This is a genomic window from Salmonella sp. SAL00653, from assembly GCF_046552515.1.
Classification (GTDB): Bacteria; Pseudomonadota; Gammaproteobacteria; order Enterobacterales; family Enterobacteriaceae; genus Salmonella; species Salmonella enterica.
In genome coordinates this window covers 1-57,457 of record NZ_JBGDTY010000009.1, presented here as the reverse complement: position 1 = coordinate 57,457, position 57,457 = coordinate 1, and the positions used below count along the sequence as shown (strand labels likewise).

Annotated in this window: 49 protein-coding genes, 3 tRNA genes and 6 pseudogenes (1 of these 58 cut by a window edge); 24 read left to right on the top strand and 34 right to left on the bottom strand. The window is 50.8% G+C overall.

Going from position 1 to position 57,457, the window contains the following annotated elements:
• A protein-coding gene (gene adiA, locus ACLJRU_RS12180) for an arginine decarboxylase (RefSeq protein ID WP_023235469.1) crosses the window boundary here: on the bottom strand, positions 1-1,529 show its 5' portion. It extends 739 nt beyond the left edge of the window; 1,529 of the gene's 2,268 nt are visible here — the first part of the coding sequence; the start codon lies at positions 1,527-1,529; the stop codon falls past the left edge of the window.
• A gap of 232 nt (positions 1,530-1,761) precedes the next feature.
• Positions 1,762-2,694, bottom strand: coding sequence for a transcriptional regulator MelR (melR, locus tag ACLJRU_RS12175; protein ID WP_000106988.1), 933 nt, complete (start codon positions 2,692-2,694; stop codon positions 1,762-1,764).
• Between the two features lie 268 nt (positions 2,695-2,962).
• On the opposite strand from melR, the gene melA reads away from it, so the two are divergent.
• Complete coding sequence (gene melA, locus ACLJRU_RS12170; RefSeq protein WP_001520868.1) at positions 2,963-4,318, top strand: alpha-galactosidase; 1,356 nt, start codon at positions 2,963-2,965, stop codon at positions 4,316-4,318.
• 83 nt (positions 4,319-4,401) lie between these two features.
• Complete coding sequence (gene melB / locus ACLJRU_RS12165; protein WP_000028070.1) at positions 4,402-5,832, top strand: melibiose:sodium transporter MelB; 1,431 nt, start codon at positions 4,402-4,404, stop codon at positions 5,830-5,832.
• Positions 5,833-5,929: 97 nt separating this feature from the next.
• Here melB and fumA read toward each other — a convergent pair whose 3' ends face one another.
• The 5 genes and pseudogenes from fumA to ACLJRU_RS12140 form a co-directional block, all read right to left on the bottom strand.
• Positions 5,930-7,576, bottom strand: coding sequence for a class I fumarate hydratase FumA (gene fumA / locus ACLJRU_RS12160; RefSeq protein ID WP_000037193.1), 1,647 nt, complete (start codon positions 7,574-7,576; stop codon positions 5,930-5,932).
• A 95-nt stretch (positions 7,577-7,671) separates the two neighbouring features.
• On the bottom strand, positions 7,672-9,012 hold the full coding sequence (gene dcuB / locus ACLJRU_RS12155; RefSeq protein WP_023235470.1) for an anaerobic C4-dicarboxylate transporter DcuB: 1,341 nt from the start codon (positions 9,010-9,012) through the stop codon (positions 7,672-7,674).
• Positions 9,013-9,158: 146 nt separating this feature from the next.
• Positions 9,159-9,425: pseudogene (locus tag ACLJRU_RS12150) on the bottom strand (hypothetical protein).
• Positions 9,426-9,741: 316 nt separating this feature from the next.
• Positions 9,742-10,461, bottom strand: a complete 720-nt coding sequence (gene dcuR / locus ACLJRU_RS12145; RefSeq protein ID WP_000611307.1) for a two-component system response regulator DcuR — start codon at positions 10,459-10,461, stop codon at positions 9,742-9,744.
• Positions 10,458-12,089, bottom strand: a complete 1,632-nt coding sequence (locus ACLJRU_RS12140) for a sensor histidine kinase (protein WP_000682894.1) — start codon at positions 12,087-12,089, stop codon at positions 10,458-10,460. Before ACLJRU_RS12140 ends, dcuR begins: the two co-directional genes overlap by 4 nt.
• A 374-nt stretch (positions 12,090-12,463) precedes the next feature.
• Between ACLJRU_RS12140 and ACLJRU_RS12135 the strand changes: the two genes are divergently transcribed.
• From ACLJRU_RS12135 to ACLJRU_RS12120, 4 genes are all read left to right on the top strand, one after another.
• Positions 12,464-14,893 (top strand): DMSO/selenate family reductase complex A subunit, encoded by a 2,430-nt coding sequence (locus ACLJRU_RS12135; RefSeq protein ID WP_023235471.1) that lies wholly within the window; start codon positions 12,464-12,466, stop codon positions 14,891-14,893.
• 13 nt (positions 14,894-14,906) lie between these two features.
• Positions 14,907-15,533: a DMSO/selenate family reductase complex B subunit gene (locus ACLJRU_RS12130; RefSeq protein WP_001541329.1), complete on the top strand. Its 627-nt coding sequence runs from the start codon at positions 14,907-14,909 to the stop codon at positions 15,531-15,533.
• On the top strand, positions 15,526-16,299 hold the full coding sequence (locus ACLJRU_RS12125; RefSeq protein ID WP_000544929.1) for a dimethyl sulfoxide reductase anchor subunit family protein: 774 nt from the start codon (positions 15,526-15,528) through the stop codon (positions 16,297-16,299). Before ACLJRU_RS12130 ends, ACLJRU_RS12125 begins: the two co-directional genes overlap by 8 nt.
• A 75-nt stretch (positions 16,300-16,374) precedes the next feature.
• Positions 16,375-16,968 (top strand): molecular chaperone, encoded by a 594-nt coding sequence (locus ACLJRU_RS12120; protein ID WP_001533293.1) that lies wholly within the window; start codon positions 16,375-16,377, stop codon positions 16,966-16,968.
• Positions 16,969-17,051: 83 nt separating this feature from the next.
• Here the strand turns inward: ACLJRU_RS12120 and ACLJRU_RS12115 are convergent, their stop codons facing one another.
• Positions 17,052-18,452, bottom strand: coding sequence for a DUF1996 domain-containing protein (locus tag ACLJRU_RS12115; protein ID WP_000773789.1), 1,401 nt, complete (start codon positions 18,450-18,452; stop codon positions 17,052-17,054).
• 303 nt (positions 18,453-18,755) lie between these two features.
• Between ACLJRU_RS12115 and ACLJRU_RS12110 the strand changes: the two genes are divergently transcribed.
• Complete coding sequence (locus tag ACLJRU_RS12110) at positions 18,756-19,661, top strand: SdiA-regulated domain-containing protein (RefSeq protein WP_001541330.1); 906 nt, start codon at positions 18,756-18,758, stop codon at positions 19,659-19,661.
• Between the two features lie 294 nt (positions 19,662-19,955).
• On the opposite strand, the pseudogene ACLJRU_RS12105 reads toward ACLJRU_RS12110, so the two are convergent.
• The 5 genes and pseudogenes from ACLJRU_RS12105 to ACLJRU_RS12085 all read right to left on the bottom strand — a co-directional run.
• A pseudogene (locus ACLJRU_RS12105) lies at positions 19,956-20,087 on the bottom strand (hypothetical protein); the annotation flags it as partial.
• Between the two features lie 117 nt (positions 20,088-20,204).
• Positions 20,205-20,447, bottom strand: a pseudogene (locus ACLJRU_RS12100) (hypothetical protein); the annotation flags it as partial.
• A 139-nt stretch (positions 20,448-20,586) separates the two neighbouring features.
• Entirely contained in the window at positions 20,587-20,874 is a 288-nt protein-coding gene (gene rtsB, locus ACLJRU_RS12095) for a transcriptional regulator RtsB (protein ID WP_001541332.1), read from the bottom strand.
• On the bottom strand, positions 20,871-21,746 hold the full coding sequence (locus ACLJRU_RS12090; protein ID WP_000921673.1) for an AraC family transcriptional regulator: 876 nt from the start codon (positions 21,744-21,746) through the stop codon (positions 20,871-20,873). Before ACLJRU_RS12090 ends, rtsB begins: the two co-directional genes overlap by 4 nt.
• Positions 21,747-22,011: 265 nt before the next feature.
• Complete coding sequence (locus ACLJRU_RS12085; protein WP_001541333.1) at positions 22,012-22,233, bottom strand: hypothetical protein; 222 nt, start codon at positions 22,231-22,233, stop codon at positions 22,012-22,014.
• Positions 22,234-22,349: 116 nt separating this feature from the next.
• On the opposite strand from ACLJRU_RS12085, the pseudogene ACLJRU_RS12080 reads away from it, so the two are divergent.
• Both ACLJRU_RS12080 and ACLJRU_RS12075 read left to right on the top strand, forming a co-directional pair.
• Positions 22,350-23,232, top strand: a pseudogene (locus ACLJRU_RS12080) (IS3 family transposase).
• Between the two features lie 337 nt (positions 23,233-23,569).
• Positions 23,570-24,571: a DUF1202 family protein gene (locus ACLJRU_RS12075; protein WP_023235473.1), complete on the top strand. Its 1,002-nt coding sequence runs from the start codon at positions 23,570-23,572 to the stop codon at positions 24,569-24,571.
• An 88-nt stretch (positions 24,572-24,659) separates the two neighbouring features.
• Here ACLJRU_RS12075 and ACLJRU_RS12070 read toward each other — a convergent pair.
• Both ACLJRU_RS12070 and ACLJRU_RS12065 read right to left on the bottom strand, forming a co-directional pair.
• Positions 24,660-25,705 (bottom strand): annotated as a pseudogene (locus ACLJRU_RS12070) (IS256 family transposase).
• 142 nt (positions 25,706-25,847) lie between these two features.
• Positions 25,848-26,600, bottom strand: coding sequence for a non-specific acid phosphatase (locus ACLJRU_RS12065; protein ID WP_000842410.1), 753 nt, complete (start codon positions 26,598-26,600; stop codon positions 25,848-25,850).
• Positions 26,601-27,153: 553 nt separating this feature from the next.
• On the opposite strand from ACLJRU_RS12065, the pseudogene ACLJRU_RS12060 reads away from it, so the two are divergent.
• Positions 27,154-27,231: pseudogene (locus tag ACLJRU_RS12060) on the top strand (helix-turn-helix domain-containing protein); the annotation flags it as partial.
• A gap of 79 nt (positions 27,232-27,310) precedes the next feature.
• Here the strand turns inward: ACLJRU_RS12060 and ACLJRU_RS12055 are convergent.
• The 6 genes from ACLJRU_RS12055 to aspA all read right to left on the bottom strand — a co-directional run bounded on the left by ACLJRU_RS12055 (position 27,311) and on the right by aspA (position 33,113).
• Positions 27,311-27,386 (bottom strand) — tRNA-Phe (locus tag ACLJRU_RS12055).
• 115 nt (positions 27,387-27,501) lie between these two features.
• Positions 27,502-28,077, bottom strand: coding sequence for a transcriptional regulator (locus ACLJRU_RS12050; RefSeq protein ID WP_001188504.1), 576 nt, complete (start codon positions 28,075-28,077; stop codon positions 27,502-27,504).
• 36 nt (positions 28,078-28,113) lie between these two features.
• Positions 28,114-29,817, bottom strand: coding sequence for a protein-disulfide reductase DsbD (locus ACLJRU_RS12045; RefSeq protein ID WP_038394072.1), 1,704 nt, complete (start codon positions 29,815-29,817; stop codon positions 28,114-28,116).
• On the bottom strand, positions 29,793-30,140 hold the full coding sequence (gene cutA, locus ACLJRU_RS12040; protein WP_000887832.1) for a divalent cation tolerance protein CutA: 348 nt from the start codon (positions 30,138-30,140) through the stop codon (positions 29,793-29,795). The genes ACLJRU_RS12045 and cutA overlap by 25 nt, the downstream gene beginning before the upstream one ends.
• A gap of 120 nt (positions 30,141-30,260) precedes the next feature.
• Positions 30,261-31,562 carry an anaerobic C4-dicarboxylate transporter DcuA gene (gene dcuA, locus ACLJRU_RS12035; protein WP_000637595.1) on the bottom strand — a complete coding sequence of 434 codons (1,302 nt, stop codon included), beginning with the start codon at positions 31,560-31,562 and terminating at the stop codon, positions 30,261-30,263.
• A 114-nt stretch (positions 31,563-31,676) separates the two neighbouring features.
• Positions 31,677-33,113 carry an aspartate ammonia-lyase gene (aspA, locus tag ACLJRU_RS12030; protein WP_000069440.1) on the bottom strand — a complete coding sequence of 479 codons (1,437 nt, stop codon included), beginning with the start codon at positions 33,111-33,113 and terminating at the stop codon, positions 31,677-31,679.
• Positions 33,114-33,453: 340 nt separating this feature from the next.
• Between aspA and ACLJRU_RS12025 the strand changes: the two genes are divergently transcribed.
• Positions 33,454-33,930, top strand: a complete 477-nt coding sequence (locus ACLJRU_RS12025) for an FxsA family protein (protein WP_001267291.1) — start codon at positions 33,454-33,456, stop codon at positions 33,928-33,930.
• 58 nt (positions 33,931-33,988) lie between these two features.
• Here the strand turns inward: ACLJRU_RS12025 and yjeH are convergent, their stop codons facing one another.
• On the bottom strand, positions 33,989-35,230 hold the full coding sequence (gene yjeH, locus ACLJRU_RS12020) for an L-methionine/branched-chain amino acid transporter (protein ID WP_031606679.1): 1,242 nt from the start codon (positions 35,228-35,230) through the stop codon (positions 33,989-33,991).
• Between the two features lie 275 nt (positions 35,231-35,505).
• Between yjeH and ACLJRU_RS12015 the strand changes: the two genes are divergently transcribed.
• The 3 genes from ACLJRU_RS12015 (at position 35,506) to ACLJRU_RS12005 (ending at position 38,086) form a co-directional block, all read left to right on the top strand.
• Positions 35,506-35,799, top strand: coding sequence for a co-chaperone GroES (locus ACLJRU_RS12015; protein WP_000027827.1), 294 nt, complete (start codon positions 35,506-35,508; stop codon positions 35,797-35,799).
• A 43-nt stretch (positions 35,800-35,842) separates the two neighbouring features.
• Complete coding sequence (gene groL / locus ACLJRU_RS12010; protein ID WP_000729126.1) at positions 35,843-37,489, top strand: chaperonin GroEL; 1,647 nt, start codon at positions 35,843-35,845, stop codon at positions 37,487-37,489.
• A gap of 243 nt (positions 37,490-37,732) precedes the next feature.
• Entirely contained in the window at positions 37,733-38,086 is a 354-nt protein-coding gene (locus ACLJRU_RS12005) for a DUF4156 domain-containing protein (protein ID WP_000558210.1), read from the top strand.
• A gap of 47 nt (positions 38,087-38,133) precedes the next feature.
• Here the strand turns inward: ACLJRU_RS12005 and ACLJRU_RS12000 are convergent, their stop codons facing one another.
• Positions 38,134-38,991: a YjeJ family protein gene (locus tag ACLJRU_RS12000; RefSeq protein ID WP_001229225.1), complete on the bottom strand. Its 858-nt coding sequence runs from the start codon at positions 38,989-38,991 to the stop codon at positions 38,134-38,136.
• Between the two features lie 281 nt (positions 38,992-39,272).
• Positions 39,273-40,301, bottom strand: a complete 1,029-nt coding sequence (gene epmB, locus ACLJRU_RS11995) for an EF-P beta-lysylation protein EpmB (protein WP_001541346.1) — start codon at positions 40,299-40,301, stop codon at positions 39,273-39,275.
• A gap of 40 nt (positions 40,302-40,341) precedes the next feature.
• Between epmB and efp the strand changes: the two genes are divergently transcribed.
• The 3 genes from efp to ecnB all read left to right on the top strand — a co-directional run bounded on the left by efp (position 40,342) and on the right by ecnB (position 41,357).
• A complete protein-coding gene (efp, locus tag ACLJRU_RS11990; protein ID WP_000257282.1) occupies positions 40,342-40,908 on the top strand; it encodes an elongation factor P in 567 nt (188 codons plus the stop codon).
• A 60-nt stretch (positions 40,909-40,968) separates the two neighbouring features.
• On the top strand, positions 40,969-41,103 hold the full coding sequence (locus ACLJRU_RS11985) for an entericidin A/B family lipoprotein (protein ID WP_001595192.1): 135 nt from the start codon (positions 40,969-40,971) through the stop codon (positions 41,101-41,103).
• Between the two features lie 107 nt (positions 41,104-41,210).
• Entirely contained in the window at positions 41,211-41,357 is a 147-nt protein-coding gene (gene ecnB, locus ACLJRU_RS11980; protein ID WP_000239598.1) for a lipoprotein toxin entericidin B, read from the top strand.
• Between the two features lie 30 nt (positions 41,358-41,387).
• On the opposite strand, the gene ACLJRU_RS11975 is transcribed toward ecnB, so the two are convergent.
• The gene (locus ACLJRU_RS11975; RefSeq protein WP_000912959.1) at positions 41,388-41,975 is read right to left on the bottom strand and encodes a helix-turn-helix transcriptional regulator; all 588 of its coding nucleotides are present in this window, start codon (positions 41,973-41,975) and stop codon (positions 41,388-41,390) included.
• 255 nt (positions 41,976-42,230) lie between these two features.
• Between ACLJRU_RS11975 and sugE the strand changes: the two genes are divergently transcribed.
• A complete protein-coding gene (sugE, locus tag ACLJRU_RS11970; RefSeq protein WP_000118469.1) occupies positions 42,231-42,548 on the top strand; it encodes a quaternary ammonium compound efflux SMR transporter SugE in 318 nt (105 codons plus the stop codon).
• Between the two features lie 16 nt (positions 42,549-42,564).
• On the opposite strand, the gene ACLJRU_RS11965 is transcribed toward sugE, so the two are convergent.
• From ACLJRU_RS11965 to frdA, 5 genes are all read right to left on the bottom strand, one after another.
• Complete coding sequence (locus ACLJRU_RS11965; RefSeq protein WP_001238398.1) at positions 42,565-43,098, bottom strand: lipocalin family protein; 534 nt, start codon at positions 43,096-43,098, stop codon at positions 42,565-42,567.
• Positions 43,099-43,209: 111 nt separating this feature from the next.
• Positions 43,210-43,569 (bottom strand): fumarate reductase subunit FrdD, encoded by a 360-nt coding sequence (gene frdD, locus ACLJRU_RS11960; protein WP_000609650.1) that lies wholly within the window; start codon positions 43,567-43,569, stop codon positions 43,210-43,212.
• A 10-nt stretch (positions 43,570-43,579) separates the two neighbouring features.
• Positions 43,580-43,975, bottom strand: a complete 396-nt coding sequence (gene frdC / locus ACLJRU_RS11955; protein ID WP_000208749.1) for a fumarate reductase subunit FrdC — start codon at positions 43,973-43,975, stop codon at positions 43,580-43,582.
• 10 nt (positions 43,976-43,985) lie between these two features.
• Positions 43,986-44,720, bottom strand: coding sequence for a fumarate reductase iron-sulfur protein (frdB, locus tag ACLJRU_RS11950; protein ID WP_000829509.1), 735 nt, complete (start codon positions 44,718-44,720; stop codon positions 43,986-43,988).
• A complete protein-coding gene (gene frdA, locus ACLJRU_RS11945; RefSeq protein WP_001192954.1) occupies positions 44,713-46,503 on the bottom strand; it encodes a fumarate reductase (quinol) flavoprotein subunit in 1,791 nt (596 codons plus the stop codon). Before frdA ends, frdB begins: the two co-directional genes overlap by 8 nt.
• 322 nt (positions 46,504-46,825) lie before the next feature.
• Between frdA and epmA the strand changes: the two genes are divergently transcribed.
• The 3 genes from epmA to ACLJRU_RS11930 all read left to right on the top strand — a co-directional run bounded on the left by epmA (position 46,826) and on the right by ACLJRU_RS11930 (position 49,897).
• Positions 46,826-47,803, top strand: coding sequence for an elongation factor P--(R)-beta-lysine ligase (gene epmA / locus ACLJRU_RS11940; RefSeq protein WP_000004797.1), 978 nt, complete (start codon positions 46,826-46,828; stop codon positions 47,801-47,803).
• A 225-nt stretch (positions 47,804-48,028) separates the two neighbouring features.
• The gene (yjeM, locus tag ACLJRU_RS11935) at positions 48,029-49,531 is read left to right on the top strand and encodes a glutamate/gamma-aminobutyrate family transporter YjeM (RefSeq protein WP_023235476.1); all 1,503 of its coding nucleotides are present in this window, start codon (positions 48,029-48,031) and stop codon (positions 49,529-49,531) included.
• Positions 49,532-49,582: 51 nt separating this feature from the next.
• Positions 49,583-49,897, top strand: coding sequence for a YjeO family protein (locus ACLJRU_RS11930; protein ID WP_000074656.1), 315 nt, complete (start codon positions 49,583-49,585; stop codon positions 49,895-49,897).
• A 66-nt stretch (positions 49,898-49,963) separates the two neighbouring features.
• On the opposite strand, the gene mscM is transcribed toward ACLJRU_RS11930, so the two are convergent.
• The 3 genes from mscM to rsgA all read right to left on the bottom strand — a co-directional run bounded on the left by mscM (position 49,964) and on the right by rsgA (position 55,421).
• Positions 49,964-53,290 carry a miniconductance mechanosensitive channel MscM gene (mscM, locus tag ACLJRU_RS11925; RefSeq protein WP_023235477.1) on the bottom strand — a complete coding sequence of 1,109 codons (3,327 nt, stop codon included), beginning with the start codon at positions 53,288-53,290 and terminating at the stop codon, positions 49,964-49,966.
• Between the two features lie 18 nt (positions 53,291-53,308).
• Positions 53,309-54,277 (bottom strand): archaetidylserine decarboxylase, encoded by a 969-nt coding sequence (gene asd / locus ACLJRU_RS11920; protein ID WP_000934949.1) that lies wholly within the window; start codon positions 54,275-54,277, stop codon positions 53,309-53,311.
• Positions 54,278-54,368: 91 nt separating this feature from the next.
• Positions 54,369-55,421: a small ribosomal subunit biogenesis GTPase RsgA gene (gene rsgA / locus ACLJRU_RS11915; RefSeq protein ID WP_023235478.1), complete on the bottom strand. Its 1,053-nt coding sequence runs from the start codon at positions 55,419-55,421 to the stop codon at positions 54,369-54,371.
• A 106-nt stretch (positions 55,422-55,527) separates the two neighbouring features.
• On the opposite strand from rsgA, the gene orn reads away from it, so the two are divergent.
• Complete coding sequence (gene orn / locus ACLJRU_RS11910) at positions 55,528-56,073, top strand: oligoribonuclease (RefSeq protein WP_001271546.1); 546 nt, start codon at positions 55,528-55,530, stop codon at positions 56,071-56,073.
• A 61-nt stretch (positions 56,074-56,134) separates the two neighbouring features.
• Here the strand turns inward: orn and ACLJRU_RS11905 are convergent, their stop codons facing one another.
• Complete coding sequence (locus tag ACLJRU_RS11905; protein ID WP_000922811.1) at positions 56,135-56,854, bottom strand: arginine ABC transporter substrate-binding protein; 720 nt, start codon at positions 56,852-56,854, stop codon at positions 56,135-56,137.
• A gap of 295 nt (positions 56,855-57,149) precedes the next feature.
• On the opposite strand from ACLJRU_RS11905, the gene ACLJRU_RS11900 reads away from it, so the two are divergent.
• Together ACLJRU_RS11900 and ACLJRU_RS11895 are read left to right on the top strand one after the other, a co-directional pair.
• A tRNA-Gly gene (locus ACLJRU_RS11900) sits at positions 57,150-57,225 on the top strand.
• Positions 57,226-57,381: 156 nt separating this feature from the next.
• Positions 57,382-57,457 (top strand) — tRNA-Gly (locus ACLJRU_RS11895).

The following is a 57,457-nucleotide window of genomic DNA, read 5'->3' as shown; positions in this document are numbered from 1 at the left end:
CAGCAGTTCTGGTCGGTGGCTAGCAGTTTTGCCGGCGCGTCGGCGAAGTCATATGTTTTACCGGTTTGTGGATCGGTGACGACATCTTTATTCCACGGTTTAAAGAACCAGTCGCCTTCATCGGTAAACTCTTTATAAAGACGCGCCATCGCCTGACGGAAATCAACCGCTTCGTCAATCACCTCTTGAGTCAGGGACAGGCCGCTGTTACCGTCCATCATTGATACCGCCACATCGTTGGATGCGCAGATGGCATATAACGGAGAGGTGGTGGCATGCATCATATATGCCTGGTTGAAGCGGGAGAAATTCACCGCGCCACGGCCTTCACGGACGTGAATGTAGGAAGCTTGTGAAAGCGCATTCAGTAGTTTGTGTGTGGAGTGGGTGGCAAACACGGTCGGACCGTTATGGTCGCCTGGCTCGCCGCGCATCGCGTAGTGATCGCAATAAATCGGGTTGAAGCGCGCATAGCCGTACCATGCTTCGTCGAAGTGAATGCGATCGCTGGTTTTTGCCAGCAGATCCTGCGCCTCTTTGGCGTTATAGCATACGCCGTCATAGGTACAGTTGGTCACTACGCTGTAAGACGGTTTCTGTCCGGCTTTAGTTTTGGTCAGTGGGCTGGCGCTGATTTTTTTCTGCAAGGTTTCAGGCTGCATTTCCTGCGGGTAGATTGGCCCGATAATGCCGTAACGGTTACGGCTTGGCACCATATATACCGGTTTGGCCCCAGTGAGGATCAGCCCCTGCTCGATGGATTTATGGCAGTTACGATCCAGTACAACGACATCATTATCCGTCATACAGGCCTGCATAATAGTACGGTTAGAACCGGAGGTCCCGACAACCACGGACCAGGAGCGGTCAGCACCGAATACGCGGGCGGCGTTTTTCTCGCTTTCGCCAAACGTGCCGGTATGGTCGAGGAGTGAACCGAGCGTGGTACGCTCAATCCCCATATCGCTGCGGAACAGGTTTTCGCCATAATAATCGTGATAAAAGCGACCGGCAGGCGTTTTAGTGAAACCGACGCCGCCCTGGTGTCCCGGCGCCGCCCATGAATATTCATGAATGTCGCTGTATTTCATCAACGCGTTAAACAGCGGCGGTAACAGTTGCTGGCGATACCGGGTCATGGCGGCAACGGCGCGTCCGGCGATAAAGTCAGCGGTGTCTTCCAGAATCCAGGCGAATTCATCGACAAGCTCCAGCAGGTCGCGGTCCAGCGATGCCGTCGCTTTTTCCCTGTCGCCTAACAGGAAAACGGGCACGTTTTGCTGACGCTCGTGAAGCTTACCGATCAATTGCCTGACGCTCAGGTGCTCATCCGGTTGTTCCATTTGGTAGCTAAACATCAGACAGTCAATGGCTTCGTTCGCGGACAAGATGGCATAGCCGTCATCGAAGGATGTCGATTTAATGACGGTAACATTTTGTTGGCTCAAGGCATCCGCCAGACGCTCAACCGCGTTGCCAACCCAGGTGTCCTGATGCAGAAACCCACTTTCAACAATTAATACTTTCATCATCTTTTACCCGGTTGTGGAGGCCGTGCAATTTACGCCTTGCCGACCCGCCGTATGAATGTGACGTGGGCAAGTATTACCCCGTCAAATAGGGGGTGTAAAGTGATGGAATAATGGTCAGTTATTGATATTATTATTTAATAAACAAAGGGTTAATTATTGATAGCGAGCGATTTCACCCGCCGTTTATCGACAGGTGAATTATTTTTTTGGCTGATAGTGGTATCCGGCTTTAGCCGGGCATCGTCTGGCGTCGTTGCTGGCTTAGCTTGCGGTATTGTTGCGGCGACATACCGACAAATTTGCTAAAAGTACTGTAAAAACGGCTGCTGGATCGGAACCCGGCAGTCAGAGCGACATCGAGGATCGTTTTGTCAGTATCGCTCAATAAGGCACGTACGTGATTGATGCGCATCGCCGTGATGTACTGCTTCATCGTCAATTGCATAACCCGCTGGAATATCCCCATCGCGTAGTTAGCATTGAGTTTGACATGCTCCGCGACGTCGTTAATGGTTAGCGCCTGATCGTAGTTATCGGCAATAAATCCCAGCATCTGGCTTACGTAAAACTGCGCATGGCGTGAGACGCTATTCTTGTGGGTGCGTGATGTTTTATTGAGCAAAATGGGCTGCCAGCCGGAAAGGCTAAAGCGTTTAAGCATCAGGCCGATTTCATCGATCGCCAACTGGCGAATTTGCTCATTCGGGCTGCTTGTTTCCTGCTGCCAGCGCAACACTTCAAAGATGCTAAGCTGCTGGGTCGCCAGTGATTTAACCACCATCCCGTGCGTGACATGGTTGATAAGATCGCGATCCAGCGGCCAGGAGAGAAACAGGTGCATCGGCAAACTGAAAATCGCCATCTGGCGGCAGTTGCCGGGGCGGGTAAGCTGGTGTGGCGTACAGGCCCAAAACAGGGTGATATGCCCCTGCTTTATCTGCACGACTTCATTGTTGATTAAATACTCCACATCGCCGTCAAACGGAACATTCACTTCTACTTGTCCATGCCAGTGACTGCTGGCCATTCTGTGCGGCGGCCTCAGTTCAACGTCCAGTCGTTGATATTCGGAATAGAGCGACAGCGGGCTACGGGTTTGCTTTTCATCGCCGTTGCACATGTGCGGGTCGGGCGGGAGGAGGGATATTGCTTGCGTACTCATCGTCACTCCATTTCCTGAATTATCAGAATTATGCCCCTTTAGCCGGGAGGAAACCGGGAATCCGGACACAGAATCCGTCGATATTGTAGAGCGTAGCCTGACTATCAGGCCGAATACTCTGCTTTTTACGCCATTTTGTCCCAAAAACTCAGATCTCCCGCGCGCCAGCATACGATCTGAGTTTTCGGGAATGCTCATCGGGGAAGACGGAGGTTTTCACTGGGAACGCGTGCCACCATGAAGGTGTTCACTACTGTTCTGGAGAGTCATGATGACGGCACCCAAAATTACCTTTATCGGCGCAGGTTCTACGATTTTCGTCAAAAATATCCTCGGCGATGTGTTTCACCGCGAGGCGCTAAAATCAGCGCATGTCGCCCTGATGGATATTGACGAAACCCGGCTGGAAGAGTCGCACATTGTGGTACGGAAACTGATGGACTCAGCGGGCGCTTCTGGCCGGATTACCTGCCATACCAACCAGAAAGCGGCGCTACAGGATGCGGATTTCGTGGTGGTCGCCTTTCAGATTGGCGGCTATGAACCCTGCACCGTGACCGATTTTGAGGTTTGTAAGCGTCATGGCCTGGAACAGACGATCGCCGATACGCTGGGGCCGGGCGGCATCATGCGCGCGCTGCGGACCATCCCGCATCTGTGGCGGATTTGCGAAGACATGACGGAAGTCTGTCCGAAGGCCACCATGCTCAATTACGTCAACCCGATGGCGATGAATACCTGGGCGATGTATGCCCGTTATCCGCATATCAAACAGGTCGGCCTGTGCCATTCGGTACAGGGAACGGCGGAAGAACTGGCGCGCGACCTGAATATCGATCCCACCTCGCTGCGCTACCGCTGCGCCGGCATTAACCACATGGCGTTTTACCTCGAACTGGAGCGCAAAACGGCTGACGGGACTTATGTCAATCTCTATCCTGAATTGCTGGCGGCCTATGACGCCGGACAGGCGCCGAAGCCCAATATTCACGGCAATGAACGCTGCCAGAACATTGTGCGCTATGAGATGTTCAAAAAGTTGGGCTACTTCGTCACTGAGTCATCAGAGCATTTTGCCGAGTACACGCCGTGGTTTATTAAACCGGGACGCGAGGATCTGATTGCGCGCTACAAGGTGCCGCTGGATGAATATCCGAAACGCTGCGTAGAACAACTGGCGAACTGGCATAAAGAGCTGGAGGAGTATAAAACCGCCGAGCGTATCGACATCAAACCGTCCCGCGAGTACGCCAGTACCATTATGAACGCTCTGTGGACCGGCGAGCCGAGCGTGATTTACGGCAATGTGCGTAATGAGGGGCTGATTGATAACCTGCCGCAGGGAAGCTGCGTGGAAGTGGCTTGTCTGGTGGATGCCAACGGCATTCAACCGACGAAGGTGGGGACGATCCCTTCCCATCTGGCGGCGATGATGCAGACCAACATCAACGTGCAAACGCTGTTGACCGAAGCCATCCTCACGGAAAACCGCGATCGCGTGTATCACGCGGCGATGATGGACCCTCATACCGCAGCGGTGCTGGGTATCGAAGAAATCTATGCGTTGGTTGACGATCTGATCGCCGCGCATGGCGACTGGCTTCCGGCCTGGTTACGCCGTTAATCTCCAGCCGCGCTGGACGGCAGATCCGGCGTTTAACCTCTACTAACAGAAGGCGGGCGCTGGTAACAGCGACCCGGTACCCTATGAGCATCTCTCTGACAACAAAGCTGAGTTACGGGTTCGGTGCGTTTGGTAAGGATTTCGCCATCGGCATTGTGTATATGTACCTGATGTATTACTACACCGATGTGGTGGGACTCTCGGTCGGCCTCGTCGGCACCCTCTTTCTGGTCGCGCGAATCTGGGATGCGATAAACGATCCCATCATGGGCTGGATTGTCAACGCCACGCGTTCGCGGTGGGGGAAATTTAAGCCGTGGATATTGATCGGCACCTTAACCAATTCGCTGGTGCTTTTCCTGCTGTTCAGCGCCCATCTTTTTGAGGGAACCGCGCAGGTTGTATTTGTCTGCGTAACCTACATCCTGTGGGGCATGACGTATACCATTATGGATATCCCATTTTGGTCGCTGGTGCCGACCATTACGCTTGATAAGCGAGAACGCGAACAACTGGTGCCGTTCCCGCGTTTCTTCGCCAGTCTGGCTGGCTTCGTCACTGCCGGTATAACGCTGCCGTTTGTGAACTACGTTGGCGGAGCGGATCGTGGGTTCGGCTTTCAGATGTTTACGCTGGTACTGATTGCGTTTTTTATCGCCTCGACTATCGTGACATTACGCAACGTACATGAGGTGTACTCCTCCGACAACGGTGTAACGGCGGGCCGCCCACATCTGACGTTAAAAACGATCGTTGGATTGATATACAAAAACGATCAGCTCTCTTGCCTGTTGGGAATGGCGCTGGCGTATAACATTGCCTCCAATATTATCAATGGCTTTGCGATCTACTACTTCACCTATGTGATTGGCGATGCCGATCTTTTTCCCTATTACCTTTCTTACGCCGGCGCGGCGAATCTGCTGACGCTGATTGTCTTCCCCCGGCTGGTGAAAATGTTATCGCGGCGGATATTGTGGGCGGGCGCCTCCGTGATGCCCGTTCTGAGTTGCGCAGGGCTCTTCGCGATGGCGTTGGCGGATGTCCATAATGCCGCTTTAATCGTGGCGGCGGGTATTTTCCTGAATATCGGGACCGCGCTCTTTTGGGTGCTTCAGGTAATCATGGTGGCGGATACGGTCGATTATGGGGAATTTAAGCTCAATATTCGCTGCGAGAGTATCGCTTATTCCGTACAGACGATGGTCGTGAAGGGCGGCTCGGCGTTTGCGGCGTTCTTTATCGCTCTGGTGCTGGGGCTGATTGGCTACACGCCGAACGTGGCGCAGTCTGCGCAAACCCTGCAGGGGATGCAGTTTATTATGATTGTCCTGCCGGTACTGTTTTTCATGATGACGTTGGTTCTCTACTTCCGCTACTACCGTTTGAACGGCGATATGCTGCGCAAAATTCAGATCCACCTGCTGGATAAATACCGGAAAACGCCGCCATTCGTCGAACAGCCGGATAGCCCGGCGATTTCTGTGGTAGCGACCAGCGATGTAAAAGCGTGAGCATGGTCTCTCGTGCAGGCCGGATAAGCCGGATAAGCGTAGCGCCATCCGGCAATTAACCGATAACGCGGCCCGGGAGAACACCGGGCCTGCCAGGTTATTTCGCGCAGTTAGCGCACTGTTTGCTGACAATCTGCTGGAAGAAATCGTTGCCTTTGTCATCCACCAGGATAAAGGCCGGGAAATCTTCTACTTCAATTTTCCAGATAGCTTCCATGCCGAGCTCCGGATACTCGACACACTCCAGATGCTTAATGCTCTGCTGTGCCAGTACCGCCGCCGGGCCGCCGATACTGCCCAAATAAAAGCCGCCGTGTTTTTTACAGGCATCCGTGACCTGCTGACTACGGTTGCCTTTCGCCAGCATGATCATACTGCCGCCGTGGGATTGCAGCAGATCGACATAAGAGTCCATTCGACCTGCGGTGGTGGGGCCTAATGAACCAGATGGATAACCTGCCGGGGTTTTTGCCGGACCTGCGTAATAGATGGGATGGTCTTTAATATACTGCGGCAGGTCTTCGCCGGATTCAATACGCTCTTTTAGCTTCGCGTGGGCGATATCGCGACCTACGATAATGGTGCCCGTCAGCGACAGGCGAGTCGAGACCGGGTACTGCGATAGCTGGGCGAGGATCTCTTTCATCGGACGGTTGAGATCGACTTTCACCGCGTCGCCTTCGCCCGCCTGACGCAGCGCTGGCGGAATATACTGGCCCGGATTGTGTTCCAGTTTTTCGATCCAGATGCCTTCGCGGTTGATTTTCGCTTTGATGTTACGGTCTGCCGAGCAGGAGACGCCCATCCCCACCGGACAGGAAGCGCCGTGACGCGGCAGGCGAATTACGCGAATATCGTGGGCGAAATATTTCCCGCCGAACTGGGCGCCGAGGCCAAGTTTTTGCGCTTCTTCCAGCAGTTCCTGTTCCAGGTGGAGATCGCGGAATGCCTGGCCGTGCTCGTTACCTTCCGTCGGCAGCGCGTCGTAATAGTGAGTGCTGGCGAGTTTAACGGTTTTCAGCGTGCTTTCCGCCGAGGTGCCGCCAATGACAAAGGCGATATGGTATGGCGGACAGGCTGCGGTGCCCAGCGTGCGCATTTTCTCAACGAGGAAGTTTTTCAGCTTGCCTGGGGTGAGCAGCGCTTTGGTCTCCTGATAGAGATACGTTTTGTTTGCTGAACCGCCGCCTTTCGCCACGTAAAGGAACTTGTACTCGTCGCCATCGACGGCATAGAGATCGATTTGCGCTGGCAGGTTGCTGCCGGTATTGACCTCTTTGTACATATCCAGCGGTGCGTTCTGCGAGTAGCGCAGGTTATCTTCGATATAGGTATTAAACACGCCTTTGGAGAGCGCGGCTTCATCACCGCCGCCCGTCCAGACGCGTTGGCCTTTTTTACCCATGATAATCGCCGTGCCGGTATCCTGGCAGGTCGGCAGAATGCCTTTGGCGGCGATTTCGGAGTTTCTCAGGAATTGCAACGCCACATATTTGTCGTTTTCGCTGGCTTCGGGGTCATGGAGAATGGCGGCGACTTGCTGCTGGTGTTCAGGACGGAGCATAAAAGACGCATCATGGAAGGCCTGCTGAGCCAGCAACGTTAACGCCTGCGGCTCAACGTTGAGGATAGATTCTCCATTGAATTCACTGACGCTGACATAATCGGAGGTGAGCAGATAATACTCTGTTTTGTCCTCTCCCATCGGGAAAGGCGCCTGATAGATAAACTCTTTTTTCGACATGTGCTTCCAGCCTAATAGTAAGAAAATGTATTAAGAGACTCATGGGCTAGGCTCTAAGTCGCGCGCCGCGCATAACTTGGCGGCGCGCGCGGCCATTACAGGAATCCGTACATTGCGGCAAAGATCCAGCCAAAGACGCAGGAGACGCTCACGCCAATCAAACCCGGCAGAATGAAGCTGTGGTTAATGACGAAGCGGCCAATACGGGTTGTGCTGGAACGGTCAAACTGAATCGCCGCCAGATCGCTTGGGTAGGTCGGCAGGATATAGTAGCCATAACATGCCGGCGCAGAGGCCACGATATACGCCGGATCGACACCGATAGCCAGCGCGACGGGAACAATCGCCGCCAGCGCCGCTGCCTGGGAGTTAACAAACTTGGAGACCAGCAGCAGAACGATGGCGTAGGCCCACGGATACTCTTTGACCATTTCGCCCAGCACGCCCTGAATTTCCGACATATGCGCGCCGAACATGGTTTCCGCCATCCAGGCGATCCCGTATACCGCGACAATCGCAATCATACCGGAACGAAAAACTTCGTTTTTTGAGATAGACGCAGGATTGGTTTTGGTCAGGATGATAATGAGCGCCCCGGTCAGCAGCATAAACATCTGAATGACCAGCACCATCGACAACGGTTTGCCGCCGAAGGTTGGACGTAAGTCGGAGTCCGCGCCCAGGAGAGCGACCACGGCAATCGCCGCCAGGAAGATCCACATCGCCAGCCAGTTGCTTTTCGGCAGTTTTTTATCCAGCAGCGTCGCGGTATCGCCGTACACGTACTGACGGTTTTCCGGTACGGAAATAAATTTCTGAAACGCTTCGTCTTTATCCAGATCTTTACCGCGGAACCAACTAAAAATACCGATTGCCAGGATACCGAGCAGGGTAGACGGGATGGTGATCGACAGCAGATCGAGGAACTCCAGATGTTTTCCGTCAAATGTCACGTTGCCCAGCATCGCTACCAGAGAAACAACGGCGACGGAAACCGGACTGGCGATGATACCCATTTGCGCGCCGATAGAACTGGCCGCCATTGGACGTTCCGGACGGATATTATTCTTGATCGCCACGTCATAGATAATCGGCAAAATGGTGTAGACCACGTGGCCTGTCCCACACAGAATCGTCAGGGTACAGGTGACGAACGGCGCCACAATAGAGACGTATTTGGGGTTGCGACGCAGCAGCTTTTCGGCAATCTGCAGCATCACATCCAGCCCGCCTGACGCCTGCAACGTCGCCGACGCGGCGACTACCGCGATAATGACCAGCATTACGTCAACGGGCGGTTTGCCTGGCTGGAGATGGAAAACAAACACCAGAATGACCAGACCAATACCGCCCAACAACCCGAGCGCGATCCCGCCCTTTCGGGCACCATAAAACAGACATATTAATATTATGAGAAGCTGTATACTAAATAACATTTTTATTTATCCTCGCGATAAACCCAGTCAATTTTGATAAATGGATCACAGCCATCTTCTGATTTGTGTGAATGAGCATCAGGAAATGGCGAATATTCAATGCGCCAGTGGCGACGATTAACGATTAAGCTTTTTACAGAGTTGCTTTAAGTAATTATTTTCTTGCGATAGTGATGTTCAGAGGGGAGTACCCTCTGGCGATGGGCAGGTGGAGTCAGCGAGAGCAGTAAATTATGATTTGTCTGTTTTAAAAACAGGCGTTTATTCTTTAATTTTTGTGTCTCGCCATCAGGTAAATCACGAGATAAAGCGAACAGAATGTGACTTATGTGATCATTGTCACGCTATTTTTTTAAATTATTAGTATGGCGTGTGGAGACGCGTATCTGCTCACCAATATACGTATTGTCCATAGGCGTAGCACAAGCTCCATTGCTACAAACATAATTTTATTTAAGTGTCAGGAAAATTCCGGACAAATCCCTTTTTTAATAAAAATACACACTCTCGGCATGGGATAATACTTAATTAACTTTTGTTAGCGTTTTGAAATTAAAAACAGCGCAGAGCGCTGTAATAATAGAAAATAACGTTAACAGGCCTGGGTTGAGTATATTTGATCTGACACAATTTCCCAGGTTTGTTATTAATGTGATAGCGTTTTTATTGGCATTGTTATAATAAATGTTACCAGGATATAACGCTTCGCGTCGGCTTTATGCGGTATCCTTACTGACAATATTGTTTCAGTAAAGAGTAATGTTCCGGCTGAACGCGGTAGCGGTAAACCGGCCTGCCGGTCACGCCGTAATGAATACTGGTAAACAAGATATGGCAATTTACCAGCCAGATGAGATATTTACGGCAGGAGACGCGTGAGATATTCACTTCGTTGGCCAACTCGTCGGTAGAAAATTCCTGCTCCTGATGCGCATCAATCCACTGGCATAAGGTGCGTAGCGTTTGCTGGGTCAGCCCTTTTGGCAGCCGACGAGGCTCCTGCTCGCTGGATGAATTACCGTGAATGAGCAGGTCAAGCTCAGACTGTTCGTAATACTGGCGTTTTTCCATCGCCGTTTTCTTACGTAGCCAGCCGGTCAACGCTTCTTCAAAGCGCGTGGCCTGAAAAGGCTTGATCAGATAATCCACCACGCCGTAGTGAAGCGAATCTTTAATGGTGGCGGCGTCAGCGGCAGAAGAAATGACAATAACGTCGCTTTTGCAGCCTGCGCTGTGCAGGACAGGCAGCAGATCCAATCCGTTTTCCTGCTGCATGTAGATATCCAGCAGGATTAGGTCAATGTGATTTTCACTGTTGAAGATAAACTCTTTCGCTTTTTCCAGCGTCGAAGCGGTTCCACAACAATGAAAACCGGAGATTTGCGCGACATAGCGGCGATTTAACTCCGCGACCATCGCATCGTCATCGACAATTAATACATTGATCATAGGCTGGTCCTTTTTCCATCCCAGGGTAACTGTACAAAAAATTGTGTGAAGATCCCAGGCTCGGACTCCACGGAAATTACGCCGCCAAGCGCTTCAACCTGCTGTTTAACCAGCGCTAAACCGACGCCGCGTTCGGCGCCTTTCGACGAGACGCCTTTTTCAAAAATCGCCTCGATGCGCTCAGGTTCGATACCCGGACCGTCATCGCTCACTTCGCAATGCAGCCAGCCATGACGGTAGTGTAACGAGACGCTGATTTCGCCGCCGGATTCCTGGCTCAATGCTTCCAGCGCGTTTTCAATCAAATTACCCAGCGCCGTAATCAGCACCGTAACCTGATCTTCATTGTTATTATCCGGTAACTGGCTGTCGCTGCTTATCACCAGGCTGTGCCCGAAATCAGAGGCGCGAGTAATCTTACTGAGCAAAAAGCCAGCGATAATCGGCGACTTTATTTTACCCAGCAGCAAACCGATCTCTTCCTGATAGTTATTGGCCGTCTTGATAATATACGCTTCAAGCTGCTTATAACTCTTCAGGTGCAATAATCCCAGAATCACATGTAATTTGTTCATGAATTCGTGGGATCGTTCACGGAGCGCATCCGCGTAGTTCACCATCCCGTCCAACCGCTGCATCAGTTGGCGAACTTCTGTTTTATCCCTGAAGGTGGATATCGCGCCGATAATTTCGCCGTTGCTGCGCACCGGAACGGTATTCACCAGCAGCAGGCGGCCTTTGACGATGATCTCTTCATCGCGGCGCGGCGTACCGTCACGCAACACTTCGCTAATGTCCACCACCTGTGACCAGGCATGACTCAGGGTGGATAATCTGGCGTCATCCTGCGTTTTTCGATAATCGAGCAGCGCCTGCGCCGCATGGTTAATCAACGTGACTTCGCCGCTATCATCCACGGCGATAACGCCCTCTTTGATTGACTGCAGCATTGCCTGGCGTTGTTCAAACAGGGTTGAGATCTCATAGGGTTCGAGGCCAAACAGGATACGTTTTAGCACCTTGACCAGCGCATACGTGCCTAATAACCCCACCAGAGCGCCGAACAGAATGGACCAGATAATACTGCCGCGGCTATTGTTGATCTGCTGCGTAACGTGACTGAGTTCCAGGCCAATCGCTACCACGCCGATCTGCCGGTGGCGTTCATCATAAACCGGTGTGAAAACGCGCAGCGCTTTGGCAAGAAAGCCGCGATTAATGGCAACGTTTTCCTTTCCCTGCAGCGCGAGCAGAATATCATCGCCTTTGAACGGTTGGCCGATTCGCTGCGTTTCTGGGTGCGAATAACGGATGCCCTGCATATTGGTCACCACAATAAACAAAAAGCCATTATGCTGGCTCACCGCTTCGGCGAGCGGCTGAATGCCGCTTTCCGCAGGCGGTTTTTTCAGCCCCTCGCGAATTGCCGGAGAGTCCGCCAGCGAGCGAGCCACCGCCAGCGCTTTATCTGCCAGCGCGTCGCGCGTCATGCTGCTGATTTGCGAAAAATAGATCAGATGGACCACAACGAGCACCGAAAACAAAACGGCGCTGACCATCAGAATGACGGTAGTGCCGAGTTTCATGGGGCGTTTGCGTAACGCCCGGCATGGCAGGGAGTGTTTCATAGTGGACCTGAGCGGACGAATCGTAAGGTTATTATCCCTGATGAAGCGTCTAATTCAAAGGCATAGGCGATGTTGCTCCAGTGTTGAAAAGCCCGTCTAGTCTTGCAGGGCGCGCTACCTGCTCATGTCGACTGGCAAACGTCATGTCGTTAATTAATATCGCCGGATACCGTGATGGGTAATTTATTTTCATCAGAATTACATAAAATAATTTTTCATTAATTTTTATAATAACGTATGCGGTATCACATTTTATTTTTACTGACGTTCAGAATGCGTTTGATCACAATCAATCAGCGCTAATATTTAATCTATTATGATTAGTTTTCATTACATATTATTAATAATTATGGAAGCAATGTGAGAAATAAAAAATGGAAATAAAAAAATGGCTGAACACAACCATAACCCGACGTGATGCTATTGTCGCTACTGCAAAAGTAGGGGCGGCGGTGACGCTAAGTCAGGCGATTACGCTGCCTTTTGCTACCACTGCCCAGGCGCAGGATACCCCGATACCGAAGGATGCCAACGGCGAAACCGTCAGGCACAGCGCCTGTCTGGTCAACTGTGGCAGCCGATGCCCGCTTAAGGTTATCGTGAAAAATGATCGCATTGTGCGTATTGAACCGGAAGACGCGAAAGATGACGCGGTATTCGGCGAGCATCAGATTCGTCCCTGCCTGCGTGGGCGTTCCAGTCGCTGGCGCGTCTATAGCCCGGATCGCATTAAGTATCCGATGAAAAGAGTGGGAAAACGCGGCGAAGGAAAATTTAAACGTATTTCATGGGATGAGGCCACGGCCTTTATTGCGGCGGAATTAACGCGTGTTAGCGAACAATATGGCCGGGAAGCTATTTATTATAATTATCAATCCGGCGCGTATTATCACACGCAAGGCAGACCCGCCTGGATAAGATTACTAAATCTCACCGGCGGTTATTTAAATTATCACAACACCTATTCCACGGCGCAAATCGCCACCGCCACGCCTTATACCCACGGCGATTATGTCGGTAGCCATTTTACGCAGATCGCGCATTCCGATCTGGTGGTGCTATTTGGCCTGAATCTCTCAGAAACGCGGATGTCCGGCGGCGGTCAGGTTGAAGAGCTGCGCCGGGCACTGGAGACCTCGAAAGCCCGGGTCATTATTATCGATCCGCGCTATACCGATTCGGTGATTACCGAACACGCCGAATGGCTACCGATTCGCCCAACCACGGACGCTGCGTTAGTCGCCGGCATAGCGCATACGCTGATTACCGAACAGCTTCTCGACGAGGCGCTGGTAAACCGCTATTGCGTCGGCTATGACCGTAGCACCTTGCCGGACACGGCTGCGCCTAACGACAGCTATAAAGATTATGTTCTTGGCACGGGCGATGACGGTATCGCGAAAACCCCGGAATGGGCGGCGGATATCACCGGAATTCCTGCAACGCGTATTCGCCAACTGGCGCGCGAAATCGCCTCGGCGCGCGCCTGCTATATTTGCCAGGGCTGGGGGCCGCAGCGTCATGCCAACGGCGAACAAACCGTGCGTGCTATTCAGACGCTGCCAGCGTTAACCGGCCACTTCGGGCGGCCCGGCACCAACAATGGCAACTGGCCTTACGGTACGCCGTATGGCGTGCCATTGTTGCCTGTCGGTAAGAATCCGATCACAACCTCTATTCCTTGCTATCTGTGGACGGACGCCATTCAGCATCCGGAGAAAATGACCGCGACGACAATGGGCGTGAAAGGCGCGGACAGGCTAAAAACCGGGATTAAGCTGTTTTTCAACCAGGCCGGTAATACCTTGCTGAATCAGCACGGCGAAACGAACCGCACCCGACAAATTCTCGCGGATGAATCGCTGTGTGAAACCATTATCGTGATTGAAAACCATATGACGCCCAGCGCGATGTATGCGGATCTGCTGTTGCCGGAGACCAGCTATCTTGAGGCGGAAGACTTGGTGGACAGCTCCTATGCGGCGGGATCGCATAACTACATGATTGCGATTCAGAAAACCGTTAAACCGATGTGGGAAGTGCGCAGCACGTATGACATCTGCGCGGATATCGCCGGGCATCTTGGACTGCGCGAGCAATATACCGAGGGCCGAACTCAGGCGCAGTGGGCGGAGATGCACTATCAGCAGATCCGTGAAAAACGTCCATACCTGCCGGAGTGGAGCGTGGCGAAAGAGATGGGTGTGATTGACCAGCGTATCGCTACCGAGCAGCAGAGCCTTGCGTTTGCCGATTTCCGCGCCGACGCCGAGGCTAATCCACTCTCCACACCGTCGGGCAAAATTGAAATTTACTCCCAGGCGCTGGCGGATCTGGCGCAAGCGTGGACGTTGCCAGAAGGCGAGCGAATTCCCGCATTGCCGGAATTTTGTCCGGCGAAAGAGTCGCATCTTAATAAAGCGCTGACGGCGAAGTATCCGTTGCAGTTAAGCGGCTTCCATACCAAAGGGCATACCCACTCGACCTACAGCAATGTGCTGATGCTACATGAGGCGGTGCCGGATGAAGTCTGGATTAACCCGATTGACGCCAGCGCTCGCCAATTGAAGTCCGGCGATCGGGTGCATGTATTCAATGACCGCGGCGTGGTGGAGCTTCCCTGTAAAGTGACCCAGCGCATTTTACCCGGCGTGGCGGCGATGCCGCAGGGCGCGTGGACGCGGCTTGACGGCAACGGCGTTGATGTCGGCGGCTGTATCAATACGCTGACCAGCCACCACCCTTCGCCGCTGGCGAAAGGCAATCCGCAGCATACCAATCTGGTTGAAATTAAACGCGCTTAAGGAGTGATGTACGATGAAACAGTATGGCTTTTATGTTGACTCCTCGCGCTGTTCAGGCTGTAAAACCTGCCAGGTAAGCTGCAAGGATAATAAAGATCTAGATGTCGGTCCGAAACTGCGCCGCGTCTATGAATATGGCGGCGGAAGCTGGGTGAAAGAGGGGGAAAGCTGGCATCACGACACCTTTACCTACTACCTCTCTATTGCTTGTAACCATTGCGATGAGCCGGTATGTGTCTCCGGCTGTCCGACCGGGGCGATGCATAAACGCAAAGAAGATGGTCTGGTCGTGGTGGATGACAGCGTATGCGTCGGCTGTCGTTATTGTGAAATGCGCTGCCCCTACGGCGCGCCGCAGTTTGATACGCAGGCGAACGTGATGCGTAAGTGCGACGGTTGTCTTGACCGACTGGAGAACAATCTGCGCCCTATTTGTGTGGATTCTTGCCCGCAGCGAGCGCTGGATTTCGGCCCTGTCGATGAATTACGGGCAAAATATGGCACGGAGAATCAAATCGCGCCGCTGTCTTCGGCGTCGTTCACCCATCCTAACCTCATTATTAAACCGCATCCGAAAGCGAGACCCACGGGCGATACGGAAGGCGCAATCATGAACATTCGGGAGGTGCGCCATGCATGAGTTACCGCTGGTCTTTTTTACGGTCTTTACCCAGAGCGCGGTCGGCGCGTTTATTCTGCTGCTGATTGGCGGCGCAATGGGGCTGGTCGCGCCGCGGCGCAAGGCTATTGGTCTGTTCTCGGTGATGTGCCTGTTTGGGCTTGGCGTCATTGTCGGCACCTTCCACGTCGGGCAACCGCTGCGTGCGCTGAATATGCTGCTGCGCGTCGGACATTCGCCGATGAGTAACGAGATTGTCTTGTCGGCGGCTTTTGCGGCGCTCGGCGGGCTGGGGGCGCTCGGTTTGTTGCTGAACCGGGCGACGCCGCTGTGTAACGCGTTGGTCTGGTTGGCGGCGATAGTCGGAGTAGTCTTCTTATACGCCGTTCCGCAGATTTACCAACTGCCGACGGTGGCGACCTGGCGTTCATCTTACACCACGGCAATGATGATATTGACGCCGTTGATTGGCGGCGGCGCGTTGGCGGCATTGTTTGGCGTGCGCCGTCTGGGGCTACTGGTCAGCGTATTGGCGATTTTGGTGAGCTTTTGTCTGCGCCCGGGCTATATGGCGACGCTGATGAGCGCCGATAGCGCTCTGACCGCTGCGCAACATAGCTGGTTTACCGCCCAGGCGATATTGCTGGCGGCGGGCGTGGTCGGGGTGGTGGTCTGCGCACGCCTGAAATCGAGCGCTGCGGTGCTGGCCATGACGGCAGTGGTGGTTATCGCGGCGGAGTTGGCGGGTAGGATTGCGTTTTACAATCTGTGGACGCTGCCAATGTAGTTTTTTGCCCGGCTTGTGCCATGTAAGCCTGATAAGCGTAGCGTCATCAGGCGAGATATTTCAGGAGCTATTGCTATGCCTTCCCGTGCTGTTTTGCCGCGTATCCTCGGTGCACTGTTTTACTACTCCCCTGAGAGGCCGGAGGTGAAAGCGTTGTTCGATTGTTTGCCAACGTTGCCTGAGCTTTACCCCTGGCGCGATCGTGGATCTATTGAATCACTGTGTGCGTCATGGTCGCTACCGGATGATGATGCGCTTACATGGCAATTTTCCGTATTGTTTGAAGGCCAGGGAAAGATGCCCGTCCCGCCCTGGGGATCGGTCTATCTGGAAAAAGATAATTTGCTGATGGGGGAAACTACCGCCGATTATCGAGCTTTTTTACAGTCGCAGGGCATGGTATTCACTGACCGTGAACGCGAGCCGGAAGATCAGTTTGGCCTGATGCTATTGGCCTGTAGCGATCTGCTGGCACGAGGCGACAACGTGGCGGCCAACCGGTTACTGGAGGCGCATCTGCTGCCCTGGGGGTTCCGCTATCTGGAATTGCTGCAACGCAATACCGTTAGCGCCTTCTATGCCCGGCTTGCCGTCGTAGCGACCTGTTATCTGCAGGATGTTCAGCAGCAACAGGGACTACAGCCTGAGAATAAGCGGTTGTTTTTCTGAGGTATTGGTCGGGTTTTGATGGCGTGCCGTAATACTTGTGCCGCCATCGTGCCCGCTGTTGCGTCAGCGGGCACAGTTTACTATTACAGCTCCGGCGTCTTTTTGAAACCGGTCAGCATCAGCACCAGGCTCTGTTTTGAGTCCGCTGGCGTGAAGTCGTAGTGATTTCCCTGACGGTCGCCGCCGATATACCAGGATATTTCCGTTTTCCCTTCCGCCAGCGCTTTGCGCACCGCTTTATCGACATCAACCATGCGATACTCATGTGAATGGTCCAGATATAACACGGCATCGGAACGGTAGCTGATCGCCGGTTTATTGTTCCAGGACACGGTACTGACGTGCCAGTCACTGCTGGTCGGGTAAAAGAAAATTTGATCGGCGCCGTTCGCTTCCGTTTTGCCGCCAAAAAGGCGAATACGGTATTTGAATAGCGAAGCGTCCATATTGGCAGGCAGGGGCGGGATCTTAAATTTCACCAGCGTGAGCGTTTCCGGGTGCTGCGTGCGTCCGCCATTTGTCCAGTCATCCTGTACGTACAAGGTATCGACGCTGGCATGAGGCTTGTCGTCTTCGCTGCTTACCCAGGTATTTTCTTCCGCTTTACTGTAGGCGTAAGGAACCGTAGTGCCGCAATCCAGTCCCTGATTCATACACAGATCCGTCATAAACTGCGCGCCATCTTCCGTCCAGCCATTCATAAAATCGGCATGGGCGGTATAAAGACTTCCCCAGCGCTCTTCCCGGGTTTCGCCATGCATTACCGGGTCCATCGACAATTCCACTTTAGACGTATCCAGCGAGGAGATCTGCGGGAGTACCCAGGCGATGTTCATATTCACCGTTGGGATTTTTACCGGATAGTCTGCGGAACATTTCCCGTGGTCGGCATAGATAGCGTTATTGTGGCTATGGGTTGGTTTCAGGTTGACGCCATCCCAACAGTTGGGGAAAGCGATCCCGATATTAAACTGGACGGCATCGCCCGCTTTACGCAGGCCGCATATTTCGCCTACCTTGTTGGTGTAACCTTTGCCGTTGGCACATAAAAAGGTGATTGCGGTACTGGGGCCAGTACCGTGATGGTCGCCGGCCAGTAACTCCAGCCCGGCCGGGAATGGATGGAGCGGATATTGCGCTACATTTGTGGATTGATAATAGGTCTTTTGGTAGGCCGGATTTACGATTTCACCATCAGGTAATTTCATGGACGGCGCCCAGTAAGCGGAGCTGTCGGCTTTATTATCACAGGTGGTATCGGGTTGCGCGCGCAACGTCTGGTAGGTAGAGACCGCATCGGTGTGGGTGTTGCCAAAAAAGTCATGCCACATCGCCTGATTCGCTTTACCAAACATCATAATCGCGTCATCGCCCAGCGTGTGGTGATAGCCGCACACGACATGCGCCTGAGGACCGGCATGGGCCGGGAATGCGCCAGCGGCAACGAGCGTAGCCAGGCTGACGGTAATAAGGTTGAGTTTCATTTTTTTGCTGCCCGGTTGAATAGAAGTGGGAGCAGCAATAGCAGATCAAATTGCGGTGTTACATCTCATTAATTATCACTTTTTGTCATTTGCCCTGCATACAGGGGCGAATTTGCAGACGTACTATTTAAATAATTAGCCGAAACTACCCTCCTCTTGATTATGTCAATTTACAAAAAGGGTACGTTAGTGATTAAAATCGGGCTTTTTGTGATAACCCTCACTATTTCATTTTGCCTATGCTAATGGCGCTCGCCATAACCGAATAACGATTCTATCGGACATCGGCTTTATTTTTAAGAAATGCGTTACGACATCAGTCGTGACGCGATCTGCTATGGATTTTTTATGGGATTACTAAAACGCGTTATTGTGGTTGTACTCTTGGGCGTGATTTTATTTATGGTCAGGGACGATATACGCTATGTTTATCAACTGATCCTCAAATATGGTGATAAACCCTCGGCGCTGGCACTGAGTAGCTATAAAGCGGTTATTCAGCAAAAACCAGTCGCAGGAGTTAAGAGTAACCTTTCAGGTTTGACCTACTCCGCCGAAGACAGGATGCTTTTCGCCGTTATTAATAATCCCCCTGAACTGGTCTGGTTAACGACAGAAGGGCAGCTGGTAGGGCGGATGCCGCTGCAGGGTATCCACGACCCGGAGTCTATTGCATGGAGTGGGGGCAACCAGTTCCAGATAGGCAGTGAGAAAGATGGCGCGGTCTATAAAACACAGGTGGATATTCAGCGCGGCGCCATGCAGATAATCTCCATGGTGAAGCTTGAGGGCTATGACAAAGCAAAAAATAAAGGGCTGGAAGGTACGGCATGGGATGCGAAAAATGAGAGATTATATGCCGCAAAAGAAAGAAAACCCATTATGATCAAAGAAGTAGAGATGAGCAAAAATGGTATCACCAGAGCGTTGCCTTCTGCCATCACTGCGAGTGTGAGCGATGTCTCCGGACTTGAATACCATGCCCCAACGGATTCGCTGCTGGTGTTGTCGGACGAGTCAAAAATGATTCTGGAGGTCAGTTCCGAGTGGCGGGTGCGCGATCGATTGTTCCTGACGGCGGAGTGGTCAGGGCTCAGAGACGATATACCCCAACCAGAAGGGATTGCCATGGATAATGAAAATAATTTGTATATTGTGAGTGAACCAAATCTGTTTTATAAATTTTCGTGTGATATACAGAATGACTAAAATCTATTTTTACTGTCACAGTATGCTAAAACAGAACAAGGTTGTTAATACCATGATTTGACGATTGCTTGATTCGTTGATTCATTGTTGGGGATATTTATGTTTTACTTACCTCAGTAACGGATTACTTTGTGGTGTAGCGTAACGGTAATTGTCCTCCTCATATTTGCGGCAGCGTAGTCTGCCGCTTTTTTTTTATAAATTAACTCTCTCTGTAATAATTAACAGACAATGAATATTATTCTGTTTTTTCAGCAGGCCTCCGAAGAGACCTCGCATGGTGATGTTTAGTTATCAGGCATAATATTCTTCATCAACACTTACCGAATGCCATGTCGCCTCGCTAAGCGAAATCATTTCATCTACGCCGGAACTCTTGTTAACCGGGTTTTTCGTCGGCGATGTGCCTGTAAATGTTCCACTGGCGGCGGCGCTATTACCAGCGGGATCGGTGGCCGTTATGGTGTACTGATTTGCCCCCGACAGAATAGCGGGTTGCGGAACAGAAACATGTCAGTTACTGATATCGTTATCGATACTGGCGGTGTAGTCCGTATCGTTGACCGTGACCTTCACCTGAATATCCTGATGCGCCTCCACGACTCCCTTAAGGGTGACGGTGTTATCCAGACTGTTAACAGTCGATCCCAACGTTGGTTCGGCGGACGGTTGTGTATCAATAGTCAGCTTAATTGTTGCGTGAGCTTCTGAGGAGCCGATAAAGGTTGATGTATTGATGTTAGTGATATTATCGCCTCCGGAGCCGATATCACTATTATCCTCCATGGAACGTACTGGCGGTGTTGAGTCTATCGTCAGCCAGCCGATAGACAGCGAAGAATTATCCATAGCGTTTGCGGAACGATCTCTGAAGATGGTATCCAGAGTTGCCTTGCCTACCACTCTACCAACATTTTAGGAAAAATTACGTAATATCGACTGATATATAAAACTCATTCAGCATCAAATGGATTAATTCAACATCAGTAGTAATATCCATTTTTTTATAGGCTGATCTCTTTTGTGTTGAAATCGTTTTTATATTTCGATCTAATAAATTTGAGCAACTTTTAACAGATAATCCTGCTGCCACGTAATAAATAACTTTTTTCTCGCTCAACGTTAGATCGAATTTTTTAGCGAGCAACAGAATCCCGTCTTTTATATTAATATGTTTTGCTTTGTTCTTATACTGCATTGTCAGATATCTCAATTAACATATTGATGACGAGAGGAAGATAAAAACGCTAAAAATTCCGATGGTGTAGTTTTGAAATGTTTTTTAAAAACGCATGTAAAATAAGAAGCACTATCATAACCACACATATAAGCCACTCGAGTAATATTATATTCACTATTGCGTAGAAGTTTTGTCGCTTTATTCATTCGCGCATTAAGGTAAACTTCGCTGAATGAGGTGTTCTCTAGTTTCAATTTCCTTTTTAATGTGGAACAACTCATATAGAGTGAGTCAGAAATATCCTTGAGCGCCCATTTTCGACTTATGTCGCTTATAATAATATTATAGATATTTTCGGCTAATGTATTTTGCGATAGTTCTCTAAAGAGGGCAAATGCTTCAGGTTCATAGATGAACTCTGAAAGTAGAAATCTTATTAAATATTCCTTTTTATCTTGGGATAATTTCTGGCTTTTATTTGAAGAGTGTAAAAGGTTGAATACTCTTGCTACGCCTGTTTCTATTGGCGCTAACAGATGTTTTGTCGTCGGTTTTGTTAATGGGGCCGAAAAGTCTGCATGTTCATACAGAAAAAAATTATAAGCATTTTTTATTGACGCAGAATCTAATTCAATTAAATTATAATTTAACTGTTCATGAGTCTCTTCCATAGTGATATGAATAGTTTGATCTTTAGCTAAAAATATTAACATTGGCCCTGATGCCGTAATATACTCCCCGGACGATGTCGTAATTGAAATTTTACCCGTGGTGAGCTTGATGAGTACGGACTGCAGTAAATTTAATCCCTGAAGTGATAAGGATTTCCTCTGCCAGTTTTGCGCTGATTGTAAACATTCAATGCTCCCCACCTGGACAGGTGAGGGATTAAATACTTTTAGCATGATAATTTCCTTTTATTAAATGTGCGTGTAAATCAAAAATTATTCTGAAAAATATTTCAAAAGAAAACTAATATATAGCTATATAATTATTTGCGAACTTAAGGTATCAGGTGGCGATCTTTTCATTTTCTATGGGAAATGCTATTTTATATTGCATTTCTACATATTATAGTATCGTTAAAAAACTATGTTGCGTATAAAAAAAAGATGGAAATTTACAAGAATTGGCTCATGTTATTATCAATTTATCTCTTTAAAATTTGAATTAAGTAATAATTGCCTTTAATCTTTTAGAGAATAGCTCTTTAATTTCATGGAGGTAGTTAGCATGAGGTATAAGATCTGATGTTAATTTGTGATAAGGTTTATCCTGGATGTAAATATTAACGCTCTCGGCCAGGAAAGGCATACAACGCGGTAAATATATACTGCGGCGGGTAGACGGTGTAGCGATATCCGGAAATTTGAGGGGAGGGGAAGCATTCAATCGTATGGTTGGCTTTATGAAAAACGGTGTAACACGTTAGTGAGGTTCTTTGATCTTACCCAGCAATAGTGGTCACGTGACTAAGTGAGTAAACTCTCAAGCAAGAGGTGACTCATATGAAAAAACCAGCATCAACCACCAAAAAGCCACGCAAGCAGCACACGCCTGAATTTCGCAGGAAGCCCTGAAACTGGCTGAACGCATTGGGGGGCCGCTGCCGCCCGCGAGCTTAACCTGTATGAATCACAGCTCTACAACTGGCGAAGCAAACAGCAAAATCAGCTCTCTTCTTCTGACCGCGAACAGGCGATGCCCGCAGAGATCGCCCATCTGAAGCGTCCGCTGGCAGAAGGGGATGAGGAACTGGCCATTCTCCAGAATGGCCGCGGCATACTTCGCGAGGCGCCTGAAATGAAGTATGTCTTCATCGAAAAACATCAGGCTGAATTCAGTACCAAAGCCATGTGCCGTGTACTTCAGGTTGCCCGTAGTGGCTGGTACGTCTGGCATCAGCGTCGTCATCAGATAAACCAGCGTCAGCAGTTCCGCCTTATCTGTGATAACGTCGCCCGGGAGGCATTCAGTGACGCAAACAGCGCTATGGTGCGCCACGCCTGACGGATGTATAACATAAAAACCGTGGCGGCCAGCTTGCGATGCGTTACAGATGGTGCAATGGTGGCGTAAACGACTGGGAAAGTCAGCGTGCATACAGACAGAGGTGGTCAGTACTATTCAACGGATTAGCAGAGCTTACTGAAACGACATAATCTGCGGGGGAGTATGAGCACCAGAGGCTGTTGTTATGACAATGCCTGTGCAGAAAGCTTCTTTCACACGCTGAAGGTGGAATGTATCCACGGAGAGGGCTTTGCCAGCTGGGAAATAATGCAGACAGCAGTGTTTAATGATATCGAGTGTGATTACAATCAACGGCGTCGTCACAGTGCCTGTGGCAGTCTCAGTCCGGAACAATTTGAAAACCAGAACCTTGCTTAGGGTTGTGTCCATATTACGCGGGTAGGATCAGTCCATTTCTGTAGTCTGCCTGTTGTTCTTCATCGTCAGTTGAAGTAACAGCTTTACCTCCGGCTACAGTAAGGATGATTGAAAAAATCATTTTAATGGCTTCAGCCAGCCCATTAAAAAATTACTTTCCAACTATCTGATTTATTAGAGGTATTGTCTTTCATTAAGATAGCGAGTCCTGGTGGTTTAAAAATAAAGACACAGTATTATAATGAAAATAACACATCATTAAATATTGAATTTGCTAACTCGTTGTGTGATGCTGAAATGATTTTATTGCATATTATTAATTTCTGGGATGAATGTTATGAAAGGAAAATTTTTGTGTGGTTTATTGGTTTCGCTATTAATTAGCGGATGCGGTGACGATAACACCCCTACAGAGAAAGTCTTGAAAGAACAATTTAGTAATCAATTTCATGGGCGTCTTATCCTTGATTCAATTGATATCAAGGAAACATCGGTTGATGGAAATAAGAGAACATATGCTGCTGATGGCTTACTTTCTACTGGCTACGATCTGTATACGCCAGTTGCCTCGTTAACTGATTATATTGTTGTTCAAAAATCGTGGGATAAAGGCAAAGATATTAAATTCTCAGCAACTTTGAACAGTCTTGGTAATAAAGATACTGGATGGAAAACAATATTTTCTTCATTACAAATGTCAGAAACACCAAAAGGCAATCCAATTCCTAATGTTGAAACTGACGGTAAATATATCATCATGGATGGAGCAGGTTTTGATGATAAAATAAATGCAATTAAAGATGAATATGCCAGGAAGAAATCAAAACTAAACGAATTAAATAATGATATCGCAAAAGTTAAAACTAATATATTAGTTATTAATAAAGAAATCGATGAGTATTGGGGGAAAGGGGAAGATGGAAAAACACAAAGCCGTTATTTTATTCAGCGTGATTTGAATAAAGAGCTGGAACTCTTTAATAAAGAAAATGCTCCTTATTATTTTGAGAAGAAGTACAATGCTGAAGTTTTCGACCCAGCAATGAAGGCTCGCCGGGAAAAATTAAAGAATTACAGGTTGAGTGATTTTGATGACATAAGGGCGGAGAAACGTGCTGTATTAGAAAAACATAAAGAAGAATACTCCGTAAAATATAATGAAATTAATGAGAAGATAAAAGCGAAAATGAAGGTGCTCGATGATGGTTTACAAGAGTTGATAGCAAAGAAACGTGGTCTCATACAGCAGCAATCAACCATCTCAGACGAGATTCGCAATCTTGATTATCAATATAAAAATTGGGTAAATTTTATGGAAGAGCTAAATAAAAGAAAATAACTGACTATTATTATGAGTGATAAAAAAGAGACTGAAATCTGGTCTCTTTTTTTGAGCCTGTCAGTAATTCTATGTAACTGCTAATATATTAAAGGTGATTGCTCAGGCGGTCACCGAACTCGATAATAAAGCGACTCATCGCCAGCCGCCAGTTCTGGATCGGCATACTCCATTTTTTTGATGCATCCTTGATTGCCAGATAAATAACCTTTCGTACCGAGTCATCCGTCGGGAACACTTTGCGTTTCTTAATCGCGGCACGGATCACGCTGTTCAGGGATTCGACTGCGTTTGTAGTGTAGATGGTAGATGGTCTTGCGGATATCCGGCGGATAACTGAAGAGCGTATTGAGGTTTTCCCAGTGCGCACGCCAGCTTTTGCTGATTTGCGGATATTTCGGGAAGACGCTGTTTATCGCATCCGGGAAGCCCTTCAGACCGTCCACACAGGCAATCAGGATGTCCTGAAGGCCCCGCTTTTTCAGCTCCGTCAGCACGCTTAGCCAGAACTTTGTGCCTTCATTTCCGGACAGCCACATGCCGGCAACGCTTTCTGACCTTCGGTATTGATCCCCAGCGCAGGGAAAACTGCTTTGTTTATCACACTGCCATTCTGATGAACTTTGACAACATACAGTCCATATAAACAAAGGGATACAGCGTATCCATTTGTCGGTTTTGCCACTCAATGACCTGCTCTTTTACGGCGTCGGTGACTTTATATATCAGCGTGGGCGACACATCGGAGTCGTACATTTCTTTGAAGGTGGCAACGATTTCGCGGATAGTCATGCCTTTGGCGCAGAGGGATAAAATCTGGCTGTCCATCTGCGTAATGCGCGTCTGGTGCTTCTTAATCAGCTGTGGTTCGAAGGTATTTTCACGGTCACGCGGCGTGTTCAGTTCGATCTCGCTGTTATTGCATAACACCGTTTTTGACGAGTAGCCATTGCGGGTGTTTGAGCCTGTTTTGGGCGCATTTTTCTCATACCCGGGGTGGTCAGCCAGCTCCGCATTGAGCGCTGTTTCGACGGTAAGCTTCGTCAACATGCGGGAAAAAGCATGGAGATCGGTTTCGGTTTTAAGGCCTTCAGCCACTTCAGCCGCAAGGGCTTTAAGTTTCTTTTCGTCCATAATTGCCTGTCTCTGTTGTTGGAGTGAACATATCAAAAACAGGCACTTACACAATTTTAATTACAGTCTAACGCCCGGTCACCCCTACGCAGTTGCACTTCCTTTCATTTGCTGTGGCCAGTTTGCGGGAAGACTTTCACCTTCAGTAATTAAGTTTGGGATGATCTTCTTTACTCAATAAATTATTTTTGTCGTTCAGCTCCTCACGGACTTTTGCCAGTGACTTCTGAAAAGCCGGGATTGTTTGCAGTCTTGCAAACTCTACTGCTCCCACATAACGGCCAGCATCAACATCGCTTTGCCAGTGAGCACCGCATATCACTCTGCTTTGCCCGAACTCCCATCCTCGTCTGGCGAGCTCCTGCGCGCGTTCCGGTCTGGCCTCGGATAATACTAATGCCAGAAGTGTACCATAAGCAGTATGCCCGGAAGGGTAAGAGCCATCTTTTCGCAAAGTATTCTCATCTTCAGGACGGCAGGTAGAATGATTAAATAAGACAAAGGGACGAGTACGCATATAATATTTTTTTGCCGAAGCAGTCGCGTAGTAGCCGCCCATTGTCAGAAGATTCTTTAACATATTCCAGGTTTCTGGCGTATCTTTGGGGTTAATTTTAGCACCCACTACTGGCGAGAATATTCTGGCTATATTTTCCACGCTTACATCTGCATCCTCAGCAGCTTGTTTCCATCGTGGGGAACCCTTTATCGCATAGCCCTTAAAATAAGCCTCCTTATCATAGAGGAAAGCCGGATCATCATTACCTGGCGGTGGTGGTAAGTAGAACTGACTGTTCACTGATTCTTCAGGAGAATGAAAGGGTTGCACTGTTGCTGCTGATGTATATTTAGCTACGATCAGTGGTAGAAAAAATAGTAAATAACGACTTTTCATAAAGACTCGCTCCGGATCAGACAATAATAAACAGATGTAATCCTATAATGATTTATTGCAATGGTTATTCAACATACAGGTAAAAAAGCAGGACGCTGCACTGGTATTATTGTCTGTCCATACCGGACTGACTGCAGCGGACAACAGAACAATACCGGTACTTCCGGCTAACAGCATTTTGTTTAATTTTTCTCCCCGGTTATTTTTTATCTGCGTGCCTGACTGACACGCATTAGGTTAAAATGTTTCCGTAATAGCAAACTATGAATAAGTATTTTAAAGTATGTGCTCTGTTACCCCGGTAACTACCATCAGTCATGATGTGCTGAGTATTAATTTATGATTATGAACAAGAGTCGGAAACAGTATTTAAGAATAAAGAAGCCGACAAAGAAAAAATGCCAAAACTGGCGAAGGGATTATTGTTTTCAGTGATGAAAAAGTTCATGGTGGAGATATTGGACTCACTTGTCGGGGTTAGCGAACCGTCAGATGAAGTGATAGGCGTTATTACTGGTAATAATCTCCCTGTAGCTAAGTAAGCTTTTGACCCTGGCCCAAAGGGGAAAAGCTGATCGCCGAAGCGCTGGGCGTTGCGCCAGAGAAAATCTGGCCTTCTCGTTATAGCTAGTCAGACCAGAGATGGGGGCTACGGATTTCCATTCCCAGAAAAGCAAAAACCCAGCCATAGGCTGGGTTTTCTGAATAAGTGGTGCCCGGACTCGGAATCGAACCAAGGACACGGGGATTTTCAATCCCCTGCTCTACCGACTGAGCTATCCGGGCAACGGGGCGCATTAAACCGTAAAGGGGCGCGGTCGTCAACGGCTTTACACGAAAAAAGTGATAAAAGCGCGCTGACTGCCTGCTTTTCAGGCAAAATGCATAAAATCAGTACCCGTCAGGTGAGCGCGCCACCCTGACGGCACTGTGCAAAACGCAGAATATCTTCCGCCAACCGCTGAGCGGTATCTACATCAGCCTGACTGCGGTTGACCAGCATTCGGCTGAGACAACCTTCCAGCACCAGCTCCATCTGCCTTGCAACCATCGCCGGATCGTCAATTTCCAGCGTGGTCAGTAGCTCATGGGTAAAATCATGTGCCGCGCGTTTTTGTTGATTAGCCAGTTGGTGAATAGGATGGGTTGGGTCGGGATAAAACGTACAGGCGGCAATGAACAAGCAACCAGGATAACGGTTATTACTGACACATTCCGAAAGCGCGCTGTAGCGTGCCAGTAGCTTTTGTTCAGCAGAAAGCGACTCATCAAGAAGAAGCTGGCGTCGCCAGATATCTACCTGCTGACTCAGATAACGTAGCGCGTCATATAAAATGGCTTCTTTATCTGGCCAGAAACGCTGTAATGTGTCGAGTGGGCGATTTACGCGCTCCGCCACCATTTCCAGCGTAGTATCGGCTATCCCTTGCGTCTCCAGTAATTTCAGGGCTTCTCCCAGAATATCTTCACGTTGCACGGTATTCTCCTCCGTCTTTGCTTTTGCAAGTGTCGCTCACGGTTGGCGATCGTGCAAATGCGCGCTAAAGGTGGCGGCGTCCATAAAGCCGGTGACTCGCGCTTGCGGCTGTTCCTGGCCTTGGGCATCAAAGAACAGAATGGTGGGCAGCCCGAGAACTTGCAGATGCTTTAACAGCGCGACGTCCTGCGCATTGTTAGCGGTGACGTTAGCCTGTAAGAGCACCGTGTCGCCGAGCGCCTGCTGGACCCGCGGATCGCTGAAGGTATACTTTTCAAACTCTTTACAGGCCACGCACCAGTCGGCGTAGAAATCCAGCATAACGGGGTTGCCTTTGGCCTGTGCCAGCGCCTGATTGAGTTCGTCCACGGTAGAAATAGCCGTGAAATTGAGGTGCGCTGGAGCTTGCGCGGATGGCGATCCGAACGCCCAATCCTGTAGAGGCCGCACGCTAATGAGCGCTGCCGCCAGCAGGATAATCTGTACGATACGCATCCCCGCTCGTCTGGCCTGAAGGCTGGTGATAAAGGCCCAACCAAAGAAAGCGACGCCCAGCAGCGACCACAGACGTAAACCCCAAGCCTCGCCAATAATCCGCTCCAGTAAAAGGACCGGTAACGCGAGGATCACGAAACCAAAAGCGGTTTTAACATGCGCCATCCACGGGCCGCTTTTCGGTAGCAGGCGGTTGCCAAACACGGTGACCAGCATTAGCGGCAGACCCATACCTAATGCATACAAATACAGCGTACCGCCGCCCAGCCACATGTTGCCGCTCTGAGCGATATAAAGCAGGATCGCGCTTAACGGCGCTGTAGTACAGGGCGAGCAAATTAATCCGGCAATCGCCCCCATAACAAAAACACCGCCGGGCGAACCGCCTTGCTGACGATTACTCATTAATGTCAGCCGGGTTTGCAGTGAGGAGGGGAGCTGTAGTGTAAACAGGCCAAACATCGACAACGCAAGCAGGGTGAACACGATGGCAAGGCCGATTAACACATAAGGGTGCTGCAGCGCCGCCTGAAACTGTAATCCCGCCGCGGCGACGACCAGACCCAGTGCGGTATAGGTCAGCGTCATCCCTTGTACATAGATAAAGGCCAGCAGCAGTGCGCGCCCCGTCGACAAACGTTGCCTTCCCCCCAGGACAATACCGGAAATCAGCGGATACATGGGTAAAACGCAGGGCGTAAAGGCGATACCTATGCCGATCAGTAGCGCCCAGAGCGCGGAAAAAGGTAGCTGGGCGGCGGGTTTTGACGTCTCTCCCGTCTGGGTGACAGCAGGCGTCGGCGTGGCGTCTATTGCCGCGGCAACTTCACTTAGCGGCACCGTTTTCGTTTCCGGCGGATAACAGAATCCCGCATCGGCGCACCCCTGGTACGTTACCGTTAATGTCGCGCCAGCCGCCGCCTGGTTAACCGTTACCGGAACGTTTAGCCGCTTACGGTAGATTTCGCTTTTTCCGTAGAATTCATCTTCATGCCAGACGCCTGCCGGGAGTTGGACTGCGGCGATATCTGCTTTCGTCGGCGTGATACTGATTTGTTTACGGTAAAGGTAGTAACCCTCTTTTACCTGCCAGGAGAGGGTAAGATCGTGTTGATTTTGCTGAAAATCAAAAACAAACGCCCGGTCGGCAGGGACGAACTGCGAGCGACCCGGCGCGTCGAATAATCCGGCGAAGGCGGATGTGCTGCACAGCAGCAGGATCAGCGTAAAGATGCGTTGAGCCATGAGAGGTAATCAGTATCTCCGTGAGTAACAGGTAAAACCAGAAGTTCAGGCGTTTGATACGGGTGATGAGACTTCAGGCAGTCGATAAGCGCTTGCTGATGTGAAACGGTGGTTTTTAAGATCATTTGAACTTCATACTCCTGCTCCAGTTTGCCTTCCCAGTAGTACAGCGATGTCGCGCCGGGGAGGAGGGTGGCGCAGGCGGCCAGTTTTTCCGCCAGCACTTTGGCGGCCAGATCCTGGGCGGTAGCTTCATCCGGGGCGGTACAAAGCACCACAACGGCCTCGGGGATGGAAATATCCTGACTCTTAACATCAAGCATAAACACCTCGAAAGAACAAAAAGACCCGCAAGTGAACGGTCACTATACAACGGACGAGGGCAGGATGTTAGTCAAAGGGCGGGAGAATGCGGGGCGTGATACGCCCCGCGGGTGAAACACTTACAGCATAAAGCTGCCCAGCAGGAAGCCGAAGCAGACAGCCAGAACGACGCCCAGGGTGCCTGGGATGAAGAACGGGTGGTTAAAGACGAATTTACCGATACGGGTTGTACCGGTGTCATCCATCTGTACCGCCGCAACCAGAGTCGGGTAGGTCGGCAAAATGAACAGGCCGGAAACGGCGGCGAAGGAAGCGACTGCCGTCAGCGGAGAGACGTTCAGCGCCAGCGCCATCGGCATCAGCGCTTTCGCCGTTGCCGCCTGAGAGTAGAGCAGCGCGGAAGCAAAGAAGAAGATGACGGCCAGCAGCCACGGATGCCCCTGGATGACGCTACCCGCAGTGTCTTTGATCCAGTCGATGTTAGCGGATACGAAGGTATCGCCCAGCCACGCCACGCCCAGAATACAGATACAGGCGCTCATCCCTGCTTTAAAGGTACTGGAGTTGAGGATGGCGTCAGTTTCCACTTTACACAGGATGGTGGTCAGCGTTGCGACGCTCAACATGATGATCAAAATAGCGTTGGTGGTGTTCATCAGCGGTTTCTCAACCAGGCCGAGGCTCGGACTGTTGACAATCGCATAAACAACCACGCAGATAACGCCCAGCAGGAACAGCCAGACGGAATTTTTTGCCATCGGTTTGATTTCAATCTGCTTTTCACCACGCAGTTCAATCAGCCCTTCTTCCAGACGCTTGCGGTAAATCGGGTCGTCCGACAGTTTGGAGTTGAACAGCATCGTGACCAGGAAGGACATCACCAGCACCGCCAGCAGCGTAGAGGGGATAACCACGGACAGCAGGTGAATGTAGCTAATGCCATGACCTTCCATAACAGAAGACATATACACCACGGCCGCAGAAATCGGCGAGGCGGTAATCGCAATCTGCGCGGATACCACGGCGGTCGAGAGCGGACGGCAAGGTTTGATTCCCTGCTCCTTCGCGACTTCAGCAATAACCGGCAGCGTTGCCAGGGAAATGTTCCCGGTACCAGCAAAAATAGTCAGGAAATAGGTCACAATCGGTGCGAGGATAGTGATGTATTTCGGGTTCTTACGCAGCAGTTTTTCCGTCTGGTTTACCAAATAATCCAGACCGCCCGCGACCTGCATAGCAGAGATCGCGGCGATAACCGCCATGATGATGGAAATGACATCGAATGGAATTGTCCCTGGCTTCACGCCGATGGCGGCAAGTACCAGAACACCCAGCCCACCTGCGAATCCAATACCGATGCCCCCAAGTCTGGCGCCCAAAAAGATTGCCAGCAAAACAATGATAAGTTCGACAACTATCATATTAGCCTTCCTTGTTGTTTAACAATTTGATATTAAATTGTTGTTATTTGGTAACTTCTTGTAAGAAAAAAGGCACGTCATCGTGACGTGCCTCTTTGGTACTACCCTGTACGATTACTGTTCGCTTTCATCAGTATAACGTTTAGCTTTATAAGCCGGGTGCATCAAGTTCTGTACGGAGAAAATATCGTCCAGCTCGGCTTCCGTTAACAGGCCGCGCTCCAGCACAACTTCACGTACGCTCTTACCGGTTTCAGCACAGATTTTACCGACGATGTCGCCGTTGTGGTGGCCGATGAACGGGTTGAGGTAAGTGACGATACCGATGGAGTTATAAACGTACCCTTCGCACACTTCTTTATTCGCGGTAATGCCGTTAACGCATTTTTCCAGCAGGTTGTAGCACGCGTTGCTCAGAATGTGGATGGATTCGAACATCGCCTGACCGATAACCGGCTCCATAACGTTCAACTGCAACTGACCGGCTTCCGCCGCCATCGTAACGGTGGTGTCGTTACCGATGACTTTAAAGCATACCTGGTTTACGACTTCCGGTACTACCGGGTTCACTTTGGCTGGCATGATGGAAGAGCCCGCCTGCAGTTCCGGCAGGTTGATCTCGTTCAGGCCGGCACGAGGACCAGAAGAGAGCAAGCGCAGGTCGTTACAGATTTTGGACATCTTCACTGCCAGACGTTTCAGCGCGCTGTGAACCATAACATATGCGCCACAGTCAGATGTCGCCTCAATCAGATCTTCAGCCGGAACACAGGCGAAACCAGTGACTTCAGCCAGTTTTTTCACCGCCAGCGGAGAGTATTCTTTCGGCGTGTTCAGACCAGTACCGATTGCCGTTGCGCCAAGGTTGACTTCCAGCAGCAGCTCAGCAGTACGCTCGATGCTTTTCACTTCTTCTTTCAGCAGGATGCTGAACGCACGGAATTCTTGACCAAGCGTCATCGGTACGGCGTCCTGCAACTGGGTACGACCCATTTTCAGGATGTCCTGGAATTCAACCGCTTTACGTTCGAAACCTTCACGCAACTGGTTGATGGCATCGATCAGTTTGACGATAGAGGCGTAAACCGCTACACGGAAGCCTGTCGGATAGGCATCGTTAGTGGATTGACATTTATTCACGTGGTCGTTCGGGTTCAGGTACTGATATTCACCTTTCTGATGACCCATCAGTTCCAGCCCGATGTTGGCCAGCACTTCGTTGGTATTCATGTTGACGGAAGTGCCCGCGCCGCCCTGATAGACATCTACCGGGAACTGGTCCATGCACTTACCGTTGTTAAGGACTTCATCACATGCGGCAATGATGGCGTTCGCCACACTCTTAGGAATGGTTTGCAGCTCTTTGTTGGCCAGCGCCGCCGCTTTTTTTACCATAACCATGCCACGCACAAATTCAGGGATGTCGCTGATTTTGTTATTGCTAATGTAGAAGTTTTCAATCGCTCTCAGAGTGTGAACACCATAGTAGGCTTCAGCTGGAACTTCCCTGGTACCCAACAGATCTTCTTCGATACGAATGTTGTTTGACATGTGAACCTTCTTTTTCAAGCTGCCAATGATTTTTACTTTAAAATACACAGGATATATGTGATTTCGAATGTTTTCTGACCGACGATTATCCCCTCCATCGGCCTGATAAACGAGATCATATGCTGCTTCAGAATTCCTACCGTAATCTGGATCACTTAAAGTGTGGGAATTTACCCCTTATTTATTATTTTGTGAAATAGGTCACCGCTTTAGTATTACTACCTAAAATAGGTGTACAAACCACTTGAAATTTTGCTACGCACCACCATATCGAATCGATGCGAATCGCAACCCCATTCAAATGGTCGTCGCAGACGGCCATGACTTACAGGAGAGTCCTTTGCGCTGGATACCCTTTTTAGCTGTCTTTCTCTATGTTTACATTGAGATTTCTATCTTTATCCAGGTCGCCCATGTGCTTGGCGTCTTGATGACGCTAATCCTGGTGATTTTTACGTCTGTTATCGGTATGTCACTGGTACGTAACCAGGGTTTTAAAAACTTTTTGCTGATGCAACAAAAAATGGCGGCCGGTGAGAGCCCGGCGGCAGAAATGATTAAGAGTGTATCGCTGATCATCGCTGGCTTACTGCTCCTGTTGCCGGGATTTTTCACCGATTTTCTCGGCCTTCTCCTTTTGTTACCGCCAGTGCAAAAACATTTGACGCTGAAGTTGTTGCCGCATTTACGTTTTTCCCGGATGCCGGGCGGCGGGTTTAGCGCGGGTACTGGCGGTGGCGAAACATTTGACGGCGAGTATCAGCGTAAAGATGACGATCGCGATCGTATTGAACATAAAGACGATCGTCGGGATTAAAGGTAGAGATGTTGGTCGGATAAGTCGCGTGAGGCGCTATCCGGCCAGCGAATGCGTCTTACGCCATGCGTTTTCGCTTCGGTAAAAACAGCCATAATGCAGCCAGCATGATAATGGCATATAAGCTTTTCCACCCCAGCATTGCCAGCAATAACAGGCACAGTAGACAACCCGTCACCGCCAGTGCATAGCAGCGCCCTTTCAATAGTCGACAGCCCGCCAGCATACAAAGCAGATAGAGCATAATAAAAATACCGTTAGCATAGACGATCAGCGCATTGAGGTTAATCTTCAGGGCGTAGACGACCAGGGAACTCACGCAACAACAGGCCAGAATAACGTTTAACGCGTGCAAGGGAAGGCGCCCGGGAGAGAGTTGAGCCAGATAGTGATCGGGCTGATATTGCATTTGCGTCCATATCAGACGCGCAAAACTCTGAGCATACACATTCAGGCTGGCAAAGCAGGTGAGATAACCAATAATGCAGGCTATCCACAACGCCTGGATACCGAAGAGATGAACAATAATAAGCGGTAGCGATGCTGTTGCCGCTATCTTGTCGCTATAGACGCCAAAATGCAGCACCACGGCGGTACAGGTCCAATAAATGGAGCCGGCCAGCATCAGGCCAATGATCAATGCGCGCGGAAAATCACGTTCAGGATTTTTAAATTCAGACGACAAATGCGTAAAAGCCTCAATTCCCACAAATCCCCAGAACATGATCGCCAGGGCGGTACACAGCCGGGAAAAGGTGATTTCGTTTGCGGCTGGGAAGGTGATATCTGCAGGTTTAATCGCGCCTTTCCACAGAATGGCGGCAATAAGCGCGATAATTAATCCAGCGATAATGGCTTGCAGGTTGGCGCTGGAGCTGGCGCCGCGCGATCCCATAAACCATAGTAAACCTAGAGTACCCAGCTCCCCAAATAAGAGCTGTTCGCTTTGCCAGCCAAACAGCGCCTGGCCGAAACCCACCGCAATATGCAAGGCTGCGGGAAAACTAACAGGAATGACTGATAAAAACAGCCAACTGATCACTCGTTGCAGACGCGGGCCAAATGCTATCCCGACAAAATGCGCTACGCCGCCAGCGTGTGGAAAGTGACGCCCCAGCACAGCAAAGACAATCGCAATAGGGAAAATCAAAATAATGAGCAGCGGCCATGCCCAAAGGCTGATGTCGCCTGCCGCCAGCGCAGCCAGCTCCGGAAGCGCAAAAACGCCAGTCCCTAATAATGATGTGGTTAACAAGATAACGCCCTGAACCAACCCAAGCTCTTTTTTTAGTTCATTCATCAGCTCATTATCCGGCGGCATTGTAACGTCAGGTGACGACAGACATTTTTAAGCGTATCACACACGCCTTTTCTTATAGCAGGATGTTCTAAGCCTTGGGTAAACGTGAGATAAGTAGCGTTTTTACCGCTTTTTTCGCTCAGAAGAATTTTTTTTCATCTCCCCCCTTGAAGGGGCAAAACCCCATCCCCATCTCTCTGGTCACCAGCCGGGAAACCGTTTACGGGCCGGCGTCACCCATAACTGATAATGACTTTCTCAAAGGAGAGCTATCAATGAGTATTCGTCCGTTACATGATCGTGTGATCGTCAAACGTAAAGAAGTTGAGTCTAAATCTGCTGGCGGCATCGTACTGACCGGTTCCGCAGCGGGTAAATCAACTCGTGGCGAAATCATCGCTGTTGGTAAGGGTCGCATCCTGGACAACGGTACTGTACAGCCGCTGGACGTGAAAGTTGGCGACATCGTTATTTTTAACGATGGCTACGGTGTGAAATCTGAAAAGATCGACAATGAAGAAGTGTTGATCATGTCTGAAAGCGACATTCTGGCAATTGTTGAAGCGTAATCCGCGAACGACACTGAACATACGAATTTAAGGGAAAGAGAAAATGGCAGCTAAAGACGTAAAATTCGGTAACGACGCTCGTGTGAAAATGCTGCGCGGCGTAAACGTACTGGCAGATGCAGTGAAAGTAACCCTCGGTCCGAAAGGCCGTAACGTGGTTCTGGATAAATCTTTCGGTGCGCCGACTATCACTAAAGATGGTGTTTCCGTAGCGCGTGAAATCGAACTGGAAGACAAGTTTGAAAACATGGGCGCGCAGATGGTGAAAGAAGTTGCCTCTAAAGCGAACGACGCTGCAGGCGACGGCACCACCACCGCGACCGTACTGGCGCAGTCCATCATTACCGAAGGCCTGAAAGCCGTTGCTGCGGGCATGAACCCGATGGACCTGAAACGTGGTATCGACAAAGCGGTTGCTGCGGCGGTTGAAGAGCTGAAAGCCCTGTCCGTACCGTGCTCCGACTCTAAAGCGATTGCTCAGGTAGGTACTATCTCCGCTAACTCCGACGAAACCGTAGGTAAACTGATCGCGGAAGCGATGGATAAAGTCGGTAAAGAAGGCGTCATCACCGTTGAAGACGGTACCGGTCTGCAGGACGAACTGGACGTGGTTGAAGGTATGCAGTTTGACCGCGGCTACCTGTCTCCTTACTTCATCAACAAGCCGGAAACTGGCGCAGTAGAGCTGGAAAGCCCGTTCATCCTGCTGGCTGATAAGAAAATCTCCAACATCCGCGAAATGCTGCCGGTTCTGGAAGCCGTTGCAAAAGCAGGCAAACCGCTGCTGATCATCGCTGAAGATGTTGAAGGCGAAGCGCTGGCTACCCTGGTTGTTAACACCATGCGTGGCATCGTGAAAGTGGCTGCTGTTAAGGCACCGGGCTTCGGCGATCGTCGTAAGGCGATGCTGCAGGATATCGCTACTCTGACCGGCGGTACCGTAATCTCTGAAGAGATCGGTATGGAGCTGGAAAAAGCAACCCTGGAAGACCTGGGGCAGGCGAAACGCGTTGTGATCAACAAAGACACCACCACCATCATCGATGGCGTGGGTGAAGAAGCTGCCATCCAGGGCCGTGTTGCTCAGATCCGTCAGCAGATTGAAGAAGCGACCTCCGACTACGATCGTGAAAAACTGCAGGAGCGCGTAGCGAAACTGGCAGGCGGCGTTGCGGTAATCAAAGTTGGCGCTGCGACCGAAGTTGAAATGAAAGAGAAGAAAGCCCGCGTTGAAGATGCCCTGCACGCGACCCGTGCTGCGGTAGAAGAAGGCGTGGTTGCTGGTGGTGGCGTTGCGCTGATCCGCGTTGCTTCTAAAATTGCTGACCTGAAAGGCCAGAACGAAGACCAGAACGTGGGTATCAAAGTTGCGCTGCGCGCAATGGAAGCTCCGCTGCGTCAGATCGTGCTGAACTGCGGCGAAGAGCCGTCTGTTGTCGCTAACACCGTTAAAGGCGGCGACGGTAACTACGGTTACAACGCAGCAACTGAAGAATACGGCAACATGATCGATATGGGTATCCTGGACCCAACCAAAGTTACCCGTTCTGCGCTGCAGTACGCGGCTTCTGTGGCTGGTCTGATGATCACTACCGAGTGCATGGTGACCGACCTGCCGAAAAGCGATGCTCCTGATTTAGGCGCTGCTGGTGGCATGGGGGGTATGGGTGGTATGGGCGGCATGATGTAATTGCCCACACCCTGCATCCTTCAGGCTGCAGATGCGTTGGCTAACCCCAGTCACTTACTTGAGTAAGTGACTGGGGATTAACAAACTGGCCGCCTTCCTGCAACCAGAATGATTTGGATGTTTATCTCCCAGAATTGAGAAACCCCCGGGCAGAAATGACCGGGGGTTTTTCTTTTAGTCATCTTTTTAGTATAAGATTCAGATACGGACAAAACGTCCAGCTCATTGATTATGGGGAATAACATGCACGTGAAATATTTAGCAGGGATCGTTGGCGCTGCGCTGCTGATGGCGGGTTGTAGCTCCAGCAACGAACTCACCGCTGCCGGCCAAAATGTACGCTTTGTCGAAGATAAGCCAGGCGCGGAATGCCAGCTTATTGGTACGGCAACTGGTAAACAGAGTAACTGGTTTTCAGGCCAGCACGGCGAAGAGGGTGGCTCAATGCGTGGCGCAGCGAACGATCTGCGTAATCAGGCAGCCGCGATGGGTGGAAACGTGCTGTATGGCGTAAGTAGTCCGTCACAGGGCATGTTGTCCAGTTTTGTCCCGACGGCCAGCGAGATGAACGGCCAGGTTTATAAATGTCCGAATTGATATGTCTGAATCGTAACGCCCTCTGAAAGATTCAGAGGGCGATATGGTTAGCGTTTTTCCTGCGATGATGCCATGCGTAGATTATGCAACGCGCGCATGCATTGATCTTGCGTCAGACGCGCTGCTTTACCGGTTCCAAGCGTTCTGACAAAAACCTTACACGGTTTTCCTTCCAGCTTTTTAAGACGCGGGCTGAAATTCAGCAAGCGGCGTGATATTGCTTCAGCTTCTTTAGAGCCTGACTGATTACGGGTCTTAATGATGGTGCCGCAATCATGCGATTGTCCTGCCTCATCCGTATAACGATAAACGAGCGCTAAATAATGGTTATACAGATTATGTTTCCAGTCAGGCTGGTTATAGGTATCGAATTCGATATTACCGTTTTCCAGGCAGTCAGCATCGTATAATGGTAAAAAGTCCAGCATTGAAGAAATACGCAATGCGAGCTCACGCATTTCGGCATTATTAATGGCGTGAATAATAGCCATCACCAGAACTTCAACCTGCCACTCACCGACCTGTAAATCAAGATGGCTACCATTGTGCAGCTTTAACGTAAAGGTTAATACTTTTTCTGTATTATCGCTCAACGCTAAAGATTCAACACGCTGATTAACATCGGCATTTTCCAGCTCTTCACGGAGTATTGCCGGAATATTCTCATGCATTTTAAGCACATGACTGCTTTTAGCTTTCTGGCGTTTTTCCTGCTCTTGTTCCGGAAGCGAGTGTTGTAGATAAAGCCGGTGTTCAAGGCCGATCAACAAGTCTCGCAGCGCGAGCACAGGAAAGAAAAGCAGTGTTTCTTTATTTCTCAGTGACTTCACCTTAAGCGCCAGCGCGATAAACTTATCATTGTGACGAATAACGCCGGTATTTAGTCCCTTAATCGTTAAGGCCATGTCAATTCTCCACAAATATAAAATAATTAAATGTTTTACTGCAATGTATTTGATATATAAATTGTTTATGCCGTCCTATAAAAAGGATAACCAGTATAATTCGAAAATGCAGTACACGCTAAGCGAGTCCTAAAACGGACTTTATTGAAAAGAGAGGACCGGAAAGGTGTATTTAACGAAGGTTAGTTTATCCTCGCCAAAGGGTGAGGAGAATCGCGGGGGAGTCTCCTCGTAATATTGCGCGGTAATATTTTTCGTCGTCCCTGACGCGCCCGCGAGGATTAGCACTGCCGAAGCTGTAAATCCAGCGGTGTTTTGCTCGGTTCGCCGCCGATTTCACGCGCCAGTCTTGGCACCATATAGCCGGATACCAGCGTGAGCAGTTCGCGCATGATTTGCCGGGCTTCGTCATCGGTGACCATAAAATGCGCGGCGCCCTGCACTTTATCCAGCACATGCAGGTAATAGGGCATCACGCCGGCGTCAAATAGCGCGTTGCTCAGATTCGCCAGCGTTCGCGCGTTATCATTCACGCCACGCAGCAGGACGCTCTGGTTGAGAAGCATGACGCCCACGTGGCGCAGTTTCTTCATCGCCAGGCAGAATGCCTCGTCCACTTCATTAGCGTGGTTGATATGGTTCACCAACAAAATTTGCAGACGTGACTGGTCAAAGCGGGCGACCAGTTCGTCAGTAATGCGTGCCGGGATGACGATAGGCAACCGACTGTGGATGCGTAGCCGCTTGACGTGCTTAATGGCTTCCAGTTGCGTGAGCAGCCAGTCCAGCTCATGATCTTTCGCCATCAGCGGATCGCCGCCGGAAAAGATGATCTCATCCAGTTCCGGGTGTGCGGCGATATACTCCAGCGCGACTCTCCAGTTGCGCTTATTGCCTTGATTCTCCGCATACGGGAAGTGACGACGGAAACAGTAGCGGCAATTTACCGCACATCCGCCTTTTACCAGCAATAGCGCCCGGTTTTGGTATTTATGCAATAATCCTGGCACCACGCTGTGTTGCTCTTCCAGCGGGTCGGTGGAGAAACCGGGGGCGACAATAAATTCATCCCGGGACGTCAGTACTTGACGTAAAAGAGGATCGTCAGGGTTGCCCTTCTCCATGCGCGCAATAAAAGCGCGCGGCACGCGGAGGGCAAACAAGCGCCTGGCGTCCTGTCCTGCCCGGAGGTTTTCATCAGCTTCAATCTGTAAAAGATGCAGCAGTTCGTCGGGATTGGTCACAACATCGGCAAGTTGCGCTAACCAATCTTCTCGCAATGGGGTATTTAGGGTTACAATATGCGCCATTTTGTGGCTTAGCTACCAGTTAACAATTTCAGAGGGCCTTATGGCGACTTACTATAGCAACGATTTTCGTTCCGGTCTTAAAATCATGTTGGATGGCGAACCTTATGCGGTTGAATCCAGTGAATTCGTGAAACCGGGTAAAGGCCAGGCGTTTGCCCGCGTTAAGCTGCGCCGTCTGCTGACCGGCACGCGCGTTGAGAAAACCTTCAAATCGACCGATTCCGCTGAAGGCGCGGATGTAGTCGATATGAACCTGACTTACCTGTACAACGACGGTGAGTTCTGGCATTTCATGAACAACGAAACCTTCGAGCAGCTGTCTGCAGATGCCAAGGCTATCGGCGACAACGCAAAATGGCTGTTGGATCAGGCGGAATGCATCGTAACCCTGTGGAACGGTCAGCCTATCTCTGTCACTCCGCCGAACTTTGTTGAACTGGAAATTGTTGATACCGACCCAGGTCTGAAGGGCGATACCGCAGGTACTGGCGGCAAACCAGCCACGCTGTCTACTGGCGCAGTGGTTAAAGTTCCGCTGTTCGTGCAGATTGGCGAAGTGATCAAAGTCGATACCCGTTCCGGCGAATACGTATCCCGCGTAAAATAATTTATGTTATCGGGAAAAATGGTGCAGCGTATGCTGCGCCATCCTTTTTTTCGCGCCTCAATGATGAAACGCTTTATCAGCCTTGTCGCGCTGGTTCTTCTTACCAGCACATTATTAACGGCATGTAATACCGCCCGCGGCTTCGGCGAAGATATTCAGCATCTTGGCCACGCCATCTCCCGTGCAGCCAGCTAATCGCTTCTCGTCTTCCTAAAATTAGTCGATCGCCCGTCATTTTCTGGGATGTTGTCTATTATTAAGTTGCTATACACAAACAACATTGGCTAGAAAAGGAAGACATTATGGTTAAAAAGACAATTGCAGCGATCTTTTCTGTTTTGGTACTTTCCACTGTATTAACTGCTTGTAATACCACGCGCGGCGTGGGCGAGGACATCTCGGACGGTGGTAGTGCGATCTCTGGCGCTGCAACCAGAGCTCAGCAGTAATCATCAACGGTACGGCATGGCGTCGTACCGTTAATCGATTTTCTCCGGAAGCATAAGAAAGGGAGAATACCGATTATCCATATGAAGTTTCATACGGATATTACGCTTATAGGTGTAAACCGTTTTTCCGTGAATGCCAAGCGCATACGCAATCTCTTTATTGCTGGTGCCTTCCGTCCACATCGCGAGCACTTTTTCCTCCTGCGGAGAGAGCAATGGCGTGGCGCTTTCCGGCGCTTCCTGCAGTGGATGAGTATATAGCGCTCCTTTAATTCGTTGTGCAAGCTCATGTAAAGGCGTGTGTTTAGATAACACTGCATGACTGGCATATTGCGGTCTGTACGGCATATTCCCTGACTGTAATAATACCAACGGCGTCATCCTGCAGGCGGCAAAAAATGCATTGATAGGCTGCTCGGGTAAGGCATCGTTGAGAAAACCATATAAATCAGCGATAACCAGATGGGGCTTCCATTGCAGAATATGTTCTTTCGCCAGTATAAGGTTATTCATCCCGGATACCAGCAGTGAAGAACTGAGCACATCAGTGTGATTAAGCCAGGCCTCCATGCCCGTACGGGTAAAGTGGCATCGGTCTATCACTAAAATTTTCAACATAGTTTTTTGCACCCGGAAGTAGTAAAGCACTTTCTTTCCCAGAAGGCGTTCCATCATAGAGAACTCCTGTGGACGCTAAATGCGAAAACTACGCGGCTTAAAAGGGCCAATTCCCGCCTTTAGACGGAAAAAAATAAAAAGGTTGAAATTCATTTTCTCTCAGGCAAGAATGGCTTTTCATCCGTATACGTTACAGGACGACCTGTAAACGCTATTCTCACCGGGGACGGCCCCATTAATTATCTGGAGCCTGCTATGTCCTGGATCATTCTATTAATCGCTGGTTTACTTGAAGTGGTATGGGCTGTCGGCCTGAAGTATACCCACGGTTTTTCTCGTCTGACCCCCAGTATCATCACCATTACGGCCATGGTTATCAGTATGGCGTTACTTTCCTGGGCAATGAAAACGCTGCCCGTTGGAACGGCGTACGCCATCTGGACCGGCATCGGCGCCGTCGGGGCGGCAATCACCGGTATCCTTCTGTTGGGCGAGTCTGCCTCACCGGCGCGTTTGCTCAGTCTTGGCTTGATCGTCGCGGGTATCATTGGGCTAAAACTCAGTGCGCATTAATTCGTCGCTGACATTGCTACGAACCTGATTGTTTTACCCAAATTAATTTATTGACGTCAAACCCCTCCCGGGTCGCGACGGCCAGCATTTGCTGTTTTATTTCCTCAGAAAGCGTTGGCGTGCGAGAGAGTATCCACAGATAGTCGCGATCCGGGCCGCACACCAGCGCATGACGGTATTCCCGGTCAAGCGCAATCACGTTATAGCCGCCGTAGAACGGGCCGAAAAAAGAGACCTTGAGCGCGGCGCGGTTTGGACTACCGGTAAAATACGCTTTGCCTTCTGTTTTTTGCCACATTCCCCGATCCGGGTTATAGCCTTTATTGATGACATTAATCCCGCCATCGTCACGCAGACTATAGGTGGCCGTGACTTGTTCCAGTCCACGTTCAAATCGATGATCGAGGCGTGCGATCTCATACCAGGTGCCTAGGTAACGTTTGGCATCAAAGTTATTTACCACGGTAACGCCTTTAGGCGGGGTAGGTGAACTACAGGCGACAACCAAAAATGCCGCAGTAACCGCAGCAACGACGGGCAGCAAGCGCATAGCGTTTTTCCTTCCAGTGTTTTTTCTAAGTGTAGAACCTGGCGGGAAAATGAGAGGCAGGAAAAGAAAAAACGCCCTCTTATCGGGTAGATAAGAGGGCGTCGTGGCAACTTAGAGAGTGATAACGCCAATCGCCGTCACAACGGTCAGGATTGCCGCCAGACCGTAGAAGACCCATTTGCCCGCGGGCACGTGGATTTTCAGGTCATGCATCGCGTGGTGCATACGGTGTAGGCCACACCATAGCGGCAGCACGATCATCAGGAACAGAAAAACGCGACCAATAAAGCTTTGGGCGAACGTCAGTACGCGCTCAAAACTCAGGGCATCGCCCGGAAATAGCCCCAGCGGCAGCATGATGCCAACCAGTAGCACGATCACCGGCGCGATGATCGCGCCCCACATACCGCCTGCGCCAAACAGTCCCCAGAATACGGGTTCATCAGAACGTTTTGGGTTTGGATTAATCATCCGGGACTCCTTACCAGAACAGGGCAACATACAGAATGACTACGGTGACTACCGCAGTGACCACCCAAAGCCCTTTGATGATTGGCTCTGGCCCCATTTTTTCGTCTTTTACAATGATATTGGCCGCCTTCGGCGCCAGTTCAAACCAGGTTTTGGTGTGCAGCAGCGCGGCCGCCAGGGTGATCAGGTTTAAGATCACTACCACCGGGTTTTGTAAAAAGCCGACGAATCCCATCCAGGATTCCGCGCCGTGTTTGAGCGCAAACAGACCGAAAATCAGTTCAATACTGAACCAGACTGCCGGCACCGCTGTGCCTTCGCGCAGCATATAAAAGCGATAAAACGGCAGTTTTTTCCACCAGGTGGACGTCATCGGCCGCACATAGGGTTTGCGTTTAGTCGTCATGTTGCACTCCTTAGCGTGGTTTCAGGGTGGCGATAAGAAAGTCTTTCGAGCTTTCCACTTTACCCTGCTGAATGGCCGCAGCCGGATCGACATGTTTTGGACAGACTTCGGAGCAGTAGCCCACGAAAGTACAGGTCCATACGCCGTTCGGACTGTTCAACTGCGCCATACGCTCCTTCTTACCGTGATCGCGGCTATCTTCGTTATAGCGATGCGCCAGCGTAATCGCAGCCGGTCCGATAAATTCAGGATTCAGACCGAACTGCGGGCACGCGGCGTAGCACAGACCACAGTTGATGCAACCGGAGAACTGGTGATACTTCGCCATTTGCGCCGGGGTCTGGACATTCGGCCCCTGATCTGGCGTGCGAGAGTTGCCAATAATGTACGGTTTGATCGCTTCCAGGCTTTCGATAAAGTGCGTCATATCGACAACCAGATCGCGCTCAATCGGGAAGTTCGCCAGCGCTTCCACCTTCATACCGTTGGTGTAATCGCGCAGGAAGGTTTTACACGCCAGTTTAGGGACGTTGTTGACCATCATGCCGCAGGAGCCGCAGATCGCCATACGGCAGGACCAGCGGTAGCTCAGGTCTGGCGACAGGTTATCTTTGATGTAGCCCAACGCGTCCAGTAGCGATGTTGTTTCATCATAAGGAACTTCATAGAAAGCACTGTGCGGCGCGGTATCGGTTTCCGGGTTATAGCGCACCACCTCAACTTTCAGGTTTTTCATCTCAGCCATTCGCCTTCTCCTTCTTATCGGCTGCTTCCGCTTCACCGCCGTAAACACGTTTGGCTGGCGGCAGGGTGGTGATTTTCACGTCGCTGTATTCCAGACGGGTCGTGCCATCAGCATCGCGGAAGGCGAGGGTGTGCTTGAGGAAGTTCACATCGTCGCGCTCGGTACAGCCTTCATCCAGACGCTGATGCGCGCCGCGGGACTCTTTACGCGCCAGCGCAGAGTGCGCCATACATTCCGCCACGTTCAGACCATGACCCAGTTCGATGGTATACAGCAGGTCAGTGTTGAACACGCTGGAAGTATCGGAGATACGTACGCGCTTGAAACGTTCCTGAAGCTCGGCCAGTTTATCAACGGTTTTCTGCATCAGTTCCGGGGTACGGTAAATACCGCAACCTTCTTCCATAGACAGACCCATCTCATCGCGGATCTTCGACCAGTTTTCGTTGCCTTCCTGGTTCACCAGATTTTTCAGACGTTGTTCAATATCGGCAACCTGGGCGTCGAGCGCGGCGCTATTTGCGGCGCCTGCCGTAGCAGCGCGTTCCATTGCTTGTTCGCCAGCCAGACGACCAAACACCACCAGTTCCGCCAGTGAGTTGGAACCGAGGCGGTTCGCGCCATGCAGGCCAACAGAGGAGCATTCGCCAACGGCAAACAGCCCTTTGACACGGCTTTCACAGTTCTGGTCGGTTTCAATGCCGCCCATGGTGTAGTGCGCGGTCGGACGTACTGGAATCGGTTCTTTAACCGGATCGACGCCGACATAGGCTTTCGCCAGTTCGCAAATGAACGGCAGACGTTCATGCAGTTTCTTCTCGCCGAGATGACGCAGGTCGAGGTGAACCACATCGCCGCGCGGCGTGGAGATGGTGTTGCCTTTACGCCATTCGTGCCAGAAAGCCTGGGATACTTTGTCGCGCGGCCCCAGTTCCATATATTTGTTTTTCGGCTCGCCCAGCGGCGTTTCGGGGCCCATGCCGTAGTCTTGCAGATAACGGTAGCCATTTTTATTGACCAGAATACCGCCTTCGCCGCGGCAACCTTCAGTCATCAGGATACCGGAACCTGGCAGGCCGGTCGGGTGATACTGAACGAATTCCATATCACGCAGCGGAACGCCGTGGCTCAGCGCCATGCCCATCCCGTCGCCGGTGACGATGCCGCCGTTGGTGTTATAGCGGTATACGCGGCCTGCGCCGCCTGTCGCCATGACCACGGCGTTGGCGCGGATTTGCACCAGCGTGCCTTCCATCATGTTCATTGCCACCAGGCCGCGCGCATGGTTGTCATCAACCAGAATATCCAGCACAAAATGTTCGTCAAAGCGCTGGATTTGTGGGAACTGCAGGGAAGTCTGGAACAGAGTATGCAGCATATGGAAGCCGGTTTTATCCGCGGCGAACCAGGTACGCTCGATTTTCATACCACCGAAGCGACGCACGTTAACGCTACCGTCCGGACGGCGGCTCCACGGGCAGCCCCATTGCTCCAGCTGCGTCATCTCAGTGGGACAATGGTGGACAAAGTAATCCACGACATCCTGCTCACACAGCCAGTCTCCGCCTGCTACCGTATCGTGAAAATGGTAGTCAAAGCTGTCATGATCCTGGGCGACAGCGGCTGAACCCCCTTCGGCAGCGACGGTGTGGCTGCGCATCGGGTACACTTTTGAGATCAGTGCGATTTTAGCATTGGGATTCGCCTGTGCGGCAGCAATTGCAGCACGTAATCCCGCGCCACCGGCGCCTATAATGGCAAGATCGGCTTGAAAGGTTTGCACGACATTCCTCCAGATTATTGTAATTTCACCCTCGCGCAGCCAGATAAAGCCTCTGGGTTCTGCGAAGTATGAATGCGTTTCCACTGCTCCTTTATGGGTACAACAGTATAGTCTCAGGGATGTGAGGGAAATTTGACGTGTTCGATTTTTTTAGCATATCAGAGGGATGAATTATCATTGATTTTGATTAATTTAATTACTAAACCATCTGAAATCACTTTTTTTACCCTCCAGAAGGCGCCCGATACGCCTGCGCAAAATTTGTTTCGCCCGCGCGTTGCGAGTAGACTTCGTGACCTTGTCTTAAACTGGAGAAAGAATCATGAGCGAAACGGCAACCTGGCAGCCGAGCGCGTCCATCCCCAATTTATTAAAACGTGCGGCGATTATGGCGGAAATCCGTCGTTTCTTTGCCGATCGTGGAGTGCTTGAGGTTGAGACGCCCTGCATGAGTCAGGCGACGGTCACAGACATTCATCTGTTCCCGTTCGAAACGCGTTTCGTCGGACCTGGCCATTCCCAGGGGATGAACCTCTATTTAATGACCAGTCCGGAATACCATATGAAACGCCTGCTGGCGGCAGGGTGCGGTCCGGTTTTCCAGCTATGCCGCAGTTTCCGTAATGAAGAGATGGGACGACATCATAATCCGGAATTCACTATGCTGGAGTGGTATCGCCCGCATTACGATATGTACCGCCTGATGAATGAAGTGGATGATTTGCTTCAGCAAGTGCTGGATTGTCAACCTGCGGAAAGTCTCTCCTATCAACAGGCGTTTCAGCGCCATCTGGAGATTGACCCGTTATCAGCAGATAAAACGCAACTGCGTGAGGCGGCGGCAAAGCTTGATTTAAGCAATATCGCCGATACGGAAGAAGACCGTGATACGTTGCTGCAACTGTTGTTCACGATGGGGGTTGAGCCGCATATAGGTAAAGAAAAGCCGACCTTTATTTATCACTTTCCGGCAAGTCAGGCATCGCTGGCACAAATCAGTACCGAGGATCATCGCGTCGCCGAGCGCTTTGAGGTGTACTACAAAGGTATTGAGCTGGCGAATGGTTTCCACGAACTGACGGACGCACGTGAGCAACAACAGCGCTTTGAACAGGACAATCGTAAGCGCGCCGCTCGCGGTCTGCCGCAGCAGCCGATTGACCAAAATCTACTGGATGCGCTGGCCGCCGGTCTACCGGATTGTTCCGGCGTGGCGCTGGGTGTTGATCGTCTGGTGATGCTGGCGCTGGGAGCAGAAAGCCTGGCGGACGTGATTGCTTTTACGGTCGATCGGGCGTAAATCTGAAATTCACTCTTTCGCGAGATAAAATGGCGCAATAAGCGCCATTTTGTAGCATATTTTTTCAATTATCCTCTGTTTGCCACAACATAAGGCTGGAACTTTGATGCCATTTAGGTATCAATCCTGTGTTGATTTTTTTATCGCTGACCTTCGTAAAAAAGAAGGCGGCGTCAATCGGTGAGCGGCGTCTGGCAAACGCGCTCGAGCGTAAGGGATGGTTGAATGACCCACACGATAAAAAAGATGAGCCTTATTGGGCTTATCCTGATGATTTTTACTTCTGTTTTTGGTTTTGCGAATAGCCCGTCGGCGTTTTATTTAATGGGGTATAGCGCAATCCCGTGGTATATATTTTCTGCCTTGCTGTTTTTTATTCCATTCGCCTTAATGATGGCTGAAATGGGTTCCGCTTATCGCAAAGAAGAGGGCGGGATCTATTCGTGGATGAATAATAGCGTGGGGCCACGTTACGCGTTTATTGGCACGTTTATGTGGTTTTCATCGTATGTCATATGGATGGTAAGTACGGCGGCAAAAATTTGGGTACCGTTTTCTACTTTTGTTTTTGGCGCCGATATGACGCAGCACTGGCGTATTGCAGGGCTTGAGCCTACGCAGGTTGTCGGGCTGCTCGCCGTGGGCTGGATGATTCTGGTGACGTGTGTCGCCGCCAGAGGGATCAATAAAATTGCGCGAATTACGGCGGTCGGAGGTATTGCCGTAATGTGTCTTAATTTAGTTTTATTGTTAGTGAGTGTCGCTATTTTGTTATTAAATGGTGGGCATTTTGCACAAGAAATTAATTTTACCTCGTCACCGAATCCGGGTTATCACTCCGGCCTGGTAATGTTGTCATTTGTGGTATTTGCTATTTTTGCGTACGGCGGTATTGAGGCTGTCGGCGGACTGGTGGATAAAACCGAGAAACCGGAAAAGAATTTTGCGAAAGGTATTGTTTTCGCGGCTATTGTGATTTCAATTGGTTATTCTTTGGCGATCTTTTTATGGGGCGTCAGCACTAACTGGCAACAGATATTAAGTAATAGCGCCGTTAACTTAGGGAATATCACCTACATTCTGATGTCGAGTTTAGGCACGACATTAGGTAACGCGTTAAACCTTTCTCCGGAAGCAGCGATGACGGTAGGCGTCTGGTTTGCGCGTATCACCGGCCTTTCTATGTTTCTGGCTTATACCGGCGCGTTTTTTACGTTGAGCTATTCACCGCTGAAAGCCATTATTCAGGGGACGCCAAAAGCGTTGTGGCCCGCGCCGATGACGACACTGAACGCTAACGGTATGCCGGCGACCGCTATGTGGCTACAGTGCGTACTGGTGAGTCTGTTTATTTTGCTGGTCTCTTTTGGTGGTGACACTGCATCGGCGTTTTATAACAAACTCACGCTGATGGCGAACGTCTCAATGACCTTGCCATACCTGTTCCTTGCGCTGGCATTTCCCTTCTTTAAAGCGCGTCAGGATCTGGAGCGGCCATTTGTTCTCTTTAAAACCAAAGCCTCTACCCTGGCCGCGACGGGTGTTGTGGTGCTGGTGGTGACGTTTGCCAACGTCTTTACCATCATCCAGCCAGTGATTGAAGCTGGGGACTGGGACAGCGCTTTGTGGATGATCGGCGGCCCGATCTTCTTCTCGTTGCTGGCGATGGCGATTTATCAGAATTACAGTAGCCGCATGAGCGCTGATCCGGAGTGGGCGGCGGAGTAATCTTTGTCCGGATAGCGTTAGCTCATCGGCTTTATGAAAAGGATATTTATAATGAGTCCGAAAATGTTTGCATTGTGCGCTATCTGGATTTTACTGGCTATCCCACTCATCGCTGTATTTTCAGTCCTGGATAAAGAGTGGATGATTGGCGAGAGTGGGATAACCAACATTTGTGATGTGATGAGAACTGTCGAAAATGATGATTCCAGAGGTTTTGGCGCGATGATGACGCTGCCCCTGTTTTTCCCGTTTTTTTACGTTACTGTGTATAAGAAAATACGTAGTTGGTTTTTGTACTGTGTCGCGTTGGTGATATTTGCTTACTGGTCCTGGCAATTCTTCCTGCGCTATCAGTTTTGTGTGTGATCTATGCTAAAAGACCTGATAAGCCTATGTCATCGAGTCTTTTAGCGTCATCCGGCGCCATTGCGTTTACAAACTCCCCGCCGGGCGGCTGGTTTTACCCGCTGACGTTAACGTTCTCCCCGTTTGTTTACCGCCGAGGCTCTCCAGACGCATCTGGAACGGCGGGAACGGCATATCAATACCGTGCTCGCGGAAGCCCGCCAGAATCAATTGGTGGATCTCATGGCGTAATGGCATACGGTGTCCCATTTCCGCGGCATAGATACGCAGTTCGAAAATTTGAATACCCTGCTGGAGATCCACCAGAAAGATTTCAGGCGGCGGGTTGTCCAGCACCAAAGAACAGCGCTGCGCCGCCGTCAGCAGAATTTGCGTCACCTCTTCGCTATTGGCATCCGCTGGCGCCGGGATGGTTAACACCACGCGCGTAACGGAGTCAGACAGCGACCAGTTGATAAACTGTTCGGTGATAAAGGCTTTATTCGGCACGATAATCTCTTTACGATCCCAGTCGCTGATGGTGGTGGCGCGGGTATTGATTTTGGTCACGCTGCCGGTGAGATCGCGAATGGTCACCGTATCGCCGATACGAATCGGCTTTTCAAACAAAATAATCAGGCCGGAGATAAAGTTAGCGAAAATTTCTTGCAGGCCAAAACCAAGCCCAACGCCGAGAGCGGCCACCAGCCATTGTAGCTTCGACCACTCAATGCCGATCATCGAGAAACCGACCAGCCCGCCAATCAGCATTAACAGATATTTGGTGATGGTCGTGATGGCGTAACCGGTACCAGGCGTTAAATCGAGATGCTGTAATAACGCCAGTTCCAGCAGCGCAGGCAGATTACGCACCAACTGCGTGGTGATGATAAAGACCAGAATCGCAATGAGCACCGCCCCGAGGGTAATCGGCTCCAGGCTTTCCACGCCTTGCACCGTAGAGGTGACATCCCACAGCGAAATATTCTCCAGGAAGCCGAATGCCGAGTGGATTTCCGACCACAGTACAATTACCGATAGCAGGGCGATAAGCATCAGAATTGAGCGGACCAGACGCAGCGACTGAGCGCTAATAGCGTCAAGATCGATTTCACTTTCATCGATGTCGACCGCGCCTTCCAGGCTGGAGGAGTGCGCCGGTTCTTCTTCGCCGCGCGCGCGCTGCGCCAGCATTTCCGCCCGACGATGTTTGGCGCGGTCAAAAGCCAGTCGGCGTCGTTGGATCAGCATCCAGCGGCGAATAACGTGATAAATGACCAGCAACAGGAACCAGATGGCGACCGAGGTTTCCAGTCTCGCCAGTAGCGCCTGCGCCGTGGCCAGATAACCCACCGCCGCCGCCAGAATCGCGATAAGCGGCGCGCCCATCAACATATTCCACAGCAGGCTGTTGACCATGTTGTCGCCGTTGCCTTCTTTATCAAGATAGAGCGGGATGCCCGCTTTTTTCAGACTCAGCGTGACCAGCGCAAGCGCGCCGCATATCAGGATGAAGCAAAGTCGGCCCAACGAGCCGGAAAACTCCCGATCGTTAAGATTATCAAACATGATCACTGCCATAATGAGCGGCACGATCAGCCCAATACTCATCAGGTAGTAGCGCATCGCTTTCGCTACCCGGTTTCGCGGCCAGCCGAAATGCGCCACAAACAGGCCATTAGGGCGGGCAAAAGCGGCGCAAATCATGACTACCCACAACAGCGGTACTGTCGCCGTCACGCCATCGCCGATGGCGACGGCCAGCGGATACGGCCAGGCTTCCTGTAGACCATAGCCGAGCGTCGCCCATAAGACGGGCAGCGGCGAGGCGACCAGAATTGACCAGAACACCGTTCGCAGCGTCAGCGAGAAGTGATCCTGGGTGACTTTCCCGACGCGCGAGGCCGAGCGCTCAAGGAACCGGTTGAAGTGTTGACGTGAATAGAGGCTAAACCCGACCAGCGCCAGCGCGCCGAATAACGGCAGTAGCGTCTCTTTGCTGGTCAGCATCATGATGCTGGCTTTACCTAACTGATTAAACGTATCTAATGAGATAAGCCGGCGTAAATCCTGAACCAAATCAACAGGCCAGGGGAGCGATAGCGGGCTAACGTCAGCGGTCCAGAACAGATAACGGTGGGTCGCTTCATTAACCTCTTTAAGCGCATCCTCCAGTTGGCTGTTGGAGACTTTCAGTTTGGTCAGCTCCAGGATCAGCGTATCGCCGCCCTGTAACAACGAGTTGAGCAGCTCTCGCTGAGTGCGAAGCTGGGCGTCAAGAATCTGGTTTTGCTCGGCGGTCAGCGGTTGTCCATTGGCCTGACGTATTTGCCGTAGCTGCGGCTGCTTATTGAGTAACTCTTCATAGCGCATTCGGTGAACGCGTAGCTGCGCCATTTCCGTATCAAGCTGCTGCGGCTTAGGCATCTCTGGCAGACGGGCGACCTGCGCGCGCAGCGCTTCGCCAAGCATGTTGGACACGCCAAGCCATTGCGACTGCTCCCGCAGCGTATTGAGCGCCTGGCGCACCTGTAACGTTTGGCTGGTGGCTTGTCGCTGCTGCGAGGCGACCAGATCCATCCGCTGCGCTTGTTGATTAAGCGCCTGTGACAGCTCGCGGTTGACTTTAAATTGTTCGACGATGCCTTCCGGCAAACCGGCGCTGTTTTCCGCCAGCAGCTCAGTGCTTTCCAGCGCGCGTTCCGCTTCACGTTGGCGCAGGCTATTGAGCTGATTGCGCAGCGCCTGAAGATACGCATCCAATTGCTGACTCTGTTTTTCCGCCAGCTCGGAACGCAGACGAGCCAGTTCCTGCCGGTTGTTGGCGGACAGTTGCGCCAACTTCAGTTCGTCGACTAACGCTTTTAGTTTGGCGGACTCCGCCTGCATACTGAGACTTTGCGCCTGGCTAAGCGCGGCACTTCCGCCTGCGGCGCCGAGCCGTCGCTCAATCTCATTAAGCTGGCGGCGGGCGTCGTTTTGCTGTTGGGGAAGCTGGCTGAGCGAGTCGGCGATCTCCCTGACGCGCTCCTGCTCCTGTTGCGCCTCGCGGGTTTTATCCAGTAGCTGGCTGCTAACCTGCAAGATCTCCTGATTTAACGCTTCGGTGGACATCTCTGGCGGTACGCTGCGAGGTTCATCGCGCAGATTATTCAACTGGGCGCGCAAGGTGGCGGATAGCTTAGGGAAATTATCAATAACGTGTTGATATTGTTTCGCGCGCTCAAGCGAGCCTTTTCGTTCTTCAAGCGCGTTTAACGCAGTCTGGAGCGCCTCAACGGCTTCCGGCTGAGCGGGCTTCGCCGCTTTTGCCTGCTCCAGTTCCTGCGTGATTTGTTTGGCGTCGGGGGCCGTTGCGGCGAACGCCCCCGTGCTGAGGCACCAGGCCATCAGAAAAGCGATAATCAGGCGCACGTCAGCATTCTCTCTTGATTAGGTGTCGTCTTTTTTATTGTCAACCAGCGGGCTGGCGTCGTGTTCGGCTTTAATTTCTTCTGCCGGCAGCGGAGCAGGTTCTACCTCCGGCGCGACGAATGTTTCGGTCGACGTCGCCAGCGGTTGGCCAATTTTGGTAACGGACAGGCTTGCCAGCGACGCGATCAGATTCACTTTCCCCGGCGCAAATAAGTTGATGACCGTGGAACCCAGTTTAAAGCGTCCCATCTCCTGGCCTTTCAACAAGGCGACAGACCCTTCATGTTCGCCTTCTGGCCAGGTCCAGCGCTTGATGATGCCTTCGCGCGGCGGGGTAATGGTCCCCGCCCAGACGGTTTCGATACTGCCGACAATTGTTGCGCCGACCAGAATCTGCGCCATAGGGCCGAACTCGGTATCAAACAGGCAGATAACGCGCTCGTTGCGGGCAAACAGGTTGGGGACGTTTTGCGCGGTCAGATGGTTAACGGAGAACAGATCGCCCGGTACGTAGATCATTTCGCGCAGGATGCCGTTGCATGGCATATGCACGCGATGGTAGTCGCGAGGGGAGAGGTAAGTGGTCACAAACGTGCCGTTGCGGAACTTATCCGCCATCAGGTAGTTACCCGCCAGCAACGCTTCAAGGCTGTAATTATGGCCTTTGGCCTGCAAAATTTTATCTTCTTCGATACGACCCAACTGGCTTATCACGCCGTCGGCAGGCATCACCAGGATGTTAGGATCGGTATTGAGCGGACGCACGTCATCACGCAGCGGACGAACAAAGAAATCATTGAACGTACGATAGCTGGCGGTATCCGGTTTTTGCGCCTCGGTCATATCGACTTTGTAATACTTTACGAAGAGATCGATAACCAGTTTTGTCAGCCATCCTGCTCGTTTGCTTGCGCCCCAGCCCGCCAGGCGAGTGAGCCATAGTTTCGGCAGAATGTATTGTAGCGAAAGTTTAAATGAGTTTAACAAGGTAGCCTCCAGGCCATTGTTGTTCCTGAACCGGCAGTTATACCGGTATCCTGAAAAAAGGGGACGATTCTAACGACGCCTAGCGTATCTGTCAGTCGTCCGTATCAGAAAAGTTTTTACGCGTTTTTACCTGCGCCATACTTTCAAGAGTTCGGTGATAATTTTCGAAACGGGTTTCCGCAATAGCGCCGTTCTCTACCGCTTCGCGAATGGCGCAGCCTGGATCGGCGTCATGCTTGCAGTCCCGGTATTTGCAATGTCCCAAATAGTCATGAAATTCGACAAAGCCCTGGGTGATTTGTTCCGGCTCCAGATGCCATAAGCCGAACTCGCGCACGCCGGGGGAATCAATGACATCGCCGCCATGCGGGAAATGATACAGACGAGCAGCGGTAGTGGTATGTTGACCCAGACCGGAGACATTCGACACATCGTTCGTCAGAATCTCGTTCTGTAAGCCGAGTAGAGCGTTTAGCAGACTGGATTTTCCGACGCCGGACTGCCCGGCAAAAATACTGATGCGACCGGTTAACGCCTCTTCCAGCGGTTTCAGACCATCCTGCGTATGGCTGGAGACCATCAGCACGCGATAGCCGATATTGCGGTAGATATCCATCTGCTCATTAACGAAGTCCATACCTTCGTCGTCCAGCAGATCAATTTTATTGAGTACGATAAGCGGCTCAACCTGTAGGGTTTCACAGCCGACCAGATAGCGATCGATGATATTCAGCGACAGCTCCGGCAAAATCGCGGAGACGATAACGATTTGGTCAATGTTGGCGGCAATAGGCTTCACGCCGTCGTAGAAGTCCGGGCGCGTCAATACCGAGGTGCGCTCATGCACCGCTTCAACGATGCCTTTTACGTTGACGCCCTCTGCGGCGGCTTTGCCCGGACGCCAGACGACGCGATCGCCCGTCACCAGCGAACGGATAGTGCGGCGGATATTGCAACGGTGAACCTCGCCGTCAGCAGACTCCACATCGGCATGCATACCAAAACGGCTAATGACGATACCTTCTGCAGGCTCGCCAAACAGGTTGTCATCGTAGTCGGCTTTCTCCGCGGACGTTTTTAAACGACGCTGGTGATTGGCGTTCACACGGCGCTGCTGGCCTTTGGAGAGTTTATTTTTGCTCAATCGTACTGGCTCCTGGTCGCCCATAGTGGGCAAAACATCTATGATACACGCAATTGTAGATGAATATAGTCACAGTGAATGTGACCTCTGAAGGGTGGAAAATAGCATGAGTGCCGATGAAAACAACCTGATTTGGATCGATCTGGAGATGACAGGTCTGGACCCCGAGCGCGATCGCATTATTGAGATAGCCACGCTGGTAACGGATGCCAGCCTGAATATTCTGGCGGAAGGGCCGACGATTGCGGTACATCAATCCGATGCGCAACTGGCGTTAATGGATGACTGGAACGTGCGCACCCATACCGGCAGCGGCCTGGTAGATCGCGTTAAGGCAAGTACGATGGGCGAACGAGACGCTGAACTGGCGACGATTGAATTTTTGAAAACGTGGGTGCCTGCGGGTAAGTCGCCGATTTGCGGTAACAGCATCGGTCAGGATCGTCGTTTTCTGTTTAAATATATGCCGGAACTGGAGGCCTACTTCCACTATCGCTATCTGGATGTCAGTACGCTCAAGGAGCTGGCGCGCCGCTGGAAGCCGGAGATTCTGGCCGGCTTTACCAAGCAGGGCACGCACCAGGCGATGGATGATATTCGCGAGTCGGTGGCGGAGCTGGCTTACTACCGCGAGCATTTCATTAAGCTGTGAGGCGTAACATGTCGGATGGCAACGCCAGAGCGTCTCATCCGGCAGCTCTCCCGCCACTGAATTACTGCGTAAACCATTTCTCCTGCATTTGCGCATATTCCGGCGACGCTTTCACCTTGTCGAGCGCGGCATTAATTTCTTGCAATAGCGCGTCGTTGCCTTTGCGTACCGCAATGCCTAACCCTTTTCCGTAGTAGTCAGGATCGCTGGCGCGTTCATCCATGATGGCGTAATCCGGATTGTTTTTTAGCCACTTACCAATCGCGGCGACATCGCCAAACACGCCCTCAAGACGGTTATTTTTCAGATCGGTAAAAGCGTTTAGATAGCTGTCATAGGCGACAGGCGTGATGGCTTGTTGTTTATCCTGCAAATAGCGCTGATGCGTTGTACCGTTTTCCAGTCCGACTTTTTTGCCTTTCAGATCGGCAAAAGTGTGATAAGCCCCTTTACGCGTGACGACTACCGCCGATAAACCTTCGTAATAGGGTTGGCTAAAGGAGACCTGCTGTTCACGTTTGGGCGTCATATCCATACCGGCGATCACCGCATCAAACTTTTTGAAGCGTAGGCTGGGGATCAGACTATCAAAGCTCTGGTTAGTGAATGAGCACTCCGCTTGCATCTCTTTGCAGACCGCGTTGGCGACATCAATATCGAAACCAACAATTTTATTATCGGCATCGACAAACTCATAGGGCGCATAGGTGGCGGAGGTGCCAAAATGTAATGTTCTGGCGGAAACGGAAGCGGCGTGAACGGAGAGGCTGGCTAACAGCATGACAATAAGTTTTTTTTCATCTTGATCCCTGATATCAATTGGATGTTGTGGTCACCGTGCTATTCTTTTTTTGGCGCAGGGTGCTATTCTGATTCTGTGCCTTTAGGCGTGGCGTGAAAAGTTTTTTGTTGCATAGCGCACGCTTTGCTCGTTTTTTGTCTTGTTTGGTGATTTAATCAGCATTCAAACAAAAATCGCGAAAAAATGCGTTCAGGGGCTTGCAGCTAAATGGATTTCTCGTATAATGCGCCTCCCGTAACGACGCAGAAATGCGAATTACGACAGCAACAAATTTGCGGGAATAGCTCAGTTGGTAGAGCACGACCTTGCCAAGGTCGGGGTCGCGAGTTCGAGTCTCGTTTCCCGCTCCAAAATTTGAAAGTGCTTGTTAAGTACAGACCACCAATCGCAGGATTTCGAATTGCGGCAAGGCGGCAACTGAATGAGTCCTCAGGAGCTTACTGAAGTAAGTGACTCAGGCGAGTGAAGGCAGCCAACGCAGTAGCGGTTCGAAAGACGAAGATTATGCGGGAATAGCTCAGTTGGTAGAGCACGACCTTGCCAAGGTCGGGGTCGCGAGTTCGAGTCTCGTTTCCCGCTCCA

What these genes read in the sequence shown, in the direction of transcription:
- ecnB (WP_000239598.1), top strand. Translation starts at nt 41,211, where the DNA reads ATGGTTAAAAAGACAATTGCAGCGATCTTTTCTGTTTTGGTACTTTCC.
- melB (WP_000028070.1), top strand. Translation starts at nt 4,402, where the DNA reads ATGAGCATCTCTCTGACAACAAAGCTGAGTTACGGGTTCGGTGCGTTT.
- orn (WP_001271546.1), top strand. Translation starts at nt 55,528, where the DNA reads ATGAGTGCCGATGAAAACAACCTGATTTGGATCGATCTGGAGATGACA.
- ACLJRU_RS12045 (WP_038394072.1), bottom strand. Translation starts at nt 29,817, where the DNA reads ATGGCTCAACGCATCTTTACGCTGATCCTGCTGCTGTGCAGCACATCC.
- ACLJRU_RS12015 (WP_000027827.1), top strand. Translation starts at nt 35,506, where the DNA reads ATGAGTATTCGTCCGTTACATGATCGTGTGATCGTCAAACGTAAAGAA.
- aspA (WP_000069440.1), bottom strand. Translation starts at nt 33,113, where the DNA reads ATGTCAAACAACATTCGTATCGAAGAAGATCTGTTGGGTACCAGGGAA.
- ACLJRU_RS12125 (WP_000544929.1), top strand. Translation starts at nt 15,526, where the DNA reads ATGCATGAGTTACCGCTGGTCTTTTTTACGGTCTTTACCCAGAGCGCG.
- dcuB (WP_023235470.1), bottom strand. Translation starts at nt 9,012, where the DNA reads ATGTTATTTAGTATACAGCTTCTCATAATATTAATATGTCTGTTTTAT.
- dcuR (WP_000611307.1), bottom strand. Translation starts at nt 10,461, where the DNA reads ATGATCAATGTATTAATTGTCGATGACGATGCGATGGTCGCGGAGTTA.
- ACLJRU_RS12090 (WP_000921673.1), bottom strand. Translation starts at nt 21,746, where the DNA reads ATGCTAAAAGTATTTAATCCCTCACCTGTCCAGGTGGGGAGCATTGAA.
- cutA (WP_000887832.1), bottom strand. Translation starts at nt 30,140, where the DNA reads ATGCTTGATGTTAAGAGTCAGGATATTTCCATCCCCGAGGCCGTTGTG.
- sugE (WP_000118469.1), top strand. Translation starts at nt 42,231, where the DNA reads ATGTCCTGGATCATTCTATTAATCGCTGGTTTACTTGAAGTGGTATGG.
- epmA (WP_000004797.1), top strand. Translation starts at nt 46,826, where the DNA reads ATGAGCGAAACGGCAACCTGGCAGCCGAGCGCGTCCATCCCCAATTTA.
- frdC (WP_000208749.1), bottom strand. Translation starts at nt 43,975, where the DNA reads ATGACGACTAAACGCAAACCCTATGTGCGGCCGATGACGTCCACCTGG.
- ACLJRU_RS12110 (WP_001541330.1), top strand. Translation starts at nt 18,756, where the DNA reads ATGCGTTACGACATCAGTCGTGACGCGATCTGCTATGGATTTTTTATG.
- ACLJRU_RS12130 (WP_001541329.1), top strand. Translation starts at nt 14,907, where the DNA reads ATGAAACAGTATGGCTTTTATGTTGACTCCTCGCGCTGTTCAGGCTGT.
- ACLJRU_RS12140 (WP_000682894.1), bottom strand. Translation starts at nt 12,089, where the DNA reads ATGAAACACTCCCTGCCATGCCGGGCGTTACGCAAACGCCCCATGAAA.
- melA (WP_001520868.1), top strand. Translation starts at nt 2,963, where the DNA reads ATGATGACGGCACCCAAAATTACCTTTATCGGCGCAGGTTCTACGATT.
- melR (WP_000106988.1), bottom strand. Translation starts at nt 2,694, where the DNA reads ATGAGTACGCAAGCAATATCCCTCCTCCCGCCCGACCCGCACATGTGC.
- ACLJRU_RS11905 (WP_000922811.1), bottom strand. Translation starts at nt 56,854, where the DNA reads ATGCTGTTAGCCAGCCTCTCCGTTCACGCCGCTTCCGTTTCCGCCAGA.
- ACLJRU_RS12000 (WP_001229225.1), bottom strand. Translation starts at nt 38,991, where the DNA reads ATGGCCTTAACGATTAAGGGACTAAATACCGGCGTTATTCGTCACAAT.
- groL (WP_000729126.1), top strand. Translation starts at nt 35,843, where the DNA reads ATGGCAGCTAAAGACGTAAAATTCGGTAACGACGCTCGTGTGAAAATG.
- ACLJRU_RS12075 (WP_023235473.1), top strand. Translation starts at nt 23,570, where the DNA reads ATGAAAGGAAAATTTTTGTGTGGTTTATTGGTTTCGCTATTAATTAGC.
- ACLJRU_RS12135 (WP_023235471.1), top strand. Translation starts at nt 12,464, where the DNA reads ATGGAAATAAAAAAATGGCTGAACACAACCATAACCCGACGTGATGCT.
- frdB (WP_000829509.1), bottom strand. Translation starts at nt 44,720, where the DNA reads ATGGCTGAGATGAAAAACCTGAAAGTTGAGGTGGTGCGCTATAACCCG.
- ACLJRU_RS12005 (WP_000558210.1), top strand. Translation starts at nt 37,733, where the DNA reads ATGCACGTGAAATATTTAGCAGGGATCGTTGGCGCTGCGCTGCTGATG.
- ACLJRU_RS11930 (WP_000074656.1), top strand. Translation starts at nt 49,583, where the DNA reads ATGAGTCCGAAAATGTTTGCATTGTGCGCTATCTGGATTTTACTGGCT.
- dcuA (WP_000637595.1), bottom strand. Translation starts at nt 31,562, where the DNA reads ATGATAGTTGTCGAACTTATCATTGTTTTGCTGGCAATCTTTTTGGGC.
- epmB (WP_001541346.1), bottom strand. Translation starts at nt 40,301, where the DNA reads ATGGCGCATATTGTAACCCTAAATACCCCATTGCGAGAAGATTGGTTA.
- yjeH (WP_031606679.1), bottom strand. Translation starts at nt 35,230, where the DNA reads ATGAATGAACTAAAAAAAGAGCTTGGGTTGGTTCAGGGCGTTATCTTG.
- ACLJRU_RS12065 (WP_000842410.1), bottom strand. Translation starts at nt 26,600, where the DNA reads ATGAAAAGTCGTTATTTACTATTTTTTCTACCACTGATCGTAGCTAAA.
- efp (WP_000257282.1), top strand. Translation starts at nt 40,342, where the DNA reads ATGGCGACTTACTATAGCAACGATTTTCGTTCCGGTCTTAAAATCATG.
- ACLJRU_RS11965 (WP_001238398.1), bottom strand. Translation starts at nt 43,098, where the DNA reads ATGCGCTTGCTGCCCGTCGTTGCTGCGGTTACTGCGGCATTTTTGGTT.
- ACLJRU_RS12115 (WP_000773789.1), bottom strand. Translation starts at nt 18,452, where the DNA reads ATGAAACTCAACCTTATTACCGTCAGCCTGGCTACGCTCGTTGCCGCT.
- fumA (WP_000037193.1), bottom strand. Translation starts at nt 7,576, where the DNA reads ATGTCGAAAAAAGAGTTTATCTATCAGGCGCCTTTCCCGATGGGAGAG.
- ACLJRU_RS11985 (WP_001595192.1), top strand. Translation starts at nt 40,969, where the DNA reads ATGATGAAACGCTTTATCAGCCTTGTCGCGCTGGTTCTTCTTACCAGC.
- frdD (WP_000609650.1), bottom strand. Translation starts at nt 43,569, where the DNA reads ATGATTAATCCAAACCCAAAACGTTCTGATGAACCCGTATTCTGGGGA.
- ACLJRU_RS11975 (WP_000912959.1), bottom strand. Translation starts at nt 41,975, where the DNA reads ATGTTGAAAATTTTAGTGATAGACCGATGCCACTTTACCCGTACGGGC.
- ACLJRU_RS12120 (WP_001533293.1), top strand. Translation starts at nt 16,375, where the DNA reads ATGCCTTCCCGTGCTGTTTTGCCGCGTATCCTCGGTGCACTGTTTTAC.
- yjeM (WP_023235476.1), top strand. Translation starts at nt 48,029, where the DNA reads ATGACCCACACGATAAAAAAGATGAGCCTTATTGGGCTTATCCTGATG.